Source organism: Myxococcus sp. CA056 (genome assembly GCF_013336715.1).
In the GTDB taxonomy this organism is placed as follows: Bacteria; Myxococcota; Myxococcia; order Myxococcales; family Myxococcaceae; genus Myxococcus; species Myxococcus llanfairpwllgwyngyllgogerychwyrndrobwllllantysiliogogogochensis.
Genome location: NZ_JABUMT010000001.1, coordinates 1,249,398 through 1,306,428, shown reverse-complemented (window position 1 = coordinate 1,306,428; position 57,031 = coordinate 1,249,398). Strand labels below are relative to the sequence as shown.

49 protein-coding genes (1 of these 49 running past the window's edge) are annotated in these 57,031 nt (G+C 68.7%); 18 read left to right on the top strand and 31 right to left on the bottom strand.

Annotated elements, in window-relative coordinates; translation table 11 throughout:
* Positions 1-149 precede the first annotated feature (149 nt).
* From HUA76_RS05370 to HUA76_RS05360, 3 genes are all read left to right on the top strand, one after another.
* Positions 150-2,462 (top strand): protein-disulfide reductase DsbD, encoded by a 2,313-nt coding sequence (locus HUA76_RS05370; RefSeq protein ID WP_174460168.1) that lies wholly within the window; start codon positions 150-152, stop codon positions 2,460-2,462.
* A gap of 46 nt (positions 2,463-2,508) precedes the next feature.
* Positions 2,509-3,090, top strand: coding sequence for a thioredoxin family protein (locus HUA76_RS05365; RefSeq protein ID WP_174459055.1), 582 nt, complete (start codon positions 2,509-2,511; stop codon positions 3,088-3,090).
* A gap of 305 nt (positions 3,091-3,395) precedes the next feature.
* On the top strand, positions 3,396-5,666 hold the full coding sequence (locus HUA76_RS05360) for a zinc-dependent metalloprotease (RefSeq protein WP_254614065.1): 2,271 nt from the start codon (positions 3,396-3,398) through the stop codon (positions 5,664-5,666).
* Here the strand turns inward: HUA76_RS05360 and HUA76_RS05355 are convergent.
* Positions 5,654-7,147 carry an MFS transporter gene (locus HUA76_RS05355; protein ID WP_174460166.1) on the bottom strand — a complete coding sequence of 498 codons (1,494 nt, stop codon included), beginning with the start codon at positions 7,145-7,147 and terminating at the stop codon, positions 5,654-5,656. The genes HUA76_RS05360 and HUA76_RS05355 overlap by 13 nt on opposite strands.
* Before the next feature lie 167 nt (positions 7,148-7,314).
* On the opposite strand from HUA76_RS05355, the gene HUA76_RS05350 reads away from it, so the two are divergent.
* Entirely contained in the window at positions 7,315-7,608 is a 294-nt protein-coding gene (locus HUA76_RS05350; protein ID WP_174460165.1) for a UBP-type zinc finger domain-containing protein, read from the top strand.
* On the opposite strand, the gene HUA76_RS05345 is transcribed toward HUA76_RS05350, so the two are convergent.
* The 10 genes from HUA76_RS05345 to HUA76_RS05300 all read right to left on the bottom strand — a co-directional run bounded on the left by HUA76_RS05345 (position 7,605) and on the right by HUA76_RS05300 (position 18,747).
* Positions 7,605-8,048: a type II secretion system protein GspG gene (locus HUA76_RS05345; RefSeq protein ID WP_174460164.1), complete on the bottom strand. Its 444-nt coding sequence runs from the start codon at positions 8,046-8,048 to the stop codon at positions 7,605-7,607. The genes HUA76_RS05350 and HUA76_RS05345 overlap by 4 nt on opposite strands.
* A 166-nt stretch (positions 8,049-8,214) precedes the next feature.
* Positions 8,215-9,129 (bottom strand): S1C family serine protease, encoded by a 915-nt coding sequence (locus tag HUA76_RS05340; protein WP_174460163.1) that lies wholly within the window; start codon positions 9,127-9,129, stop codon positions 8,215-8,217.
* Positions 9,130-9,145: 16 nt separating this feature from the next.
* Complete coding sequence (locus HUA76_RS05335) at positions 9,146-10,045, bottom strand: S1C family serine protease (protein WP_174460162.1); 900 nt, start codon at positions 10,043-10,045, stop codon at positions 9,146-9,148.
* Positions 10,046-10,164: 119 nt separating this feature from the next.
* Positions 10,165-12,897 carry a hypothetical protein gene (locus HUA76_RS05330; protein ID WP_174460161.1) on the bottom strand — a complete coding sequence of 911 codons (2,733 nt, stop codon included), beginning with the start codon at positions 12,895-12,897 and terminating at the stop codon, positions 10,165-10,167.
* Positions 12,898-12,917: 20 nt separating this feature from the next.
* Positions 12,918-13,610, bottom strand: coding sequence for a hypothetical protein (locus HUA76_RS05325; protein WP_174460160.1), 693 nt, complete (start codon positions 13,608-13,610; stop codon positions 12,918-12,920).
* Positions 13,611-13,775: 165 nt separating this feature from the next.
* Entirely contained in the window at positions 13,776-14,495 is a 720-nt protein-coding gene (locus HUA76_RS05320; protein WP_174460159.1) for a double-CXXCG motif protein, read from the bottom strand.
* 6 nt (positions 14,496-14,501) lie between these two features.
* The gene (locus HUA76_RS05315) at positions 14,502-15,173 is read right to left on the bottom strand and encodes a TIGR02269 family lipoprotein (protein ID WP_174460158.1); all 672 of its coding nucleotides are present in this window, start codon (positions 15,171-15,173) and stop codon (positions 14,502-14,504) included.
* A 54-nt stretch (positions 15,174-15,227) separates the two neighbouring features.
* Positions 15,228-16,034, bottom strand: a complete 807-nt coding sequence (locus tag HUA76_RS05310; protein WP_371823426.1) for an ROK family protein — start codon at positions 16,032-16,034, stop codon at positions 15,228-15,230.
* Positions 16,035-16,081: 47 nt separating this feature from the next.
* Positions 16,082-17,275 (bottom strand): glycosyltransferase, encoded by a 1,194-nt coding sequence (locus tag HUA76_RS05305; protein WP_174460156.1) that lies wholly within the window; start codon positions 17,273-17,275, stop codon positions 16,082-16,084.
* Positions 17,260-18,747, bottom strand: coding sequence for an asparagine synthase-related protein (locus tag HUA76_RS05300; protein ID WP_371823425.1), 1,488 nt, complete (start codon positions 18,745-18,747; stop codon positions 17,260-17,262). Before HUA76_RS05300 ends, HUA76_RS05305 begins: the two co-directional genes overlap by 16 nt.
* Positions 18,748-18,801: 54 nt before the next feature.
* Here HUA76_RS05300 and HUA76_RS05295 point away from each other — a divergent pair, with 54 nt between their 5' ends.
* Positions 18,802-19,590: a radical SAM protein gene (locus HUA76_RS05295; RefSeq protein WP_141641139.1), complete on the top strand. Its 789-nt coding sequence runs from the start codon at positions 18,802-18,804 to the stop codon at positions 19,588-19,590.
* Between the two features lie 9 nt (positions 19,591-19,599).
* On the opposite strand, the gene HUA76_RS05290 is transcribed toward HUA76_RS05295, so the two are convergent.
* From HUA76_RS05290 to HUA76_RS05245, 10 genes are all read right to left on the bottom strand, one after another.
* A complete protein-coding gene (locus HUA76_RS05290; protein ID WP_141641140.1) occupies positions 19,600-20,598 on the bottom strand; it encodes an aldo/keto reductase in 999 nt (332 codons plus the stop codon).
* A gap of 54 nt (positions 20,599-20,652) precedes the next feature.
* Positions 20,653-22,833, bottom strand: coding sequence for an ATP-binding protein (locus HUA76_RS05285; RefSeq protein WP_217439227.1), 2,181 nt, complete (start codon positions 22,831-22,833; stop codon positions 20,653-20,655).
* A 295-nt stretch (positions 22,834-23,128) separates the two neighbouring features.
* Positions 23,129-23,485: a hypothetical protein gene (locus HUA76_RS05280; protein WP_174459067.1), complete on the bottom strand. Its 357-nt coding sequence runs from the start codon at positions 23,483-23,485 to the stop codon at positions 23,129-23,131.
* A 105-nt stretch (positions 23,486-23,590) separates the two neighbouring features.
* Complete coding sequence (locus HUA76_RS05275; RefSeq protein ID WP_174460154.1) at positions 23,591-24,787, bottom strand: serine hydrolase; 1,197 nt, start codon at positions 24,785-24,787, stop codon at positions 23,591-23,593.
* Positions 24,788-25,000: 213 nt separating this feature from the next.
* The gene (locus HUA76_RS05270; RefSeq protein ID WP_174460153.1) at positions 25,001-26,326 is read right to left on the bottom strand and encodes a coenzyme synthetase; all 1,326 of its coding nucleotides are present in this window, start codon (positions 26,324-26,326) and stop codon (positions 25,001-25,003) included.
* The gene (locus HUA76_RS05265; RefSeq protein WP_141641145.1) at positions 26,314-26,880 is read right to left on the bottom strand and encodes a hypothetical protein; all 567 of its coding nucleotides are present in this window, start codon (positions 26,878-26,880) and stop codon (positions 26,314-26,316) included. Before HUA76_RS05265 ends, HUA76_RS05270 begins: the two co-directional genes overlap by 13 nt.
* Positions 26,880-28,541: a M48 family metalloprotease gene (locus tag HUA76_RS05260; protein WP_174457100.1), complete on the bottom strand. Its 1,662-nt coding sequence runs from the start codon at positions 28,539-28,541 to the stop codon at positions 26,880-26,882. Before HUA76_RS05260 ends, HUA76_RS05265 begins: the two co-directional genes overlap by 1 nt.
* Positions 28,538-29,365 carry a hypothetical protein gene (locus tag HUA76_RS05255; protein ID WP_174460152.1) on the bottom strand — a complete coding sequence of 276 codons (828 nt, stop codon included), beginning with the start codon at positions 29,363-29,365 and terminating at the stop codon, positions 28,538-28,540. The genes HUA76_RS05260 and HUA76_RS05255 overlap by 4 nt, the downstream gene beginning before the upstream one ends.
* Positions 29,362-30,897, bottom strand: coding sequence for a MoxR family ATPase (locus HUA76_RS05250; RefSeq protein WP_174457098.1), 1,536 nt, complete (start codon positions 30,895-30,897; stop codon positions 29,362-29,364). The genes HUA76_RS05255 and HUA76_RS05250 overlap by 4 nt, the downstream gene beginning before the upstream one ends.
* 101 nt (positions 30,898-30,998) lie before the next feature.
* Positions 30,999-32,300: a TIGR02270 family protein gene (locus HUA76_RS05245; protein ID WP_174460151.1), complete on the bottom strand. Its 1,302-nt coding sequence runs from the start codon at positions 32,298-32,300 to the stop codon at positions 30,999-31,001.
* Positions 32,301-32,508: 208 nt separating this feature from the next.
* Here HUA76_RS05245 and HUA76_RS05240 point away from each other — a divergent pair, with 208 nt between their 5' ends.
* Genes HUA76_RS05240 through HUA76_RS05225 form a run of 4 tightly spaced genes read left to right on the top strand, consistent with a single transcriptional unit; the run spans position 32,509 to position 36,536 of the window.
* Positions 32,509-33,516, top strand: a complete 1,008-nt coding sequence (locus HUA76_RS05240; RefSeq protein ID WP_174460150.1) for a DUF2169 domain-containing protein — start codon at positions 32,509-32,511, stop codon at positions 33,514-33,516.
* Positions 33,513-34,562: a hypothetical protein gene (locus HUA76_RS05235; RefSeq protein ID WP_174460149.1), complete on the top strand. Its 1,050-nt coding sequence runs from the start codon at positions 33,513-33,515 to the stop codon at positions 34,560-34,562. Before HUA76_RS05240 ends, HUA76_RS05235 begins: the two co-directional genes overlap by 4 nt.
* Before the next feature lie 13 nt (positions 34,563-34,575).
* Positions 34,576-35,805 (top strand): DUF4150 domain-containing protein, encoded by a 1,230-nt coding sequence (locus HUA76_RS05230; RefSeq protein WP_174460148.1) that lies wholly within the window; start codon positions 34,576-34,578, stop codon positions 35,803-35,805.
* The gene (locus HUA76_RS05225) at positions 35,778-36,536 is read left to right on the top strand and encodes an SMI1/KNR4 family protein (protein WP_174460147.1); all 759 of its coding nucleotides are present in this window, start codon (positions 35,778-35,780) and stop codon (positions 36,534-36,536) included. The genes HUA76_RS05230 and HUA76_RS05225 overlap by 28 nt, the downstream gene beginning before the upstream one ends.
* Before the next feature lie 78 nt (positions 36,537-36,614).
* Here the strand turns inward: HUA76_RS05225 and HUA76_RS05220 are convergent, their stop codons facing one another.
* Positions 36,615-37,259, bottom strand: coding sequence for a response regulator transcription factor (locus HUA76_RS05220; protein ID WP_174460146.1), 645 nt, complete (start codon positions 37,257-37,259; stop codon positions 36,615-36,617).
* A gap of 183 nt (positions 37,260-37,442) precedes the next feature.
* Here HUA76_RS05220 and HUA76_RS05215 point away from each other — a divergent pair, with 183 nt between their 5' ends.
* Positions 37,443-38,630: a S41 family peptidase gene (locus HUA76_RS05215; RefSeq protein WP_174460145.1), complete on the top strand. Its 1,188-nt coding sequence runs from the start codon at positions 37,443-37,445 to the stop codon at positions 38,628-38,630.
* 7 nt (positions 38,631-38,637) lie between these two features.
* On the opposite strand, the gene HUA76_RS05210 is transcribed toward HUA76_RS05215, so the two are convergent.
* Positions 38,638-39,006: a hypothetical protein gene (locus HUA76_RS05210; RefSeq protein WP_141641153.1), complete on the bottom strand. Its 369-nt coding sequence runs from the start codon at positions 39,004-39,006 to the stop codon at positions 38,638-38,640.
* Positions 39,007-39,040: 34 nt separating this feature from the next.
* Positions 39,041-40,117 (bottom strand): dipeptide epimerase, encoded by a 1,077-nt coding sequence (locus tag HUA76_RS05205; protein WP_174460144.1) that lies wholly within the window; start codon positions 40,115-40,117, stop codon positions 39,041-39,043.
* A 245-nt stretch (positions 40,118-40,362) separates the two neighbouring features.
* Between HUA76_RS05205 and HUA76_RS05200 the strand changes: the two genes are divergently transcribed.
* Entirely contained in the window at positions 40,363-42,387 is a 2,025-nt protein-coding gene (locus HUA76_RS05200) for an ATP-binding protein (RefSeq protein ID WP_141641154.1), read from the top strand.
* Here HUA76_RS05200 and HUA76_RS05195 read toward each other — a convergent pair whose 3' ends face one another.
* Positions 42,388-43,077 (bottom strand): suppressor of fused domain protein, encoded by a 690-nt coding sequence (locus HUA76_RS05195; protein ID WP_141641155.1) that lies wholly within the window; start codon positions 43,075-43,077, stop codon positions 42,388-42,390.
* A 193-nt stretch (positions 43,078-43,270) separates the two neighbouring features.
* On the opposite strand from HUA76_RS05195, the gene HUA76_RS05190 reads away from it, so the two are divergent.
* Together HUA76_RS05190 and HUA76_RS05185 are read left to right on the top strand one after the other, a co-directional pair.
* On the top strand, positions 43,271-44,311 hold the full coding sequence (locus HUA76_RS05190; RefSeq protein ID WP_174460143.1) for a hypothetical protein: 1,041 nt from the start codon (positions 43,271-43,273) through the stop codon (positions 44,309-44,311).
* Between the two features lie 104 nt (positions 44,312-44,415).
* Entirely contained in the window at positions 44,416-44,661 is a 246-nt protein-coding gene (locus HUA76_RS05185) for a hypothetical protein (RefSeq protein ID WP_174460142.1), read from the top strand.
* Positions 44,662-44,674: 13 nt separating this feature from the next.
* On the opposite strand, the gene HUA76_RS05180 is transcribed toward HUA76_RS05185, so the two are convergent.
* Entirely contained in the window at positions 44,675-45,847 is a 1,173-nt protein-coding gene (locus HUA76_RS05180; RefSeq protein ID WP_174460141.1) for a GNAT family N-acetyltransferase, read from the bottom strand.
* Positions 45,848-46,006: 159 nt separating this feature from the next.
* A complete protein-coding gene (locus tag HUA76_RS05175; RefSeq protein WP_141641158.1) occupies positions 46,007-46,804 on the bottom strand; it encodes an acyl-CoA desaturase in 798 nt (265 codons plus the stop codon).
* 215 nt (positions 46,805-47,019) lie between these two features.
* Between HUA76_RS05175 and bioA the strand changes: the two genes are divergently transcribed.
* Entirely contained in the window at positions 47,020-48,351 is a 1,332-nt protein-coding gene (bioA, locus tag HUA76_RS05170; protein ID WP_141641159.1) for an adenosylmethionine--8-amino-7-oxononanoate transaminase, read from the top strand.
* A 140-nt stretch (positions 48,352-48,491) separates the two neighbouring features.
* Here the strand turns inward: bioA and HUA76_RS05165 are convergent, their stop codons facing one another.
* Together HUA76_RS05165 and HUA76_RS05160 are read right to left on the bottom strand one after the other, a co-directional pair.
* The gene (locus tag HUA76_RS05165) at positions 48,492-49,589 is read right to left on the bottom strand and encodes an AI-2E family transporter (RefSeq protein ID WP_174460140.1); all 1,098 of its coding nucleotides are present in this window, start codon (positions 49,587-49,589) and stop codon (positions 48,492-48,494) included.
* Between the two features lie 207 nt (positions 49,590-49,796).
* Positions 49,797-50,321 carry a phage tail protein gene (locus HUA76_RS05160; RefSeq protein ID WP_141641161.1) on the bottom strand — a complete coding sequence of 175 codons (525 nt, stop codon included), beginning with the start codon at positions 50,319-50,321 and terminating at the stop codon, positions 49,797-49,799.
* A gap of 364 nt (positions 50,322-50,685) precedes the next feature.
* On the opposite strand from HUA76_RS05160, the gene HUA76_RS46020 reads away from it, so the two are divergent.
* Positions 50,686-52,779, top strand: coding sequence for a collagen-like protein (locus HUA76_RS46020; protein WP_174460139.1), 2,094 nt, complete (start codon positions 50,686-50,688; stop codon positions 52,777-52,779).
* A gap of 549 nt (positions 52,780-53,328) precedes the next feature.
* On the opposite strand, the gene HUA76_RS05150 is transcribed toward HUA76_RS46020, so the two are convergent.
* Positions 53,329-53,955: a GNAT family N-acetyltransferase gene (locus HUA76_RS05150; protein ID WP_371745817.1), complete on the bottom strand. Its 627-nt coding sequence runs from the start codon at positions 53,953-53,955 to the stop codon at positions 53,329-53,331.
* Between the two features lie 49 nt (positions 53,956-54,004).
* Here HUA76_RS05150 and HUA76_RS05145 point away from each other — a divergent pair, with 49 nt between their 5' ends.
* Both HUA76_RS05145 and HUA76_RS05140 read left to right on the top strand, forming a co-directional pair.
* On the top strand, positions 54,005-54,529 hold the full coding sequence (locus tag HUA76_RS05145) for a hypothetical protein (protein ID WP_141641163.1): 525 nt from the start codon (positions 54,005-54,007) through the stop codon (positions 54,527-54,529).
* A 628-nt stretch (positions 54,530-55,157) separates the two neighbouring features.
* Positions 55,158-55,907: a DUF1338 domain-containing protein gene (locus HUA76_RS05140; RefSeq protein WP_174457084.1), complete on the top strand. Its 750-nt coding sequence runs from the start codon at positions 55,158-55,160 to the stop codon at positions 55,905-55,907.
* A gap of 4 nt (positions 55,908-55,911) precedes the next feature.
* Here HUA76_RS05140 and HUA76_RS05135 read toward each other — a convergent pair whose 3' ends face one another.
* Complete coding sequence (locus tag HUA76_RS05135) at positions 55,912-56,472, bottom strand: sugar O-acetyltransferase (protein WP_141641165.1); 561 nt, start codon at positions 56,470-56,472, stop codon at positions 55,912-55,914.
* A 247-nt stretch (positions 56,473-56,719) separates the two neighbouring features.
* Here HUA76_RS05135 and HUA76_RS05130 point away from each other — a divergent pair, with 247 nt between their 5' ends.
* A protein-coding gene (locus tag HUA76_RS05130) for a S9 family peptidase (RefSeq protein WP_174460138.1) crosses the window boundary here: on the top strand, positions 56,720-57,031 show its 5' portion. It continues 1,782 nt past the right edge of the window; the window shows 312 of its 2,094 coding nt (coding positions 1-312); the start codon lies at positions 56,720-56,722; its stop codon lies beyond the right edge, outside the window.

Here is a 57,031-nt window from a genome sequence, read left to right as displayed (position 1 = left end):
GCCGCGTCACCCGGGATGTTTCCTGCCCCGTCGCACGCCCCGGATGCGGGCGGGCGCGGGGAATGTCCCCCCGCCTGGAAGGTTCTCCCTCGGAAGCGGGGCCCGTCGGATGCTGGCGACCTGGCTTCGGGTGGGTTAACGGGAGACGCATGAAGCACTCGGTGTCCAAGAGGCTCGCCCTGGTGGGCGGTATCGGCATGTGGCTGGTGGCGGCGGTGGCGCAGGCGGCGCTGCCTCCGTCCGCGGTGGCCACGGGCGCGCCCGACGAGGGCGATCCGCGCTTGGAGGCCGCGCTGCTGGTGGATGCCACCCAGGTGAAGCCGGGCGACACCTATCGCGTGGGCGTGCGCTTCCGGTTGGACCCGGGTTGGCACATCTACTGGAAGAACCCGGGTGACTCCGGCCTGGAGACGGACGTCGCGTGGGACACACCCGGCTCCACGGTGGGCGCGCTCCAGTGGCCCTTCCCGAGCACCTTCCGCACGCCCGACGGCTTCATCGTCACCCACGGCTATGACGGCGAGGTGCTCCTCTTCGCGGAGGCGCGCGCTTCCGAGCAGGCTGTCGGCACGCTCAACCTGTCGGCCGCGGTGAACGCGTTGGTGTGCGAGGTGCACTGCATCCCCGCGGACCTGATGCTCACGCGCTCCATCCCCGTGGGGCCGACGACGCTCGCGGACGCGGAGACCACGCCGACGTTCGACGCGGCGAAGGCGCGCGTTCCTCGCCCGGTGGCGGACACCGGCCACACCGCCGCGCTCGCGCTGGATGTGAAGCAGCTCACCGCGGGCCAGGAGTTCACCGGCACCGTCACGGTGGCGAAGTCCGGCGGTGGCGCGGTGCCCACGGCGGAGAAGGACGCCTTCGTTCCCGAGCGCATCCCCGGCCTGGACAAGGTGACGCTCACGCAGACGGCCCCGGGGCGCTTCGCGCTGAAGGGCAAGGCGGAGCCGGATGCACCGAAGGCGGAGCCTCGACTCAAGGGCGTGTTGCGCCTGGGGACCGAGGCCACGGGTTATCAGGCGCTGGAAGTCGACGTGCCAATGGCGCCCTTCGTGGCCGCCGTGGGTGCGGCGCCGACGCCCGTCGTGGCGAAGGCGCCCTCCATCAAGGACTCGCTCGCGGCCGTGAAGCCGGTGGCGAGCGCCGCGACGGCCGCGCCCCCGGAGTCGTCGATGGGGCTGGGCATGGCGCTCTTGTTCGCGTTCCTGGGCGGTGCGCTGCTCAACCTGATGCCGTGCGTGTTCCCCGTGCTGGCGCTCAAGGCGTATGGCTTCACGCGCATGGTGCGCCAGGAGCAGGGCCGGGTGGGCGCGCACGCGGCGGCGTACGCGGGCGGAATCGTCGCCAGCATGCTGGCGCTCGCGGGCGCGGTGCTGGCGGTGCGCGCGGGCGGCGCGGGCGTGGGCTGGGGCTTCCAGTTCCAGGAGCCGCTCTTCGTCGCCGCGGTGAGCGCGGTGCTGGTGGCGTTCGCCCTCAACCTCTTCGGTGTCTTCAACGTGGGCCTGGATGGCACCGCGCTCGCGGGCAAGGTGGACCAGAGCCACGGATTGCTTCACAGCGCGGGCGAGGGCGTGCTCGCGGTGGTGCTGGCGACTCCGTGCTCGGCGCCGCTGCTCGGCACGGCGGTGGGCTTCGCCTTCGCGGCGGGTCCGCTCACGGTGCTCGCCGTCTTCACCGCGCTGGGCCTGGGACTGGCGCTGCCGTTCTGTCTGCTGGTGCTGGTGCCGGGGCTCGCACAGAAGCTGCCGAAGCCGGGCGCGTGGATGGAGCGCTTCAAGCAGGTGCTGGGCTTCGCGCTCCTGGGCACGACGGTGTGGCTCGTCTGGGTGATGGGGGGGCTTGCCGGCGTGGACGGCATGGCGCGGCTGTTGGCCTTCCTCGTCGCGGTGGGACTGAGCACGTGGGTGTATGGCCAGTCGCAACTCCAGGAGGGCGGGCGCCGGTGGGGCACGCTGGCGGTGGCGGCGCTGGTGCTGGTGGGCTCGGGCGTGGCGGCGCTGCGCTTCGAGGAGGCGGCCCCGGCGGCGCGCGCGTCAACCACGGTGGGGCAGGCGCAGCCTTGGAGCGACGAGGCGGTGGCCTCCGCGCTGGCGGCGGGGCAGCCGGTGTTCATCGACTTCACCGCGGACTGGTGCCTCACCTGCAAGTTCAACGAGCGCACCGTGCTGGCTCGCGAGGAGGTGCGCGCGGCCTTCACGGAGCACCACGTGGCGTTCTTCGTGGCGGACTGGACGCGCCGCGACGCGCGCATCACCGCGCGGCTGGCGGACCATGGCCGCGCGGGCGTGCCCATGTACCTGGTGCTGAGCCCCGGCGCGCCGGACAAGCCGGAGGTGCTGCAGGAGTTGTTGACGGTGGATGCGGTGGTGGACTCGGTGAAGCGTGCATCGGAGTGCTCACCGCTGCGCCGGCAGGACGGCTCGAAGGTCCTCTGCGCCGCTGGATTCCCTCGGCCTTGAAACGCAGTCATCCGCAGTCAAGCAGTGCCCAATCAGGAGGAATGCCATGAAGCAGGTCTTCACCGCTCTCGCGCTCGGTTCGGTACTCGTGGGTGTCCCCGCTTTCGCGGACGCGGAGGTCGGCAAGCCGGCCCCGGCCTTCACGCTGAAGGACGAGGCGGGCAAGGAGCATTCGCTGTCGCAGTACAAGGGCAAGGTGGTGGTGCTGGAGTGGACCAACCCCGAGTGCCCCTTCGTGAAGCGCCACTATGAGGCGGACACGATGGCCAACACCCTGAAGGGCTTCGACGCCAAGAAGGTGGTGTGGCTGGCGGTGGACTCGACGGCGCACAACACGCCGGAGAAGTCCGCCACGTGGAAGAAGACAGAGGGCTTCACGTACCCCGTGCTCCAGGACGCCAGCGGCGCGACGGGCAAGACGTACGGCGCCAAGACGACGCCGCACATGTACATCATCGACGCGGAGGGCGTGGTCCGCTACGCGGGCGCCATCGACGATGACCCGCGCGGCAAGAGCGACAAGAAGGTCAACCACGTGCAGACGACCGTGGACGCGGTGCTCAACGGCAAGCCCGTTCCCGCCGCCACCACCACGCCGTATGGCTGCTCGGTGAAGTACAAGAGCTAGCGCGCACGACGAACGCATCCATGCGGTGACAAGGGCTCTCTTCCCACTGGGAAGGGGGCCCTTCGTGCTTCTGGAGTCGCGCGCCCGCGCGCGGGTAGCAGCACGGTGGAAGGACCGCAAAGTCCACGGGCCGGGGAGCAAGCATGTCCGGCGAGGAGGTCTCTCGCATGGATTGCAACTCGATGACCGTGGCAATGAAGGTGCGACCTTGCCCGGGACCGCCGGGGGACGGAGCAGGGGCGTCGCGCCGTGTCCTGTGGCCTGACGTGTCTCGACTCCTTCTCCCGGTGTGGAGAGACATCGTGATGCGGAAACAACACTTCTCGACTCGGCGTTCCTGGATGGGGGCGCTGGCCCTGGTCGCGATGTTGGGTGTCGGATGCAGTGAACCCCAGAACACGAGCGACGCGCCCGAGGCCCCCGGAGCCGCCATTGTCCTGGGCGAAGACTTCGTCGAAGTCCCTCGCGAGCTCACGTCCGAGCAGCACACGCAGGTGACGCAGAAGCTCGACGGCGTGGTGGACGCGACGGGGCGGACGTTCTACCTCGCCATCCGAAGGAGCGAGCTGAAGCAGCGCTGGTTCCTGTCCGCCACGCTTCGACAGCTCAACTTCGACCCGGAGTACTACGGCCTCCCCGCGAATCTCATTCCCCGCGTGATTCGCTTCCAGGAGCAGAACGGCAAGCTCTACGCCTTCGATGCTCGCGACGGGTTGACTCGCAACGACCTCTTCAAGCCGGACTCGTTGGTGGAGGCGTATCCCATCGTCACTGACCACGCCCCGTTCAACCGCTTGCCAGGCTCGGACCAGTACGTGCTCATCGACCCGGCGGCGGGGCTCAACCGTGTCGGCATCCTCGGAGACCACTGGTATGCGCCCGGGGCCATCGACTTCCGGATGGAGCTGCTCTTCTCCCAGCGCTTTCGGCGTCTCTCGGACGGCGTCCAGTACGAACAGGTCTTCACGGGGTTCACGGACGTCTTCGACGACCGGAGCGACTACCTGGAGCGCAACGGCTTTCGCGCCTCGGGCACGCTGGCCATGGCGCTGCGCAAGTACAAGGAAGGTGAGGGCTTCACGGAGATGCCAGCACCGGAGCCGCGGCACTACTTCCGCAGCGAGGGCCGCTTCATCCCCAACACGGGCGAGCTGGCGTTGAATGCCATCAAGTGGAACATCCGGCCGGGGATGAAGCCCATCCGCTTCTACATCACCCCCAACTTCCTGGAGCTGAACGAGGACCCCCGCTACCGGGGTGCGGACGTGGTGGGCGCCGTGAAGCGAGGCATCGAGGGTTGGAACGCGGCGTTCGGCTTCAAGGTCTTCGAGGCCGTGCAGGGTGACAGCAGCATGGACATCGGAGAGGACGACAAGAACTTCGCTGTCCTCGACCCGAAGGTCCACGCCCATCTGGCCATCGCTGACTTCAGCTCGAATCCCAATACGGGCGAGGTCCGAAGGGCCACCGTCATGATCAGCGCCGCCATGATTCACGATGCCGAGGCCTTCTTCGCGGGAGAGCTGACGGCTTTCTCTGCGGCCAGCGCGCGTGACGAGAGCCCGAGGCCCAGGCTGTACTGGGTCGGGCTCACCCGCGAGCCCTCCTGTGAGCTGGACGCGGCGTCCCTCCCATCGGGCTTCTCCGCCCGACTGTCATCAGAGGAGGACCGCTCCGAAGGACCCGCCCTCACCGTGAAGCAGAAGGTGGAGCGCTACATCACATACATCATGCTGCACGAGGTCGGTCACACGCTGGGCCTGCGACACAACTTCAATGGGTCGCGGGTGTACGACGGCACGCCCCAAACGCCGCGCTCGAGCACCGTCATGGACTACTCCGCCATGCCCGACACCATTCACGTGCAGGCGCCCGGCACGTACGACGTGGCGGCGGTGCGCTACCTCTATGGACTGTCCACGGCGCTGCCCACGGACCTGTTCTGTACGGACAGTGACGTCCTGGCCTGGGCGGAGCCTGCTTGTGTCCACTACGACCGCTATGACGACCCGTTGACGCGTTTTCATATGCCCAACATGCGGACCCTGGCGGAGCAGGTGCTGCGTGGCGCGCCCGTCGGCGTCGATTTTCGCGCGAGCCTCCAGGCGCTGGACTCCTTCGTCAGGGGCGGGGACGCGAGCGGACAGGCCCAGGCCTACGACGTCCTCATGGAGCAGGTGCGGCCACCCCTCCAGATTCCCTCGGGCGAAGGTGCGGCGTACGCGGTCCGTGCCAATGACCTGGCCCGCCGCATCCTCAGCTTCCTCTATCTGGACACACGCGTCGGGCAGCCCCATGCGGTGAAGCCGCCGCCGGCCACCCCTGCGTATACGCAGGCCCTGCTCGCGGACGTGCGCGGCATCCTGCTGAACGTGGATGGGGTGCGCACCTTCCCCGTGCGCCGGGTCATGGTGAATCTCCTGAAGGCGCACCAGACGCTCGCGGCCTATGGCGTGTTGCAGGAGGTGCACACGGAGCTGACGGCGCGACTGCCCACGCTCAGTGGTGACGAGCGACTGGGGACGATGGAACTGCTGGGCCGCATCGAAGTGGCCCGCTCGCCCTACTTCCGCTGACTCCGGAACTGAAGACCCGGGCGTGAGCCTGGAGGCGCGGTGGAGCGCGGGCTCGGTCTCGAGGGCTCGCGCTTCACCCGGCCGACATCCCGGGGCAACAGCAGGAACGAGCACAGCGCGCCCAGCACGCACAGGCCCGCGGACACCCACAGCGCTTCACGTGTCCCCGCGAGGAACGCGTCCCCCGTCTTGTTCGCGAGTCCTCCCAGGAGCGGCAGCAGTGCCACCGCCAGGAGTCCGGCGATTCGCGCCACGGCGTTGTTCACCCCCGAGGCGATGCCCGCGTGCCGGTCCTCCACCGCGCCGAGCACCACCGCCGTCAGCGGCCCCACCGTGAGACTCAACCCCAGGCCCAGCACGAGCACCCCCGGCAGCACCGTGCCCACGTAGCTTCCATCCCGGTGGATGAGCGTGAGCAGCGCCATGCCCACGCCCGCCAGCAGCGGCCCCGCCGTCATCAAGGGCCGTGCGCCGATGCGTCCCGCGAGCCTCCCCACCACCGGTGAGAACAACAGCAGCATCACGGTGATGGGCAGCAGCGACGCTCCCGCCGCGAGCGCCGAGTACCCGAGCTGTTGTTGCAGCGCGAGGATGAGCAGGAAGCCCACGCCGCCCAGCGCGAAGTACACCGTCAGCGTCGTGAGGTTGGCGCCAGAGAAGGTCCGCGAACGGAACAGCCCCAACGGCAACATCGGGTTTCGCGCGCGTGACTCGATGACGAGGAAGGCGGCCAGCATCGCCGCGCCGAACACCGCGGCGAGCACGGGGGCCACGGACCAGCCATGCGCGGGCCCTTCGATGAGCGCGTAGATGACGCCGCCGAGCCCCAGCGCGGCCGTCACCGAACCGGCGAGGTCCAGCTTGCGCGCATCCCCCGTGGGCCGGTCGTCCGGAACGTGGCGCAGCGTGGCCCAGGCGGTGAGCGCCGCCAGGGGAAGATTCAGGAAGAACACCAGCCGCCAGGAGGCCACGTCCACCAGCCAGCCTCCCAGCAGCGGCCCCAGCGCGGTGGTGACGCCGGACAGGCCCGCCCATGCGGCCACCGCGCGCTGTCGGTCCGCTTCGGGGAACGAGGTCCGCAAGAGCGCCAGGCTCGCGGGCACCAGCAGCGCCGCGCCCATGCCCTGCGCGGCGCGGAAGAGGGCGAGCGTCCAGGCGTTCGGCGCCAGGCCGCACAGCACGGACATGGCGGTGAAGCCCACCACGCCCAGCAAGAAGACGCGGCGCTGTCCCCAGGCATCACCGAGCGCGCCGCCGGTGAGCACCAGCGAACCGAGGGTGAGCAGGTAGGCGTCCACGGCCCACTGGAGGCCCGTCAGCCCCGTGTTGAGCTCTCGGCCCAGCGCGGGCAGCGCCACGTTGACGGCGGTGGAGTCGAGGAAGGCCATGCCACTGCCGAGCACGCTCGCGAGCAGCACGCCGCGTCCCCGCGCACTGGCATAGGAAACGGACGCGCCGCCGGAAGAAGTGTCGGAAGGCATACGGCTCAACCGTGGGACGTGCGCCTCCGTCGCGCCACTCCTCGCGGTCCACGAGTGTCGGCCACCCTGGTGGCGAGAGCCTGACCGCATGGCCGCCCGGCATGTGGATGCGCGGGGCCTTCGTGCACACCCTGTCCGCGGGCGACGGGTTATCAGGGAGGCGAACGATGGCGACCGAGTGCAAGCACATCAAGCAGGCGGGGAACCCCGAGGCGAGGACCGACGGCTGCGAGGAGTGTCTGAAGATGGGGGCCCAGTGGGTCCACCTCCGGCGCTGCCTGGAGTGCGGTCACGTCGGGTGCTGCGACTCGTCGCAGCACAAGCACGCGACGAAGCACTTCCATCAGACGAAGCACCCCGTCATCCAGTCGTTCGAGCCGGGTGAGACGTGGGTGTGGTGCTTCGAGGATCGGCTCCTGCTGGACGACAGACCGGAGCAAGGTGGCTCGGCTCGCGTCTAGGGACGGGGCGAGTCCTCCGGGGGCGGGCTCACGGGAAACGTGAGCTCGATATCCTGGTCGTTGCCCTCGCCACCACCCACGCCGTCGGAGCCCAGGCTGCGCAACTCCACCCACGCACCGCGAAGCGTGTACTGGTAGGGGTTGACCCAAGGGTCGAGGGGCAGTTCATCGAGTACCCCATGGTCCACGAGGAGTTGGAGCCCTTCGGCATGCGTGGGCAACTGGCCCGTCTTGCGCTGGTAGAGGCGCACGGCGCTCTTGATGTTCTTCAAGTCGAGCTCGGCCCGACTGTGTCTCGACTCGCCCCAACATTCGGAGAGCACTATCCAGAAGAAGAGTGGCAGCACGAAGGCCGCCACCCCCGCCAAGAAAAGCAGCAGGAGGGGAAGGACCTGTCGGAGCGAGTGGCGCAGCGTGCGGCGTGGAAGCGTTTCATTCATGGCGGCTCGTGACTCTTCAAGCCGCGTGCCTGCCTGGTCTCCGGAGTGGAGTCTCGCCGCGCGTCTCACGGGCGACTGTCACTCCGTCACGGGCTCTTGTGGGCCCGGGTCGAAATGACAGCGCGTCCGTGGCTCCGGGCCGCATGCACCCGGAGCCACGTCCCGCTCACGCCGCCACGGGCTCGATGCGGGGGCGCGTGCGCGCGGAGACCTGCTTGCGCCGTCCCTTGCGCAACACGTCCAGCGACACCTCTTCATCGGTGGCCAGGGCCATCAGCCGCTGGAGGTCATCCACGCTGCCCACGGCGCGACGGTTGATGGCCAAGAGCAGGTCCTCCGGCTGGAGCCCCGCGTCGTCCGCGGGCGTCCCGTCCTGCACCCGGAGGATTCGCACCGCGCGGGGCTGCCCCGTGTCGCGGGCATGCTCCGGCGTCAGGTCCACCGCCACCGCCGCGATGCCGAGGAAGCGCCGCTCCACCTTCCCCCGCTGGATGAGCAGGCTGGCCACCCACGCCGCCGTGGTGGCGCTCACCGCGAAGCCGATGCCCTGCGCGTACGGCAGCACCAGCGTGTTGAGCCCCACCACCTCGCCTCGCGTGTTGATGAGCGGCCCGCCGGAGTTGCCCGGGTTGATGGCCGCGTCTGTCTGGAGCATGCCCTCCAGGATGACGCCGTCAGGCAGCGTGACGCTGCGATTGACGGCGCTCACGACCCCGAGCGCCACCGACTGCTCCAGCCGGAAGGGATTGCCAATCGCCATCACCAACTGCCCCACGCGCACCGTCTCCGGCGCGGCCAGGGGCAGCGTGGGGAAGTCGCCGCCCTCCGCTCGCACCACCGCGAGGTCCGTGGGCGCGTCCCCGCCCACCAGCGAGCCGCGCAGCTCCTCGCCGTTGGACAGCTGCACCGTCAGCTTGCGAGAGCCCCGCATGACGACGTGGCGGTTGGTGAGGACATAGCCGTCCGGCGTGAGGAAGAGACCGGTGCCGTGGCCCCTGGCGTGCTCCACGCCCACCACCGCGGGCGAGGCGCGCGACACGAGCGTCTCCAGGTCGTCCGAGAACTGTTGCAGCAACTTCATCGCGTCACCCCTCTCCTCACGAACGCTTGCCGATGGTGATGGGCACTTCACGCACCTCGCCGGCTCGCAGCACGCGCGCCGGCACGGAGGTGCCCACCTTCTCGTCGCCCAGGTAGCCGAGCAGGTCCTCCACGCCGTGCAGCGCCTGGCCTCCCAGGCTCACCAGCACGTCCCCGAGCAACAGTCCGGCCCGGTGCGCGGGCCCGTCCGGGTCCACGGAGAGGAAGATGAGCCCCGCCTCCGCGCCCGCCGCCGCCCACTGGTGCTGGGGCAGCTTCACGGGATACGCCCCCACGCCCAGGTAGCCGCGCCGGATGCCTCCGTGCTCGCGCAGCGACGCCGTCACCCGCGTCAGCGTGTCATGCGGAATGACGACGGCCGCGGTGCGTGAGAACGCCGCGGTGAGCAGCCCGACGAAGCGCCCCTCCACGTCCACCAGCGCGCCTCCAGAGAAGCCCGGCGGCAGGTCCGCGTCCGTCTCGAGATAACGGTCCACGCGCCCGCCCGCGTGGGTGCGCCAGCCCTCTCCATGTGTGCTCACCATGCCGAGCGTGGCGCGCGCCGTGCGTCCCGGCCGCGCCACCGTGACGACGAGGTTGCCCACCTTCACGGCGTCCAAGGGCGCGAGCGCGAGCGGGGAGAGCTTCGCCGCGTCGATTTTGAGCAGCGCCACGTCCGTGCTGGCATCGCGGCCGATGAGCTCGGCGGCCACGGTGCCGCCGTCGGACAGGCCTACTTGCACGGGGCCCTCGTGCTCGACGGCGTGGCTGGTGGTGACGATGTGGCCCTCGGCGCTCCAGACGACACCGGTGGCGCCGCGCCGTCGTCGAGCGTCCACGCGGACGACGCTCGGCGAGGCCCGCTCGACGAGGGAGGCGAGAGACTGGGAGAGGGCGGGAAGAAAGTCGGTGGACATGGCGTGTTCCTTTCGAGGCGGAAGGTAAAAGCCTCGAAGGCGCGCCACATCGGCGAACCAGGCAGGGTGTGCACCTGCCCGTTCAGGCAGGTGGCCCCTCCTTTCGGGGAGCTCCCGGGCTACTTCTCGACGACGACGTGGAGCGGGAGCGAGACACCGCCACCGGGCTCGGGCGTCTCCAGCGTGACGTCCACCCCTCCAGCTGTCGCCAGGGCTTCAGCGGGGAGGGTCGCCTCGTAGTGCGTCGGCTCGTTGTCCAAGACGTACACGGCCTTGAGGCTCGAACGGAACTCCTTCCAGCGCAGCACCGTGGCGGAGTGGATGCCCTTCCCCTTGATTCGGAGCGTCAACGCGGGCGCACCCTTGAGGGCGCTCATGGGCTCCACGGCGGTCAACATCGGCACGGGTCGTTCGGAGACCACGTTGAGCAGCGCGGGCAGTGACACTCCACCGCCTTCCGCGACACGAGACACCTTCAGTGTGCGGACTCCCACGTGCGCCAACTTCGTGCCCTCCAGCCCCAGCTGCGGAATCCTGCCGAAAGGCCGTGGCTGGTCATCCCAGTCCAGGGTGGTGCCGGAGACGCGCTGCAAGTCGCCGCGGGGCCAGAAGAAGTTCTCTCCCGTCAGGGAGAAGTGTCGTTCCTCCGAGGCGGCCCACTCTCCCTGGGAGACGACCCCCGGTGCCATCCCGCGAAGCTGCGGTGGGAGGGCGCCCTGGACTCTCAGATAGGCGGGAGCACTCAATCCGGAGCCCACGGTGAAGGTCCGTATCTCGTGGACCCGCGGGGTCGCGACCTCCGCCTCGCTCAAGAGCAGGCCCGAAGGGCCGTCGAACTCACGCTCCACGTCATTCACGAAGAGGGCCGAGGCCTGGGTGAGCGTCCCCGTGACACGCGTCCAGACGGTGACCTCGCGATAGAATTCGTCGCGCGTGCCCACATCCACCACCGAAGGGCTCAGGGAGACAGTGGGCTGTCCCGCCGCGGTGAGGACGAAGAACTGCTCCGGGCTCTCGCCACCTCCGGGGCCTGGGTTGAACACCGTCACGCGGCTGACGCCGGGTTGCGCCACCTGGTCGGCGGGAACATCCACCCACAGGCGCGTCAGCTCACCAGGGCCCGCCGTGCAGCCGCCCGAGGTCCAGCATGTCCACTGGGCTGGCAGCGGTTGGCCATTCCACCGGACGACCGAGGAGGGGCCGAAGCCCTGTCCCTCGACGAGCAGACGCAGGACGCCCCCGCCGGCGAGGGCATGGGAAGCCCCGTCGTTGCCCGAGACCCGGTTGATGATGGGCATGGGCCGCTCCGCATGCACCGCGAGCAGCAGGGGCAGGGTGGTGCCGCCTCCGGGCGCGGGCGTGCTCACGGTGACGGTGCGCACCCCCTTCGTGGACAGGTCCGCGGCCTGGAGTTCGGTGGACACCTTCGACGGGTCGTGAAGACGGGTGGTGCGCTCCTGTCCGTCCAGCAGGATGACGGACTGGGACGTGAAGCCAGCACCGTGGACGTAGAGGAGTCCTGGCGCATCGCCGACGGACAGCACGGAGGGCAGCAGCGAGTGGGCGATGGGCGCGGGGGCCTGGGCGAACACCTGGACGAAGAGGGGCGAGGACACGGCCCCATCGAAGGTGCGTGTCACCGTCACGGGGAGGGTTCCGGCCTGGGTCAGCAGGGCGGCGGGGACGATGAACGTCCAGACCCCCTCGAAGTCCGGACCGAAGGAGTGCTCCAGGCGGTGGCCGCCCCAGTGGACGACCTGCTGCGCGTAGAGCCCCAGTCCTTCGCCTTTGAGCTTGAACCTGACCTCCTCCGAGCCCGCGAGCACCCAGGCCGGGGACACGTCATGCAGCACGGGCTCCGACTTCACTCGAAGAGGATGGTTGGAGGACTCGCTTCCTCCATGGACGCCGGGTGTCTCCAGCGTCACCTGGACGGTGCCGGCTTGGACCCGACCCATGAGAGGGATTTGCGCCCAGACCCGGTTCTTGCCGTCATACGTCTCGGTGGGCAGCGGAATGCCATCCCACTTCACCACCGTGGTGGAGCGCACCTGCCGCCCGCTGACGATGATGCGCTCGAAGGTGGCGCTGCCCGCGTTGCCATGGTGCAGGTCGGTGGCGTTCAGCGAGGAAGGCCACACGCCCATGATTTCCGGAGTGGGGCTGGTCACCGTCAAGGGTAGGGGCTGCGTGGTGGCTGTGCGCGGGCGCGAGACCTGGATGACGAGCTGGTCTTGTGTCGCCAGGGGCTTCAGGGCCGACGGTGGAAGCAGGAAGCTCCCTTCACGGGAGCTGGTCAGCGTCAACGGATAGGACGTGTCGCGGAAGATGGCCTGGCTTCCACGCACGAGGTTCTTCCCCGTCACGGTGACTTGAACGGCGTCCTCGGGCTCGGAGGGCAGGGAGTCTGGAGTCACGGAGGTCAGCTCGGGCGCGGGCACGGTGAACGGGATGCGAGCGGACCGGGCGCCGCCCCTGTACTCGGGGTCGCCTCGGGAAACCCGCACGTCGAAGAAGAGGTCCGTCGCGGCCACGAGCTGCCAGGTCGGAACCACGGCTCGCAGCTCCGTGCTGCTCACGAACTGGGTCGTCAGGCGCTGGTCGTTCAGGAACACGGCACTGAACCGGGCGAAGTCGACGCCGAGCACCTGCATGCTCAACTCGGAGCCCTCCACGTTCGCCGCCTCCACCTCCACCTCTCCCAGGGTGACGAAGGGCAGCTCCACCTCCGCGGGAGGGGAGCCCGCGTCAGGTTCCTCGACAGGTGCCGGGTGGCTCTGGAGGCCTGGCCCACAGGCACAGCAGAGGACCCACAGCAGACACAACCACCCTCGTGTCACGTCTGGTCGCATCCGGATGATTCCTCTCGAGGTCAGGGGGATGCCACAGGGGGCGAAGCCGTCACGGTCAACGACAGGGCGGGCGTGTCGAGGAGGCGAGGGCGGGGGACTTCCAGGTACAGCGACTGCTTGCCCGACGTGGGGGTCAGGGCCTCGGGAGGTAACCACAGCTCGCCCAGGCGCGTGCTCGACAAGGTGACGGGATACCAGATGCCCCGGAAGACCGCCTGGGTGCCATGGACCAGGTTCTTTCCGAGCACGGCGATGCGAATGGGGGCCGTGGGGTTGGCCTCGAGCACGTCGGGCGTGAGCGAGTGCAGCTCCGGGACTGGCATGGAGGCGGTGACGGAGGGGGACCTGGCGCCCGACATGTAGACATAGTCGCCCGGCTCCACGCGCACCTCGACCGGGAACTCCGGCATGTCCTTCACCAGGAGGGGGTTCAATCGGGCGTGAAGCTGCGTCTTGCTCACGAACTCGGTCGTCAGTCCCACCCCGATGACATGCACATTCATGGAGGGGGTGAAGTCGATGCCCCAGACCCGGAAGTGGAGATCCGCGCTCTCGGGGTCCAGGACCTCGACGTCGACTCGCAGGGGTTTCCGAAGCACCCCCTCCTCCTCGTAGGTGTCTCCGTCGGGCGAGTCCCGTTCATCGACGCCAGGCCCACAGGCCAGGAGCGCCCCCAGCAGACACAGTCCTCCGCCCAGCAGCTCAGGGCGCATCCGGATGCTTCCCTTCCCCGTTCATGGCGAGGAGACACCCGAGGGCCTTTTCTTGCGCAATTTCACGCGCGCCGCCCGTCCGGCTCCGCAGCGCACACGCCGCTCTTGGGGAGCCCGGCGTGTTCAGCCACTGCCCCACGTTGCCGCGGTTCGGACTGGAATGGGTCAGCGTGTCGGCAGCTCGCGGAAGGTCATGCCGACGAGCCCGAGTCGATGCACGGCGTCCATGAACTGCTCGGTGCCGATGATCATCGTGGCGAAGTTCCCCACGCGGAAGAGGTCGAGTTCCTGAGGGAGTGACGCTGCGTCCAGGATGGGTTCGTCGGGGCGCCCGAAGCCGTGCCGGCCACAGGTCGTGCACGGCGGGGGAACATCCGAGGGAATGCAGTCCGGATGAAAGCGCCCTCGCGGCTCAATCTGGAGCTCCAGCAGCTCCGGCGCGTTCTTCTTCCGGAACCGCAGCTCCGTGCGACAGCCCAGCAGGCCGCGCACTCCTTTTGTTTGCAGACTCTCCAGTGCGTCATGGCGCAGAAGAAGTCTGGGGCCCAACCATGCCATGGCCCCGAACTCCCCAACGGCGCTTCCCTTCAATGGACCGAAGCTCGTTCCAGGCGGCAGCTCGATGTGGGGCGGCAGGAGGGGCCGGACCAACTCGCGCAGGCGCGCGAACTCGGGGAAGGATTCGGCTCTCGGCTTGAGGAACTCACGGCTCTCCGGAAGCGGCGAGAGGTCAATGGCGGGAAAGTCGTGCGCCACGGCACTCCAGGTGGCTCCGCATGCGTGACACCGTATGCCGGGAAGGCCCCACGTGTGTGCCGCGTCGAGGTAGCCACCGTGCTTCGTTCTGGCGGCCCTGTCCTCGTTGACCCAATAGAAACGACTCATTCGTGCCTACGCTCCTGGCCGGGAATAGTAGGGCTGGATCGGGCCGCCCATGAGCTCGAAGCGATGAATCAGCTCTCCTGCATGCCTGAAAATCTCTGCCGGAGAGGCGAACGGCTTGGCCATCATGTAGTCCCGCCACGCATCGTTCCATGCCCCTCCACGCGGGGAACCGTCATGAATCCTTCGATGAACGGAAAGCGGAATGGGCATGGTGTAGTCGTGGATTTTCACTTCCTGGCGCGCGAACCACTCCGCCAGGTCCTTTGACTGGGGGAAGATGTGGTGCTTTTCCCATCGCCCCGGCGTGAGTTGCCGGGACGGAGGGATGACTGCAGTCGGAGCGCCGTTCCAGTTGGGGAACGTCATGATGGAGCCCGGCGGCAATTTCTGCGCGCCACCCCAATTCCTCCGAGGGCCGCTGCCCGGCGCTGCTGCTGCCGCAGGAGGACGCGAAGGAGGGAAGCGCGCCAGCTCGACCTCTGCCGGTGTGTCCTCGCAGGGGTAGAAACCGCAGAGGTCTTCCACGCAGAAGAGGGTGACGCACTGGTCTTCCCCAGGGTCGTCGCATTCCTGCTCCACCCCTGCCCAGGCCTGTTGACTGGGCGGCTTGCTGACAGTGGAGCAACCCAGCCAGGACACGGCGAACAGCGAAAGCCAGAGCGCGTGAGGGATTCGCATGGACCGCGAAAGCTATCATGTCTTGGTCGCCGAACGGGCTCCCTACTTGCTGGGTCATGTGGAGTGCGTGAGCAGAGCCCCCCCAGGGCCGAAGCCCAGCGTCAGGCAGAGGATGCGACGATGCCTGTGCCGTCTGAGCTCCACTCGCGCCGCCTCGGCCGCGAGCTCCGCGTCGTTGAGCACGAGCACCTCTCCGCCGCCCGGCAGGGCTGCTTCCTCCAGGATGTCGGTCACGAGCGATGCATGCCCTTCCCAACCATACGTGCAGCCTCCCGGAACGAGAGCCTCATCCAGGGGACAGGGAAGCGCGAGACACACGCCTTCCACGGCCAGGTGACCGAGGTTTCGTGTACAGGCCCGCAGCGCGTTGGCGATGAAGTGCACCGCCGCGACGATGTGATGCCCATCCGTGGGGCGAGGCATCCCGATGAAGAGGCGGGGCAGCGTGTGGAGGTCCCGCTCGAAGACACGTTGGACTCCAGGGCGCGCGCACTTGATGCTCGTCTGGCCCACGTCGAGCACCAGCGGCGTTCGCGCCGCCACAAGCGCGAAGCCCGCGTACGCGGGCGCGAAGCGCGGCGACTCCGAGACATACACTGGACACCCGAGCGCGGCAGTGGCCTTCGCCACCCCCACCTCGAAACCCTCCAGGCAGGCCAGTCCTCCACTCAACCACACCGCATCCACGGAATGCCGATGCACCAATTGTTCAAGTGCGCTCGTGAGCGCTGGAAACAGTTGCTCCGCGAGCTGGTCCTCTGGCACCCCCGCGCGTCGGTCGGCCTCCACTCGCGGCGCGCCAATCAACTCCCACAACTCGCGTCCGAACACTGGGAGGTTCCACACCTCCAGCGGTGTCACTCTCTCCGCGTGGTAACGACGGGCCGTCCACCTTCGCGGCGCGGAACTCACGCGACGAGCCCGGCGATTCGCTCCGCTGCATCCTTCGCGCCGTCTCGGGATTGATACGACTCCGAGATGGCCGCCACCTTCGCGCGCAACGGCGTTCCCGGCTCCAGGAGCTGGCGAAGCGCGGCGCGACAGTCCTCCACCGTCAACGTGTCCAGCTCCCGCGTGAGTCCCGCCCCCGAGGCTCGGAGGAAGTGCGCCTGGATGGGCTGGTCATTGCAAACTGGCAACAGCAGCAGCGGCACGCCCGCCGTCAGCGCCTCCATCACGGAGTTGGCGCCTCCATGCGAGACAAAGACAGACGCCCTCGGAAGGAGCTGCCGCTGCGGCGTATAGGGCACCGCCACCACGTCCCCTGGCAACGCGCGCGAGAAGTCCGTGTCCGCCAGCTCACCCGCGCTCAACACCACCGTGACGCCCAGCGGCGCGGCGGCCTCCGCGATGGTGCGGAACAGCGTGGGCTGCCATGAAATCTGACTGCCGAAGGACACGTACACCACGGGCTTCGAACCCAATCGCTCCCACGGGAAATCCACCTCGTCTCCCCGAGGCTCGGGCGGAATCGACGGGCCCACCAGTCGCCCGGCGGGAGGAAGGTCCACCTCCGGTCCGAGGAACGCCTCCGTGGCGAAGAGGATGTTGAGGTGGGGCGAGAGGGCCTCGCAGTTGCGGAAGCTCGCCACGAAGCCATGTCGTGCGAACAGCTCCGCGCGCTCCTTCGCCAGGGCGCGCACGTTGCGGCGCAGCCCGTAGTCCTCCATGGGCTCCAGCAGCGAGAGCGCGGAGGACACTCCGGCCCACGGTATCCGCTCCTGATGCGCGGCCAGCACCGCCGCATACTGCATCCCATCCAGCGCCATGACGTCCGGACGGAAGCGACGCACCACCTCGCGCACGGGCTCGATGAGCGCGGGCACCGCATCCAGCAACAGGCCGCGAATCCACTTCCCCAGGGCCACCTCGTCACGCACCAGCCGGGCCAGCGCCTCGCCGCCCGTTTCAATGGTGGGAGCATCCCTCGCCGAGTGGGGCAGGTGCAGCACCTCCACGCCGAGCTTCGCGAGCTGAGGCGCGGGCTCGGGGATGCAGAGCCAGCCCACGGTGTGGCCCAGGCGGCGCAGCCACTGCGCGACGCCCATCATCGGGTTGATGTGGCCCTTCTCAGGCGAGGTCGCAATCAGGATTCGGGACATGGGGAGCCGTGTGCTGCGTGCGCGTGGAGCATGGCGAGGGAGCACAGCCGCATCAACAGGCGATCCACGCCATCCGCCTCCGGAGCCTCGGGCTCCATTCGCGTGTAGCGCTCCAGGAGCGTGAGCACGGCCTTCGGGTCGATGACCGCCAGCGGCTCCAGTCGCGAGGCCGACAGCCAGGCGCGGTACAGCTCCAGCCACCGGGTACGCACGGGGCTTGAGAGTGCCGTGTGCCCATAGCGCGGCGTCTTGCGCGCGAGCCGGACCTCGTCGGGGACGAGTCCTCGCACCGCGTGGCGGAAGAGCCACTTGCCGACTCCCTCGCGGACGAGCGAGGACTCGGGCAGCGAGAGCGCCACGTCCGCGAACCGGGAGTCGAGATACGGCGTGTGCACCGTGAGTCCGTGGGCCCGCGCGCCCCTCAGCTCGGGAGGAAGTACCAGCTCGCGCAGCACCCACTCCGCGTAGCGGACCTCCTCGGAGACCTCCATGTCTTCGGGAGACCAGGGCCCGCCACGGGCCGCGTTGGAGAGCTCCGGGCCGTCCTCCTGGGACAAGGGCCCGCCACGGACCGCGGCGGAGGCCTCCGTGTCTTGGAGAGACCAGGGCCCGCCACGGGCCTCGTCGGAGAGCTCCGGGCGGTCCTCCTGGGACCAGGGCTCGCCACGGGCCTCGTCTGGACTCCTCCCCAAGTTGTCCACAGCGGCGCGTAGGACCGTCCGTGCGAGTCGTCGGTCTTCCTCGATGCGCGCGAGCGCCGAAGCGAGCGCCAGGGGATTGCCCCTCAACACCTCATCGGCGCCGGCTCCGCTCAGCATCACCGAGGCTCCGAGCCGCTTCGCCTCCGCGTAGAACGCGAAGCTCGCCACCGCCCGTGCATTGAGGATGGCGCCCTCGTTGGCGATGACGGCGGGCTCGAACAGGTCCGGCAGGAGGGCATCCGGAATCGGAACGTCGACCTGCTCCACTCCCGCGAGCCGGGCCACCGTCCTCGCGTTGTGTCGCTCGACCGCGTCGGCGAAGTGGACATCCATGCTCCACGCGCGAACCCGGCCCGGTGCATGCCGCGCCGCCAGCGTGCACAGCACGGCGCTGTCCACGCCGCCGCTCAGGCTCACGTCCAGCGCGCCCGAGGCCACCCGGGTACCGACAGCGTCGGAGCACGCGGCCAGGAGCGCCCGTGCTCGTGGCTCGTCATCTTCTTCCGGGGAGCGCGGTGAGGATTGGCGGCGGATTCGCGGCGGGAGCGGCGCCACGCGGCTCACCCCTCGAAAGAGGCTCCAGGTCGACGGCAGGCTGTGTCGCAGGAACGCCGTGACGGATGCAGGCTCCAGGCCCACGACTTCACCGCTCAGGAGCGGGAGCAGGCGCCACACCGACTCCACGGGAGCGTCCGTCCGGGGTCCGGCTGTCGGCTGGTAGGAGGGCAGGGCGGCGAGCGGGCCGCTCGGGTCGCCGGGAGCGTCGGACACGCGGGGACTGTCGCAAGGCCCGGGGGCACCCGGCAACCCCGCTATAGTCCCTCCGTGCGTTACGAGCTGCACGACGGCCGAATCCTCACCTGGTCCCTGGAGACGCACGTCGTCACCCACTGCAACCTGCGCTGCGTGCAGTGTTGCCCCATGTCGCCCCACCTGCCCGCCTGGGCCGTGGAGCCCGCCGTGCTCGGCGCCGACCTCACCCGGCTCGCCCGCGTGCTCAAGCCCAACATCTTCAAGCTCACCGGCGGCGAGCCCTTCCTCCACCCGGACCTCCCCGCCGTGCTCGACGCCGTCCGCGCGTCAGGCATCTCCGAGCAGCTCTCCGTCACCACCAACGGGTTCCTCGCCCAGAGCGCGCCCGACGCCGTCTACGAGCGCCTGGACCGGATGACCCTGTCCGTCTACTCCTCCGCGCCGCTGCCAGAGAAGTCCCTGGCCCGCATCACCGAGCGCTGCGCGCGACACGATGTCCTCCTCACGGTGAAGCACATCGACGCCTTCCAGCAGCTCACCCCGGACGCGCCCCTGGCCACCGACGCGGAGGTCCGCGACGTCCACGCGCGCTGCTGGCTCAAGGTCCGCTGCCACCTGGTCCACCGAGGCCACTTCTACACCTGCACCCGTCCGCCTCACGTGGCCACGGTGCTGGGCCCCTCGCACCCGGAGATGCCCGCGCTGGCCGAGGTGGATGGTGTGCGCCTCGACGCTCCGGAGCTGCTGGAGCGGATGCTTGGCCACCTGGAGCGGGACACGCCGCTGGCCACCTGTCGCTACTGCCTGGGCGCCAGTGGCCCGTGGCAGCCGCACGCGCAGCTCCCACGGGCCCACGGCTGACCCCCGAGGCTACTCTCGGGACTTCGACAGCGCGCGCTGCATCGACGCCGGGTAGCGGTCTCCCACCGCGACGCCCGGAGGCGCCACGAGGTCGATGTCCTTCAGGTCCTTCTCCGTGAGCTTCACGTCGAGCGCGCCCAGGTTCTCATCCAGGTACTTGCGCCGCTTGGTTCCCGGGATGGGGACCACGTCCTGGCCGCGCGCCATCACCCACGCGAGCGCGAGCTGCGCGGGCGTGCAGCCCTTGTCCTTCGCCAGCCGCTCCACCTTCACCACCAGCTCCAGGTTGCGCGTGAAGTTCTCCCCCTGGAAGCGCGGCGAGTGGCGGCGGTAGTCGTCCGCGGCCAGGTCCTCGTAGCGCTTGATTTGCCCCGTCAGGAAGCCGCGCCCCAGCGGGCTGTACGGCACGAAGCCGATGCCCAGCTCGTGGCAGGCCTGGAGCACCCCGTCCTCCGGCTCGCGGCTCCACAGCGAGTACTCACTCTGGAGCGCGGCGATGGGGTGCACCTTGGAGGCCCGGCGCAGCGTGTCCGCGTCCACCTCCGACAACCCCAGGTGCCGCACCTTGCCCGCGCGCACCAGGTCCGCCATGGCCCCCACCGTGTCCTCGATGGGCGTCGACGCGTCCAGCCGGTGCAGGTAGTACAGGTCGATGACGTCCACGCCCAGCCGGCGCAGGCTGGCCTCGCACGCGCGCTTCACGTACTCGGGGCTGCCGTTGATGCCGCGCGCCTGCGGGTTGTTCGGGTCCCGGACGATGCCGAACTTGGTGGCCAGGACGACCTTCGCGCGGTGGGGCTTGAGCACCCGGCCCACCAACTCCTCGTTGCTTCCGGAGCCGTACATGTCCGCCGTGTCGAAGAAGGTGATGCCCTTGTCCAGCGCGTGCAGCAGCGTGGCTTCCGACTCGGCGTCATCCCGCCCCGCGTAGAAATCCGACATCCCCATGCAGCCCAGGCCCAAGGCGGACACCTTCAGGCCCTGCTTTCCGAGAGTCCGTGTCTCCATGTCGACAGCCCCTTCGCCGGCCGCCGACATGGCGTCCGTTTTCGCGCGGAGCCTTTACTGTGGCTGGGCCACCGACACGTCAACTGGAAGCGTTCGCTCCCGAGGCAAATCGACGGTGAAGGTGGAGCCGCGGCCCTGCTCGCTCTCCACGCGCACCCGCCCTCCCATGGCCTCCACCAGCGTCCGGGTGATGTAGAGGCCCAGGCCCAGGCCGCCATAGTGCCGCTCCGACACGGCGCGCTCGAAGCGGCCGAAGAGGCGCGGCAGGTGCTCGGGCGCAATCCCGATGCCCTGGTCCCTCACCCGCAAGCGCGCACGGGTGGGGCCCTGCTCCAGGCTCAGCTGGATGGGCTTGCCCGAGCCGTACTTCACCGCGTTGTCGATGAGGTTGGTGACGACCTGCTCCAGTCGGAGCCTGTCCCATCGACCGATGAGGCCCGACTCACCGCCCTCCACCTCCAGCGTGGAGCCGGCCCGGGTCGCATGGGGCTCGTAGCGCACCACCACCTCGCGGATGAGCGCGCCCAGGTCCACGTCCTCCAGCTCCAGGGCCAGCCTGCCCGCGGCGATGCGCGACACGTCGAGCAAATCTCCCACGAGCTCCGCCAGCTTCTTCACCTGCCGGGCGCCCGTGTCCACGTAGCCCTTCACCACGGAGTAGGGGATGGCGTCGGGGTGGCGCTCCAACTCGCGCGCGAGCGCCTGGAGCTTGAGGCTCAGCGGGGTGAGGGGCGTCTTCAGCTCGTGGCTTGCGATGGAGAGGAACTCGTCGCGCAGGCGGATGGCCTCCTGGGCCTCGCGGTACAGGCGCGCGTTCTCCATGGAGAGCGCGGCGCGGTACGCCAGCTCCAGCCCGAAGGCGAGGTCCGCCTGGGTGTAGCGGCGGTTGGAGAACGAGGTGAAGAAGCTGAAGACTCCCAGCGTGTGGCCGCGCACCACCAGCGGCACGGCGATGAAGGAGCGCAGGCCGGTGGCCAGCATCACCCGGGCGTGGTTCTCGTTGTGGGCGCTGCGCTTGATGTGCGCGGGCGTCATCTCCTCCAGGAGGATGGCCTCGCCGCGCAGGAGCGCCGCGGTGGGCGGGTGGCGCGGGTTGCCCTCCGGCATGAGCTGGAAGTTGAGGACCTCCGCGGCGGTGGCGGCGTCCTCGGGGCGTGCGTGGGCGACCTCCAGCCGGCGGAAGTTGCCATCGGGTTGCGCCAGGTCCACGAAGCACCAGTCCGCGAGCGCCGGCACCACGAGCTTGGCCAGGTTGCGCATCGTCGCCTCGTAGTCGAGCGAGGACGCGAGCACCGTGCTCACCTCGGCGAGGACGCGGGTGCGGAACTCGGCCTGGCGCAACTCAATGGCCAGGGCCTCCGCGCGCTGGCGTGCATGCACCAGGTCCGTCACGTCGAAGCCGAAGCCCGCGATGCCGTCCACCTGTCCCTGGGAGTCACGGGTGGGCTGGTAGACGAGGTTGTGAAAGGTCTCCTTCTCCATCCCGTCCGTCTGGAGGAAGCGCAGCGGCACGGCGTTGCCCACGAAGGGCTCGCCCGTGGCGAAGACGCGGTCCAGCACGTCGCGCGCGTCCTGCTCCGCCACCTTCACCACGCCCTCCTGGAAGGGCATGCCCAGGGTGTCCCGGCTCTTCAAGAGCGAGCTGTTGCGCGCGTTGGAGAAGTCGAAGTCGTGCGTGGCGCCGCGCAGGAAGAAAATCTGCGCGGGGGCCTGCATGAAGATGGTGTGCAGGCGAGTCCTCGCGGCCTCGGACGCGGCGCGGGCCTGGCGCTCGCTCTCCAGCAGCCCCGCACGCTCCTCCATGGCCCGGCTGAGCGACACGTTCAGCTTGGTGATGAAGATGGCGAGCAGGGTGAAGATGCCCAGGGACAGCACATCCGCGGACCGCATCTGGAGTGTCAGTCGCGGCGGGAGGAACTCGTGGTCCACGGCCACCAGCGACAGCGCCGTCACCAGGAGCGCGGGCCCCCAGCCTCCCCACCAGCCGGCCACCATGACGGCGCCATAGAAGAAAAGGAAGGGGCTGGTGGACATCAGCGACGCGAGCTCCATCTGGAGCAGCAGCGCGCAGAGGAAGAAGAGCAGGGCGACGCCATAGCGGCCCAGTCGGGACTTCTGAAGCCAGCTCCAGGCCTTTCGGGGGTCCGGCGTGAGGCGCTGCTCGAGCGGAGCCGACAGGGAGCGCGTGCTCCCCGACGGACGGGTGGTTTCCAGATGCGAGACGGGCGTGGGCAAGGCGAGGGGCCTCCTCACGGCGAGGGAGCACCGCGAGCGTCCGGAATCGAAACGCTCCCGGCGCGAGGCGGGGTCCGCGCATGATGGTCCTACTTGGCGCTCGTCTGCCTTCTTCTCGGATGCAAGTGATTGAAGGAGCACGCTCGGCGGTTCAACGCGCGACTTCTTGCTCCGACTTGTTGAGTGGACAGCTCCCCCGAGAGGGACGGGGCACCACCGACCCGGTGTTCCCTGACGCTGACGATGAAGTCTTTCAGGTGTGTTGTTTGTGAATGGCGCCGTGTGAGGGTTGGCGTCAAATCATTGGAGCTTCGAGCATGTCACGCATGCGCATCGAGTCTCGGTCCTGAGGCCTCCCCATGCTGAACGAGTCCGACTGGGACAGGAGGCCGGGGCCCTGGGACATGCCCTTGTTGTACTTTCGGGTGGGGCAGCAGTGACCATCGATGCCCATGCTCGGGCCGCCCATGTTGCTCGGGCCCATGTCGAAGCGGTCCCGCATCAGCATGGGATTGCCGATGAAGCTCCCCGGAGGTGCGGAGCCACCGTTGCCCGTGGCGCCCTGGAGGGTGATGGGCTCCTGCGTGGCCGGCTGCTTCTGGACCTGCCGCAGGTGAAGCGTGTGCCTGGCGGAAGAGAGCTTTGGGGTCATGGCGTGTACCTCCAAGTGGGCGGTGTGGCTTCATTACGGCGCACACGCGCACACGGTTACATCGCCTCGACAGGGGCCGCGCTGGCGTGAGCGCGGCCCGGTGCGTCACTTCACGGTGGGCGGCGGATACGGGTTGTAGTCCCAGCGCCAGGGCATGTCCGTGGGGCCCAGGATGGCTTCGATGAGTGGAGGGAAGACGTGGGGGCCCTTCACGCTGTTGGCGAGCAGGACGACGCAGCGCGCGCCGCGCTCCAGGCAGAGGACGAAGTTGTCGGTGTGCTCGTCGTGGCCACCCTTGAAGAAGGCGGGGCTGGAGCGGTCATCGAAGAGCACCATGCCCAGTCCGGCGGACAGGGCGATGGCCTGGTTGCGCGGGTCCTTCTCCTCGGTGAGGGTGGGGAACTGGTGGGCCCAGGGGATGGCGAGCTGCGGGGAGAGCAGCTCCGCGCGCGCCTTGGAGGAGAGGCCTTCTCCGCGCATGAGGCCGGCGAGGAACTTCGCGTAGTCCTCGATGGTGGTGTCCATGGAGCCGGCGGCGCGGACGCTGCCGCGCTGGTGGTGGGCCTTGGCCACGCCGTGCTCGTCGTAGCCGGTGGTGACGTTGGGGGCGAAGTCGTCGCGCCAGACCATGCTGGTGCGGCGCATGCCGAAGCGGTCGAAGACGCGCCGCTGGAACTCCTGGCCGGCGTCGAGTCCGAGGCCCGCGTCCTCGAGGACGAACTGGAGCAGGTTGATGCCCTCGCCGGAGTAGGCGTAGCGCGCGCCCGGGTCGAACTTGAAGTCGAGCTTCCCGTCCGGGTTGAGGAAACGGAAGTTGGGGAAGCCGGGCGAGTGGCTCAGCAGCATGCGCGGCGTGAGCTGCTTCCAGCGCGGGTCCGCCGCGAGGTCCTCGTACTTCTTGAACTCGGGCAGGGGCTTCTTGAGGTAGCGCTCGATGGGCGTGTCCAGGTCCAGCACGCCCTCGTCGACGAGCTGCATGACGAGGTAGCCGAAGACGAGCTTGGTCAGTGATGCGCCGTACATGACGGTGTCGGTCTGAAGGGGCGCGGCCTGCTCGACGTCGCGCAGGCCGTAGGCCTTCACGGCGACGACCTGGCCTTCCTCGATGATGGCCAGCGCGAGCCCGGGCAGCTTCGCCTCGGTCATGAGGCGCACGGCGGTGGCATCGATGTCCGGGCCGTGGCGCACGGGTTCAGGCTCGGGCAGGGAACACACCCTGGTGCACGCGGAGAGCAGGCCCAGCAGACCCAGCAGGCTCGGGAGGAGGAGACGGGCGAGGGGACGAACGAGCGAGGAGGGCATGCCTGGAGAATGTGGTGACGGCCAGGTTGTCGCAATTCCAAGCGGCCTCGTGCCGACACGCCGAGGTGGCTGTTACGCGATGACTGAGTCGTGCGAGACGACGCGTGCGGGTCTGCCCCGGAGGGATGACCTGTGGTGCGGCTGCGCGATTCAGGCCGTCGCGCGGTGTCTGTCATTGGGGGCAGGGCCCGCGCCGCGCGAGTGAAGCCGGCCCTACGGAACGCGGACGCGGCTTCGGAACGGCAGGGGCTTGGTGCCGGTGGCCAGGTCCTCCGCGCTCACGTGCCGCACGTCCAGTCGCGGTGACCCGCTCCACCCGAGGTTGCGCAGGGCGGCGACGAGTCGCTCACACAGTGGCGTTACCTCGGAGGCGTCCGCGCCGGCCAGCTCCAGCTCGAAGGAAGAGGGTGTCATCTGCGTCAGCCGGAAGGCGCGCAGGGCGTGGTGCTTGAACACCCAGGCGAGCGCCCACGCATCCACCGTCCGGCCCGTAGGCGTCGTGAAGTGGCACGCGCCGCGACCGCCGAAGTGCTCCAGCGTCCAGCCGTGGAAGCCGCACGCGCACGCGTCCCTGTCCACCGTCCCCGAGTCACCCGGCAGATAGCGCAGGAGCGGCAGCACGCTGGGACGCAGCCGCGTCACCACCACCTCGTCGAGTCCTGGCTCCAGCCACACGTCGGGCGCGAGGACATGGAAGCGCCCCGGCCCTTCCAGGCACTCCCAGGCGAGCGGCCCCATCTCCGTCGTTGCGTAGTAGTTCAGCAGCGGCGCGGGCACCGAGCGCGCCAGGGCGTCCCGGGTGTCCTGGGGCAGGTGCTGCGCGGAGGTGAGCAGCAGCGCGGGCGGCGGGAGGTCGCGCTGCTCGGAGAGCCAACGCAGTCCCTCCGGGTCCGAGAAGATGACGGCGGGACGTACGCGGCTCAGCCGCTCGCGTGCATTGTCTCGCAGCACGGAGATGCGGTGCAGCGCGCCGTCCTGGAGGATGGGCAGCCGCACCGAGTACTCGAGTCCACCCGGCAGGGCATCCAGCAGCACCACACGGGGACGCGGCGGCAGCACGGCCCGCGCGCGCTCCAGCCAGAACCGCAGCACCGCCCACATGTGCAGGCAGTCGCGCCTGTCTCTCACCACCTTCACCGGCTCGCCCGTGGAGCCGGAGCTTCTCACCACCACGCTCTCGTCCTCGCGAGACAGCGGCGTGGGCACTTCATCCCAGTGTCGCGCCAGCGTGCCTCGCTCCAGCGTGGGGAAGTGCCTCAGGTCCGCGAGCGTTCGGAGGTCTCCAGGGTGAAGCCCCGCGTCCCGCAGTCGCCGCGTGTAATAGGGAGAAGCCAGCAGGCCAGCGCGCAGCCCTTCCAGTCGCGACTCCAGCTCCGCGCGGGCCGCTGCCTCGTCGGGGAGGACGGCGAAGCGCGACAGGTCCCGGGCGATGGACTCCGCCCACGGGACATGGGGACGCTGGGTGGCGGTGTCCCGGCGGATGTTCGCGCGGGGAGCCACGCGTGCATCCGAGGGGAGCCCCAACGTCACTCGCGCCATCCTCGAGCGTCGGCGGCGCGCTGGGCCGCATCCGCGAGGTCCTTGGCGCGCTTGTCCGCTTCCTGGCGGCGGGCCTGCTCCGCCCGCTCCATCTCCTGCAGCGCGGCGCGGTAGTCGAGCTGCTTCAGCCGCGCGGAGGTGTCACGGGATGACTCGTCCTTCACCTGCCCGTCCACCGCGTGCACCCACTTGCGCAGGAACTCCTCCTGACGGAAGGCGTTGGAGCGCACCATCTCCGCCGTCAGGGGCTCCACCCACACGAAGAACCCCCGCATCACGGTGGCGGCGTCCGCGTTCTTCCTCAGCATCGCCGCCGTGTCCGCACCCAGCGAGGACGACGTCAGCACGTACGCGAGCATCACCACCTGCTCCCGCCAGAGCGCTGGCGTCTTCGCTCTGCGCTCCATGTCCTCCCAGTCCGCGCGCGACGGAGGACGCACGCCCGCGAGGCGGAAGGTGTCGCAGATGATGGCCACCGCGAGCTCGTGCGGATACGGCGAAACGAGAGGCACGTCGGTGAGCTGCTTCTGGATGTTCTTGACGTCAAAGGCCATCACTTCTCCAGCAAAGCCTGGGACAAGGCCGCGGCGGCGGGGCCGAAGTCCGACAGCCATTTCACCACCACCAGGCGGAAGTTGCGCTCCTTCAGCGCGGGCGCCAGCGCCTGCCTCGCCCGGTGCTCGTCCGGCAGCGCGAGGAGCGCGACGAGCAGGCGAGAGCGCCGCGTCGCCTCCACCAACATCTTCATGTGCTCGTCCGTCGCCACGTTCGACAGGAAGTCGCTGTCGGAGATGATGACGCGCAGCGCGTCCGGCCGCTCCTTGGACAGCGTGCCCAGCACGTCGAAGGGGAACATCGTCCCCCCACCGATGTAGTGCAGCAGGAACTCGCGCGCCGTCTCCTCGTCGTACATCCACGGGGAGAGCTTGGGGTCGGTGTGCGAGTAGATGATGCCGCGCACCTTCGCCTGCTTGCGCAGCGCGGAGGCGGACAGCACCTGCGCGGCCAGCGTCATCGTGTTGAGCTGCGCATCCGGGTTCGGCATGGAGCCGCTGGTGTCCAGGTACAGCTCCACCGAGGGCACACCGAGCTCGGACGCGGGAGGCACGTCGGCCTCCAGTTCGCGACGCAGCGGCGACACCGCAGCGAGGTGCCCCTGGGTGAGCACCGTCAAGGTCCAGTCGATGGCGGAGGGGTCATCGCCGTACTCCCACGCCTCGGGCGTGGTGCGCAGGTACGGCTCCGGCTTCGAGGGCGCGGAGGGGAGCTTCAGCAGGTGCTGATCGACGAGCCGTCGGTAGTGCCGGGCCACCAGCGCGCGGCGCAGCTTTCCCCTGCCCGTTCCGGGCAGGTGTTGGGTGACGCGGTTGATGTGGTCCAGCGCGTCGGGCGCCTTCGTGTCGTGGGCCTCGTCGAGCCAGCCCTTCGCGCGAGCTTCCTCCAGCGCGTCTTCCCACCTGCCACCACTCTGGAGCGCGGAGTCCCAGTCATCCACGTCCGGCAGCGACACGTCGTCACCCAGCGGCAGGGTGTACGTCGTCTCGTCGAGCTTGCCGAGGTAGCGGATGAAGGTGGCGCAGAAGTAGAGGAACTGGAGGCGCGGGTGCGGCAGCGCATAGAAGGTCTGCGCGAACATCCGAGCCTCCGCGCGCAGGCCAGGGAACTGCTCTTCCATCGGCGCCATCGCAGCGCGAGGCACCAGGTCTCCAGGCTCGCGTCCCCACAGCTCCTCGTAGATGGCCAGGTAGAAGAAGAACATCGGCGAGACTTCGCCGCCGCCCTGCGTGCGCTGGAACCCGCGATACACCCGGCACAGGTCCTCCGGGTGCGTGCGGCCCACGAACTCGTTCACCTGGAGGTCGTAGAAGAGGTTGGTGAGGGACTGCTTCAGGCCGGGGAGCAGCCGCTGCTCCATGACGCGCAGCTCCGCGTCCCAGCCCAGCGTGTGCGGGAAGCGCGCGTGGTGGCCGATTTCGTGCGCGAGCACCGCCATCAAGCTGTCCGCCGCGCCCATGGACTCCAGCAGCTCGAAGTGGACGAAGACCTGACGCTTCGTGAGGTCGATGTACGCGAGCGGCTCGTTCGCGTGGTCCGCGTCCGGACGGAAGGGGACGTGAGGCTCCGGAGGGCTGAGCCGCACCTGCACGTCCCACAGCGCCAGCGCGTCCCGCCAGCATCCCGCGATGTGCTCTGGCGTGAAGCGCGACGTGCTCATACGGGCACGAGCACCACGACGTGCTGCGAGGTGTCCAGCGTGCCGGCGGCGCGCCAGTCATTCGTCACGGTGGCGAACCAGGAGTCCACGCGCGCATCCCTCCACGCGACGGTGGACAGGTGCGGGCTCTGCTGGAGCGTCACCTCGGGGGTCTCGCGACAACCCATGGCGCCGAGGGGAATCGGTGTGTCCGACAGGAGCAGGCCCTGTGCCGCGGCCTCACGTCCGGCGATGGCGTGGCGGTGGCGGTCGTGCACGCACAGCACCGTGGGCGCCAGGAAGTGCAGGGGTCCGGGCAGGAAGCGGCTGTCCTCTCGGGACAGGTCCACGAGGAAGGGCTGGGCCTTGTCGCCGAGCTTCATCGCGGGAGGCTCCATGGCGAGCGCGGCGGTTTCACGCAGGCGCTCCTCGATGCCCGTGAGCGAGCCGAGCCGCTGGCTCACGCGATAGAAGATGCGCTGCACCCACGGTGGAGCGGACTCCAGGTTTTCGCCCACGTTCCACAGCTGCGCGAGCACGCCGGCGCGTTGGGACTCGGGGACACCCGAGAGCAGGCGGGGGACCAGGTCCGTCCACGCGAGGGTGAAGAGGTTCTGTCGGCCCGCGGTCGCCGGGTACAGGTAGCCCAGGCCGATGGCCTCGGCGCCCAGGCGCAGATATGCGCGCAGCAGTTCCTCTGCGTCGGCGGGGGAGGCGCCTGTCTGGGACAGGGACTCTCCGAGCTTCCGTGCGGGTCCTTCGAGCAGGGCGCGCCACAGCTCGGAGTCCCACCGCACGTAGCGGCCACGGGCGCTGGCTTCCAGTTCGTCCGCGAAGCCGCTCATGGCTGGCCGCCCGGGTTTTCCTTCAGCCACGTCGCGTAGTTCCGGTAGCGGCTGTACATGGACTTGAGGTGGATGAGGTCCTCGTAGACGGGGCCGGACAGCTCCTGCTTGGTGAGCAGTTCGTTCATCAACGCGGTGACGGTGGTGAGGCGCTTCTCGGTGGTGCGCAGGTCGATGCCGGACAGGCCCTTGTCCAGCTCGGTGCGCAGCACGCCGACCTTGCGGCGGATGGGCTCGTGCTTGTCGTAGTGGCCCATGGCCATGTCGAACATGTTCCGAATCCAGGCGACGCGGTCCTGGAGGAGCATCTTGTTGCCGCGCACCTCGAAGAAGGCGCTGCGGGTGTTGGGGACCAGCTTCTCGTGCAGCACCCACGGGGCGATTTGACGGAAGTCCTCCAGCTCCACGGTGCCGTGGCCTCGGAAGAAGGCGAGGGCCTTCGCGTAGTGGAGGATGGTCTGGTAGGCGCGCACGCTGACGCCGTTCTCCGTCTGCGTGCAGAGGTGCACCTTCTTGTCGAGCGGGCACTGCTCGTTGCACACGGCGGCGACCGTCTGTCCCGCGAGCTTGAGGGTGTCCTTGTGTTTGAACTCGAAGCGGGGCGAGGCCATGCGGCAGAAGTCGAGCTGGCCCAGGAAGAAGGCGATGCGTTCGAGGACGTGTCGCGGCACTTCCACTTCGAGGATGGAGGCGTAGGCGCGCTCCAGCTCGCCGGGGGTGAAGACGATGTCCTTGGGGAGCATCTCCTCGGGGGACTTGTCGGCTTCGATGCGCTGGAGGAGCGTGTCGATGAAGTTCGAGTTGAAGGGGACGGCGCGGACGACGACGTCGATGCGGTCCTTGAGGGCGTCGATGACCTGGAAGGTGCCGCCGCCCTGGTCGTCATTGGCGGTGAGGAACCAGGACGAGCGGCCGGTGTAGACGTACTGGTCCATCATCTCCGCGTAGCCCTCGGCGAGGAGGGAGAGGAGGGCGGACTGCGTCTTGGTGGGGATGCGGTTGTACTCGTCGATGATTTTGACGCGTTGGGTGATCCACTTGCGCCAGCTGACCTTGACGGCGGAGAGGTCCTCCGCCTTGAGCATGTCGGAGGGGAGGGGCGCGCCGAGCAGGTCGGCGATGGAGAGCTGGGGGTGGCCGCGCTGGATGGAGCGGTGGATGTCCTCGCGGGACATGCCGGACAGCAGGGCCATGAGGATGGCGGAGGTGGTTTTTCCGCGGCCGGGGCCGCCGATGAGGAGGGCTCGGCGGCAGGTGAAGAGGGTGAGCAGGGGGATGAGGACGAAGGAGCTGTAGCTCATGTCCTCGGGGAGATGGAGTTCGTCGCCGGTGGCGCTCTTGAGCGAGGCGGCGTGGCCGAACTCGATGTCGTAGTAGGGGCAGATGACGGCGTTGTTGGTGATCCACCAGTACGCCTGCCGCATCTTGTCGTGGAGGCTGCCGCCGTCACGCTCGGAGAGGTGGACGTTGAGCCCCTTGTCCACCGACGCGCGCCCGGAGAGCAGGCGCGACACCCAATCCTGATTGGCCATGCGACGCACAGCCTAGCATCCGGGACGTGAGGTGGGGCGCGGAGTGTCGACTCGTGCCGAGTGTGGTCGGCTGGCTGTCCCCCAGGCCCCTGTGCCGCAGCTCACCACGCCAACATGCGGGGGAACGGAATCGCTGGGAGCCGGCCCTTCAACTCCCGCGCTTGCGCCAGCCCGGCATGCTGCCGCCGCGTGAAGGCCCGTGTCTGGAACTGCCAGGCACCCCGACTTCGGACGGAGAACTCCAGCGCGAGCATGTGCCGACGCCGCATGGGACCCCATTCCAGCTCATCCAGCAGTGCGTCTACGCTGAACTCGCGACCACGCAGGTAGCGGGTGTCGGCGGCGAACCCCGTCCGAGCCGTCTTCCACCACGTGGACACTGCCTGCCCCGCGGGTCTCGGTAGTGCATGCTCCGGCCGGAGCTCCAAGTCTCGCGAGAGGTCCTCCTCAAGCGGCGGTAGAGAATCTTCTTCCTCAGGTGCCTTCACATAGGCGCCTTCCAACTTCAGCCCGGTGATGGCGCTGAAGGCCTCGCCCGCGAGTGACGCCAGGGCCGTCGATTCCATGAAGGCCAGGCACGTCTCGGCGGCCTTCGCCCAACCACTGAAACCCAACGCCCAGAGGGCGTCTTCGCGCATGGACTCCTCATCGGTGCATTCCAGCAGCCGAGTCAGGTCACGCCCGTTGCCACCGAGGGCCAGCAGTACGAGCGCCGTCGGGTCTGACTTCGTGCGGGCCGCCACGGACTTACGAACGGTCTCCCAGGCGGCAGGCACTCCAGCAATCATCCCCGCGATGACCGCGGCGTCTTTGACTCCAGGCCGCGAGTCCGCCAGCAATCGGGGAAGTTCACGCAACGCCACGTCCCGGGACAGGAAGGGCGTAGTTCGGAGCGCGGCCACGACGACTCGGCCGTCCGGGTGTCCAAGCAACTCCACCACCAGATCACGCGGAAGCTGTCCCCTGGCGCCGAGCACCTCCAATGCCCAGCAATGGCGGGAGGCCACCTGGGGCTTCACAAGCGACAGCAGGGTGTCGGCTACATCTGGCCGCTCGCAAAGCTCCAGCGCCTGCTGGAGGGCGGCACGAGTACCTTCGGGAGCGGTCTGCAGGCGTTCCACCACGTTTGCCAGCTCGATACGCCCTGATTTGGCGAGCAGCACCCAGAGCGCCGCGGAGATGCGCGGTGGGTCCTCTGAATCCAGCGCGGGCAGAAGCAGCTCCCGCGCCACGGGTTCTCCGCCGACCACCAGGCCGTCCAGGTGCGCCAACAGTCGCTCCTCCAGCGAGGCCGCATCCCGCAGCTCCCGGTCTGGCGCCACCAGGGTTCGGTTCCATTGCCCCCAGAGGAAACTCGCCTCGTCCAGGTGCTCCTCTTGGATGTCCATCAACAGAACAGGCATGACCTGGTGTGTGGCCCGTCCCACGCTGCTCTTGAGGGAGAATCCTTCATGTGGTGGCTTCTCTGGTTGGATAGGGACTCCACTCTTCTTTTTACCAGGATGCCATTCCATCAGGCCCGCCTCTTGCCAGGATGTTCTGCCTTGGTTGAGGACTTGACGGTGGATGCGCGGATTGTCGGGAGTGTCTGGGTTTTGCTAGGTTGAAGCGATGTGGGCCTTGAAGAACCAGACGCCCTACGCTGCGGAACGAAACTGGACCCGAGACAAGCATGGCGTGCACTGGTGGCTCGTCGCCGTCAAGGCGACCTTCGACATTGCGCCAGATGGGCAGCTCACGCTTGCTGATGAGCAGTTGCCCCCTGTGCTCGCACCTGAGTACCTTGGCGAGCCAGGCAGGTCGAGTTTGCGCTCCGATTCGGAACTCCTCGCGGAGAAGCCTCTCACCGACATCCTTGTCCATGCGTGCGCATATGCGCCCGGGGGGAAACCGGTTCCGACGGTGCCAGTCTCGCTCCGTGTAGACAGGCTCCACAAGGACTTGCTCGTCCACGGAGACCGGACCTACGAAAACGGCCTGCTGGGAGTCGCGCCGACCCGGCCGCGGCCATTCACCACGCGCCCCATTCGCTATGAATCAGCATTTGGAGGGAGTGACCTGTCGGGCGACCTCCAGCAGCAGAGCATGGATGCGCGCAACCCCATCGGGCGGGGTTTCGCACGTCGAGCGGCGCATCTGGTGGGGCGACCGGCCCACTCCATTGAGTATCCCCGTGGCGCTCCATCGGAGAGAGGGCCCGCGGGCTTCGGACCGATTGATTCTTCATGGATGCCGCGTCGCAAGCTCGCGGGGACCTACGATGCACGATGGGCGCAGTCGAAAAAGCCGCTGTTGCCCGATGACCACGACGCCGCTTTTGCACTCAGCGCTCCCACGGATCAGCGAACCCAGATGCCGCTTCTCGGTGGAGAGCACGTCGAGCTGCTCAACATGACTCCCAAAGGGGTCTTGCGCTTCAAGTTGCCGCGCATTTCACTGGGCTTCACCACCCGTATCCTCGCGCGGCGCCAACTGCATGCCGCGCGTCTGGTGACGGTGCTGATGGAGTTGGAGGCGTGGCGCCTTTCGCTGGTGTGGCAGAGCGTGTTGCGTGTTCCCTCGCCAGAGGCGGACTACCTCGACGAAACGACAATCATCGAGGACGGGGGCGTGAGATGAACGCTCAGGTCGAAGTGGTGGCCATGGGTGCACGAACGCCTGTCGGCCTCACCGCCGCGAGCAGCGCGGCCTCCGTGCGGGCTGGCATCTCGCGCTACGCCGAGTATCCGTTCATAGACCTGCGCGGCGAGCGGGTCGTGGTTGCCGCTGACGCGCTGCTGACGACCCGGCTTGAAGGGCGCGAGCGCCTGCTGCCCATGGCCGAGAGTGTGCTTGATGAGTTGGAGGCGGAGCTGGGCGAGAAGGTTCTCTATGGAGGAAGGCTCACCGTGTTGCTCGCGCTTCCAGAAACCCGCCCAGGGTTTTCGGAGAACGATGCGGCATGGGTCGTCCAGTCCCTGGAGGCGCGCCTTTCGAGGAAGACGTCCAAGGTGAGCGTTGAACTTGCCGGGCGCGGGCATTCTGGAGCGATTCTGGCTGTCGAGCAGGTGGTGAAGGAGTGCAGCGAGGGCCGGGACAATCTGTTCCTGGTGGTGGGAGCGGACAGCTACCACCACCCGGAGACATTCGTGTGGCTGGAGCAATGCCGCCGGTTCGCACAGCCGGGAGTCCGAAGTGGATTCGTTCCAGGCGAAGGTGCGGGAGGGCTTGCACTGATGAGCGCTGGCTTGCGCCGGCGCCTGGGCTTTCCCAGCGGGGCCATCGTGCGCGGCGCGTGCACGGCTCAGGAGGCGCGCCTCCGCGATAGTGAGACGGGCTCTCTGGGAGTCGGAATGACTCAAGCAGTGCAAGGGGCTGTCGCGAGGCTAGACCTCGCGACAGAGAGTGTGGACACCGTGTACGCGGACATCAACGGCGAGCGCTACCGAAGTGAGGAGTGGGGCTTCGTCGCCCTGCGGGCGCCGAAGGTATGGAAGGGCCCGAGCTACAAAGCCCCAAGTGACTGTTGGGGCGACATGGGGGCCGCGTTCGGGGCGCTCGGGGGAGTGCTGGCCATCCAGTCGTTCGCGCGGGGATACGCACGCGGCCCTCGAGCCCTGGTCATGGCGGGCTCGGATTCCGGGCTGCGGGGGGCGATGCTCTTGGAGGCTCCGCGGGCTGCATGAGAGGAGATTTCCCATGGCGAAAGTGTCAGTGAATGCTCCGAAGACTCCAGTAACCGAAGGGAGCAGCGGAGTCGCGGCGGCGACGCTGCCCAATGTCTGCAAGATGCCGGGGCCCCCGGCACCGTTCGTGCCCACGCCGTTGCCCAACATCGGCAAGAGTGGGTCGCAGACGAAGGGGTATTCCACGAGTGTGACAATCGAAGGGAAGAAGGTCGCCATTCGGGGAGCGACCTTCGGCTCGATGGGGGACGTGGCCAGTCAGGGGACCGGGGGCGGGATGGTCTCCTCCAACGTGGAGGGCCCGACGAGCTTCGTGGGGCCTGGGTCCATGGACGTGAAGATAGAGGGGAAGAACGTCCAGTTGCTCGGTGACCCGATGTTCAACAACTGCGGACCGAGGGGTAGTCCGGCCAACTCTGCGACGCTGATGGGGGTCATACAGGTTTCCGGTTGGTTGCTTACGCTCGTCACGGGAGAGGAAAACTGTCCTCTCTGCGATGAAAAGCATTCATCCGCTGGCGCGCTGAAAGAGACGGATGCGACGAGGGAGGACGCCAAGACGTTGGCAAAGGCGCTCACCAAGAACAATCAAGGTCCCGACCAGAGCCGGAAGTTTCCCTCGCCGAGAATGGACACGGGAAGAATGCTTGGCGTGGTTCAGTGTATGTGCAACCAGAAGTATGCAGACCACTCAAGCAGGACGGAGAAGGTGTTCCGTGAAATCGTCACGGACGAACTCCATTGGCACGCCCCCGCGGATGGAGGCCTCGATATTTCAATCGCCCGTAAAAATGCGGAAACAGGCCAGAGCGAAAACATCAAGCTCAGGAAGGTCCAGGCGTTCGCCCAGAGGTTCTGCGAAAAGAACGGACTGGACCCAAACCGTGTAGATGCGGCGTGGAATCGGGCTGCTGGCCTTCATGAAAAATGGCTTCGAACCTCCACCCCGCCCGCCTGTTACCCTCCGGGCAGTTGCGCTGGTCCCAAGGCGCTCGCGCTCGCGCTCGATGCTGGGGCCAAAGTCAGCGGTCTGACCGAGCGATGGTTCCACAGCGCCAATCAGCGGACCGACGGGGAAGTCGAGTACCTCCGCAGTGACCGGACTGAGCCGGTCCTGGGCTCCTTCGGGCATGGAGAAAGCGTCCCCCCATGCGGAACCTGCAATATCATTCTGCCCCTGATGCTCTGCACCAAAGGCAAGACCGAGGATGAAGAATGTCGGCACGAGAAGAAGAAGCGGTAGAGGAATTGCTCCTACGCGTCGTGCCAGGGCTCGCGGCGCAGTGGAAGGGCGCCTCGCCTGCTTCCCTGGAGCAAATCGAGAAGATTGCAGGCCGTCCCTTACCAACCTTCTATCGGTGGTTCCTCAGCCGCATGGGGCAACGCATGGGCCCTCTAGCCTATCCTACGCTCGACTTCTCGGCACAGCGCATACTCGACTGCTATGCCAAGGGCTGGGTCGAGCCTCATCCTCGACTCTTGCTGATTGCACATGATTCCAATGGCATGATGCCCATGCCTCTCTTCTACGACCTTGATGCACCGGCACGCGGTGATGCGCTGGTGGCGTCAAAAGAGGAAGGTGCTGACGAGGATGACCTCTACGAGAAGTTCGAAACGTTGCGCGAGATGCTGGCATGGGGTGCACTCGCCAAGTTTCGAGTGGGCACGATGCCGCAGGCCTGCAATGGCACTTTCTCTGGAGACGAACCCAATCTCCTTGCCGTCATCGCTCCGGTGATGAGCAGCCTGGGCTTCAAGCAGCCAATTCCCACGGGGCCCTACTGCGGCATCTATGAACGTGACGATGCAGCCATGATCTGCATGGGGATGCCCCGGCACGGAGTCGACAAGGCGCGCTCCTTCGAGTTGGGTGGTACGACCGCGGGAGTCCTCAGAAAGGTCCTGGGGGAAGTCGTAGCGGCGTCTTCGCTAAAGCTTCGAGTCGACGAGTGGGTTCCAGCGCTTGTGTGAAGGGTCCGTGCGGATGACGGTGACCAAGAAGGGCGTCTGTCTGTCGCGAACCTGAAGCACCCTTGGTGCAACTGGCGGTTACAGCGTGACGAGGCCCATCCGCGCGGCGCGGACGACAGCTTCGGTGCGGCGCTGGACGCCCAGCTTTCCGAGCACCGCATTCACATGGAACTTGGCCGTGTGCTCGCTGATGGAGAGACGGTCCGCGATGGCCTTGTTCGACAGGCCCTCCGCCAGCAAGGCGAGCACCTCCCGCTCGCGCGGCGTGAGCGCATCGGGGCCCAGGGCGCTGCTCCCTGGCGCGGCCGTTCTCGTGGACGTCCTCAGCTCGGAGAGTCCTGGGTCGAACACCACGAGCCCTCGTGCCACCGCGAGCAGCGCCGCCGTGAGCGGCATGGGCGCCACGTCCCGGAACAACAACCCCTTCGCCCCTGCTGCCAGCGCGAACTCGCCCGCTGTCTCATCCGCCACCAGCGCGAGCACGGGCGCCCCCAGGTCCGGCACCTCCACGCGCGCCTCCGCCTCCACCACGCGCAGTCCCGTGTCCCAGAGCACCACGTCGAAGGCTTCGCCCCTCGCGGACTCCAGCTCCACCTGTGTGCCGGACGCCACCGTGAGCAGCTCGCTCCCCTGGTCGCTGAGCACCCGTGAGAGCGCACCCCGAGCCAGCGGGTCTTCCGCGACCAATGCGAGACGAAGCGGGGCGAGGGGGGCATCCAACACGGAACCTCTTTCTTAACCAGGGGCCCTGCACTTCGCTCGGGGTGGCTTCCCAGACTCAAGGGCACCCCACGAGAGGTCACGCCCAGCCCACCGTCTGTCCATGAAGTAGTTTGAAGAGACGCCGTCCGAGCAGATGATGCCGCCCTCACGCGCGGGACTCGTACCGCGAGGAGGACACAAGGAATGGCGCTCCGTCTTCACTTCGTCGCCGTGGTCGTCTGCGCCCTGCTCGCCACCGCAGCCCACGCCGCGTCCCCATTCCTCAAGCCCGGTGACGAAGTCGTCGAACACGTCCGCAAGCGCTTCTTCGACGCGAAGCACGGCGAGGCCTGGGCCACGAAGCACCAGGGCTATGGCGCCGCCGCCACCAGCGCGGAGGACTTCGCCCGCCTCACGCGCGCCGCCCTCGCCGAACTCAACGCCTCACACACCGCCTTCTACCCACGCGACAGCGAGGGCTACGCCGGCCTCTCCGCCATCTTCCAGCGCTACCTCAAGCTCCCGAAGTACGAAGCTCCGAGCATCGGCGCCGATGTCATGGAAACCCCCGAGGGCTTCTTCGTCCGCCACGTCTTCGCCAACGGCCCCGCCGCCAAGGCCGGCCTGCTTCGCGGCGATCGGCTCGTCTCCGTCGAGGACAAACCCTTCACCTCCGTGACGTCGCTCACCCGCCGCGTCGGCAAGCCCACGCGCTTCTCCGTCGAGCGCACCCAGGGCGCAACCCCGCTCACCCTCACCATCACCCCTCGACTCATCAACCCGAAGGCCGAGTGGCTCGACGCCCAGAAGGCCAGCTCGCGCATCGTCGAACGCGGCGGCCGTCGCGTGGCCTACCAGCAGCTCTACTCCTGCGCGGGCCCCGAACATCAGGACCTGCTCGAGGAAACCCTCGCCGGGGACTTCTCCGCCGCGGATGCACTGGTCATCGACTTCCGCGATGGCTGGGGCGGCTGCAATCCCACCTTCCTCAACCTCTTCAACCGCACCGTCCCCATCTTCACCGGCATCAGTCGCGAGGGCCGTCGCAACGCCTGGTCCGCCACCTGGCGCAAGCCCGTCGTCCTGCTCGTCAATGGCAACTCTCGCAGCGGCAAGGAGATGGTGGCCCTCGTCATGAAACAGCACGCCCTGGCCACCCTCGTGGGACAGCGCACCGCTGGCGCGGTCCTCGCGGGGACTCCGCTGCGTCTGTCCACCGGAGACCTGCTCTACCTCGCAGTGGAGGACGTGGAGGTCGACGGCGTACGCCTCGAAGGGCAGGGCGTCCCCGTGGATGTCGACGTCCCCGACTCACTGGCCTTCGCCTTGGGCAAGGACCCGCAGCTCGACAAGGCCCTCGACGTGGCGTCGGTCGCGCTCTCCCCGCGCTGAACCCGCTTCAGTGTCTCCAGCTGCCGTACAGGTATGCGAGCCCCGCCGCGAGCACCACCAACATGCCCAGCACGCTCCACGTCACGATGGAGCAACCCGGCGTGGACCGGGAGATGACGGGCAGCTTCTGCGTCTTCAGCTCCTCCACGAGCTGCGACAGTCGCCCCGTGTCGTAGCTCACCGGCTCACCCGTGCGAATCTTCCGCCCGAGCTCCTTCAGCGACTCCTCACCGAAGAAGCGCTCCGAGAGCAACAGGCTGCGCGCCTGGAGCATCCGGTCCGTCCCACCGCGAGCGGGGTCCAGTCCGCAGCCATCACAAGGCTCGAAAGCGCCTTCCTTCGTTTCGCCGCATCCCACACAGACGGCCACGCTCATGCCCCCATCCTAGCGCGACCGCCCAAGCCCTTGGTCAAGCCAACGTGACGCCGTGCCCCACCGCCTCCGCGTCCAGGTGCAGCCGCGCGCCCTCGTAGCGCAGCCCTCCCTGGAACGGATGCCGCGCGATGAACAGCGGCGTGTCCAGGTCCGCATACGTGAAGCCGCCCAGCCCCGCCGCCAGATGCGCCGACGCGCTCATCGCCAGCACGCTCTCCACCATCCCTCCCACCATCAGCTCCAGCCCCGCCGCTCGCGCCAGGCTCCACATCGTCAGCGCCTCCACCACGCCGCACTTCATCGTCTTGATGTTGATGCCGTGCGCCGCCCCCTCGCGGATGAGTCGCAGCACGTCCTTCGCCGAGCGCGCTGACTCGTCCGCGCAGATGCGCACCTTCGAGCGCCGAGCGACTTCCGCCATGCCCGCGAAGTCCGACGCCGGTACCGGCTGCTCCAGGAGCGCGAGCGGCACGTCCGCCCGCTCCAGCTCCTTCAAGAACGCCAGCGCCTCCGCCACGTCGTAACCGCCATTCGCATCCGCGAACAGTCGCGCATGGGGCGCCACCTCGTGAATCGCCACCATCCGCGCCGCGTCCTCGTCCGGCGCCAGCGCCCCCACCTTCACCTTCAACGTGGTGATGCCCCGCTTCAGGATGGCCCGCGCCGACTCCGCCGCGTGCGGCACGTCACCCGCCGTCACCGTCATGTCGATGTCCAGCGTCGTCCCCGCGCCCCCGAGCATCACGTACAACGGCACACGGTGATGTCGCGCCAGCGCATCCAGCACCGCCATCTCCACCCCCGCGCGCGCCGCCGGCGCCAACGCGAGCCCGTCGCCGAGCCACTCCGACAACGGCCTCCACGCACGCACGTCCTTGCCCAGGAGCCCCGCGTGCACCTGCTCCAGCGCCGCGAGCGTGCTCGCCTGCGTCTCTCCGCTCACCGCTGGAAACGGCGCCGCCTCGCCCAGCCCCACCGTGCCATCCGCGAGTGTCAGTCGCACCAGCACGTTCTGTGCGACGTGCTGCGCCCCCGTGGCGATGGCGAAGGGCTCCGTCAGCGGCAAGTCGAGCGGCGTGAAGCGGACAGCGGTGATGAGCGTGGGCGTCATGTCGAGAGGCGCATCCTGGTCCGCTCCCTGGAAAGAAGGGGACACGCGAGAGGTAGGTTCATCGTATTCAACCCGGTGCTCCCAGGTGTCAGGGAGGCAGATGTGTGCCTCGCAGCCTCGGCTTGTGCCTGCAGCCCTTTCATGGCGACATGCGGGGACTCCGGACGTTTCCAGGAATTGCGGCCCCGTGATGGGGTTCCGGAGCTTTGCCTCCGGGTGACGTGGAAGCCCGGAGTGGGCGGGGCATGTCGGCGACGGACACGAGACAGGCAGTCCCGGGCGCGGATGCGCTGCTGGATGCGCTGGAGGAAGCGGAGCGCCATGACTCGGAAGGGTGCATGGTGTTGCGTGCCGTCCGCGACGAGTCCGGCGTCATCACCGACTTCGAGTGGCTCTGGTCCAACCCCGCCGCGTCGCGCGCGCTGGGCCGGGGCACCGACACGCTGCGCGGCCTGCGGCTGAAGGACATCTCCCCCATCGCGGGTCTGGGTGGGCGGCTGGCGGTGCTCAAGCAGGTGGTGGAGTCAGGCCGGCCCGCCGCGGACAGCTTCCCGGAGGGCGACGCGTGGTTGCTCGGCACCGCGGTGCCGCTGCGGGACGGCGTGCTGTTGCGCCTGCGCGATGTCACCAGCGCCCTGCGCATGGAAGAGGGGCTGCGCGACACGCTGGACTGGGTGCGCGACGTGCTGGAGAGCACGCCCGAGGCCTTCTTCACCGTGGATGCGGAGTGGCGCATCACCTACGTCAACAGGCAGGCCGCCGAAATCACCGGCCGCACGCAGGAGCAGGTCTTCCGGAAGCTGTTGTGGCAGGCGTGCCCGGAGCTGGTCGGCACCTTGTTCGAGCGCGAGCTGCGCCGCGTGGCCGCCGAGGGCTCCTCCACCATCTTCGAGGTGCGCACCGCGCCGGACCGCTGGCACGAGGTGCACGCCTGGTGCTCGGGGCAGAACGTCTCCGTCTTCTCGCGCGACATCACCGGCAAGAAGCGCGCGGAGGCGGAGCGCGATGCCCTGCTGACGCGCGAGCACTCCGGCCGACTGGAGGCGGAGGCCCTGGTGCGCGAGCGCACCGAGGAGCTGGTCGCCGCGCGAGAGCGCCTGGTGCAGTCGGAGAAGCTGGCCATGGCGGGCCAGCTCGCCGAGGGCGTGGGCCACGAAATCAACAACCCGCTCTCCTACGTCAGCGGCAATCTCCAGTTCGCGCTGGAGCAGTTGGAGCTGTCGATGGAGGGGGGCATCCTCGGCAAGAACGCGCCCCTGGCCGAGGCCCTGGAGGCGCTGCGAGAGGCCCGTGAGGGCGCCGAGCGCATCCGCGTCATCGTCCGCGACCTGCAGACGTTCGCCCGCGCGGATGAGCCGCACCTGTCCCCGGTGGACGTGCACGCGGCGCTGGAGTTCGGCCTCTCCATGGCCATGCCGCACCTGCGCTACCGCGCGGAGGTGGAGCGACGCTTCGCCGAGGTGCCCACCGTCATGGCGCATGAGGCGCGGCTGGGGCAGGTGTTCCTGCACCTGCTCGTCAACGCGGCGCATGCGATTCCGGAAGGGGACTTCACCCGGCACCGCGTCACGCTCTCCACGCGCGTGGAGGGGCCGTGGGTGGTGGTGGAGGTGGCGGACACGGGCCACGGCATGACGCCCGAGGTCGCCGAGCGCGTCTTCGAGCCGTTCTTCACCACGCGCGCGGTGGGTGAGGGCAGCGGGCTGGGGTTGTCCACCAGCCTGGGCATGGTGCGCAGCATGCGTGGCGAACTCACCGTCAACACGACGCCGGGCGTGGGCAGCACCTTCAGCGTGCGCCTGCCGATGACGGAGGCGATACCGGACGCGGTGACGAAGGGCTCCACGCAGGAGGTGCCCGAGCGCAAGCGGGTGCTGGTGGTGGACGACGAGCCGCAGCTCGCGTCGCTGTTGCGGCGGCTGTTGGGGCAGCACCACGAGGTGGTGGTGAGGCACAGCGGGCGGGAGGCGCTGGCGCTCTTGGAGCAGGACGCGGACTTCGACCGTGTCTTCTGCGACTTGATGATGGCGGACGTGACGGGGATGGACCTGCACGCGGAGCTGTTGTCGCGCGGGCCGGAGCTGCTGTCGCGCTTCGTCTTCATGACGGGCGGCGCATTCACCGAGCGGGCGCGCGCGTTCCTGCAGACGGTGCCGTTGCCTCGAATCGAGAAGCCGTTCGACCCGGGGACGCTGCGGGCGCTGGTGGAGGGAGCACCTCCGCGCGCCAGGGCCTTGGGGCCGCTGGCGCGCGTGGCTCGGAGCGGGTGACTACAGCTTCACTTCCTCGCGGTCCGGGTGGGTGATGTACCCGGTGCCGGCCGTGACGAGCTTCTCCATCAGCTTGTCCAGGCCGTTGGAGCGCGCGAAGGCCATCTCGTTCTTGGTGACGCCCACGAGCGTGAGCAGCTGCACCTTGCCGCTGGGCAGGGCGAAGTGGTCGGGGCGGGATGGGTCCCTGACGAAGACGAAGCCTCCCAGCTTGGAGTCTCCGCCATCGAGCGTGCCTTCCACCGGGTAGCGGTGGTTGAGGGCGAAGGCGCGCATCGTCACGAGGTTGTAGGCCATCATGTCCAGCAGCCGGAACACGGGCCACTTGGCCTGCTCTGGCGTGTGGATGACCATCTCGTAACCGATGCCACTGGGTGTCTCGTCGGTAATCTCGTCACCTGGGGCCACGGTGAAGGGATTGGACAGCCCGCTGGTGACATAGGTCCAGTAGGGGTAGTCCGGGCTCGGCGGCGCGGCGCGCACGCCCATGGGGCCCCAGTTGGGGTCCGCTTCACCTTCTACTTGTGCGAGGTCGCTCTCCATCCAGGCCTGGATGGCATCCGTCTGGTCGAGCGTGAAGACGCCTTCATCAATGGCGCCGAACATCTTGGGGTACTCGACTTCATCGCGGTCAGCCCAGCAGTCTTCGTACCACTGGATGAAGTCTTCGTCCGTCTCCGGTGCTTTCATGACGGACCCACTCTAGAGGGTCACCCCGGTTTCTCAACTTCCCCGTGAGGGTCCCCCCTCGGACCTGGCAGGTGGGAAACAGGGGCCCTCCCTCCCGGCCGCCCCCTGAGGCCCCGGGGAAGGCGGGGGTCGCTGGCCTGTCTCCCCTCGGTGGGATAGGCGGGGGGCGAGGTCTCCGCCCGGGGAGGGACACGTGGAGCATGCGTTTCGAGGGGTCGTGTCGGGGGGCTGCATCCGTGACGAGCAGGAGCTGATGCTGGTCGTCAGTCACCCCCATCCGGACAATGACTTCGGAGGCGGGCCGGGCCCGGTCGGGGAGTGGAACCAGCCCGTGGACGCGGAGGCGTACCAGGACCTGGTCGACTCCGGCTCCGACCCGGACGACGCCAGGTTCGAGGTGGATGATTACCAGCATGTAGCGGTGCGCACGGCGGGCGCGTGGACCCTGGAGCAGGTGGTGGTGGTGGGGACCATCGACGCCCTGTGTCGACTGGGAGCCAACCGCCATGGGGCGTTGGTCTCGTATGGCGGCACGGCGCACTTCGTGGCCATCCGTTCGAGCGAAAGCGGGAAGTGGGAGTCGCTGGAGTACGAGGGCGTTCCGGAGGGGCTGGTGGAGACGCGGGTGTGCTTCAGCGGTGAGGACATCGTGATGGCGGGGAGCCGAGGTTTCGAGCTCGACTCGCCCGCGGAGGTGGGGCTGCTCGTGCGCGCCGAGGGAGCCATGCGCTGGACGCAGTCGCTGGGGCAGTTGCCAGGGCGGGTGCTCGCGCTGGACAGCTGTCCAGGGGCGGCTGGGGCGCGGGTGCTCTATGCGGGCGGCCGGAGCCTCTGGATGCATGGGGAGGGCGGCTGGCGCGAGGTCCACTCGTTCCCGCGCGGGGAGGTGTCGTTCGTGCGGTGTTTCCCCTCGGGTGAGGTGATCGCCGGGACGACGCAGGGGGACGTCATCCTGGGTACGGCGGAGGCGTGCCGCGTCGTCGCTCGCGTCGGTCGCATCCACTCGGCCGAGCGGTGGGGTGGCGAGTTCTATGTGGCGGACGAAGACAACGTCTATCGCGTGGATGCCTCGGGCTTCGAGCGGTGCGCCGTGCCCAAGGAGTCGTCCGTGGCGAGGAACGTGTCCGACGTGGGCCGGCTCGTCGTGGGGAATGACCGATTGTGGCTGGCCGGGAGCCATGTGCTGGCTTCGAGCACGGATGGGAAGCGCTGGACGACGCACCCGGTGCGATGAGCCGAGGAGCGTTGCGTGAGCTCGAGGACCTCGGGCTCACGATGGTTCATCATGCCGGCTGGGTTCGTGCCCGCTATCGAGGCAGGGCCGCGAGGAGCGTCGACGTGCCTATCAAGATGACCATTCGTGTGCGGAACAGGCTCGGACGCCCGTCGTCACTGGTGCTCGAGCCCTGGGGAGAAGTGGCTCTGCTGACGGCGGGAGAGGTGGTGGAAATCCACGGCCAGGGCCCCGCCCCTGGAGAGGCGAAGGACGGCGGGCTCTTGCAGGTGGATATGACCGACGATGGAATCATCGTCTGGGGATGGAGCGGTTCTGACTTCGAGATTTCACGGTCCTCGGGGTCGTGAGACCGCACCCTGTCTAGATTTTCGGCAGGGGCCAGGGCTTGAGGCCTGAAATCTGCTCCGCCTCTTCCACCGCCATGTTCAGCCTTGCCCGCTCGCGCCGCACGTAGTCGCGCACCGCGCTGTCCAGCCTGCGGTCGAAAATCACATGCGCGCTGTGCACCGCCGTGGGCTCGAAGCCCCGGGACACCTTGTGCTCGCCACCCGCGCCCGGCTCGAACACCTTGCGCCCCGCTCGGATGCAGTCGTCCACCGAGTGGTACAGACACACGTGGAAGTGCAGGAACGGGTGCTCCTCGATGCTCCCCCAGTAGCGTCCGTAGAGCCGCTCCTTCGTCGCCAGGTTGAACGCCCCCGCGATGACCCGGCCCTCGCGCACCGCCTCCACCATCTCCACCGAGTCCGGCATCGCCTTGAAGACCCGCGAAAAGAAGTCCGGCGTGAGCTGCACCCGGCCCCAGGAGTGCCGCTCGCACGTGGCCTCGTAGAACTCAAACGCGCGCTTCGCATGCGCCTGCGTCAGCTCCGTGCTTCGCACCGTGCGCAGCGTGATTCCCTGTGTGGCCGCCGCTGCTCGCTCGCGCTTGAGCTGATGTCTCCGCTTGGAGTCGAAGCGCGACAGGTAGTCGTCGTAGCTGGCGTAGCCCGGGTTCTTCCACTGGAACTGGAGCGTCACCCGCCGCGCCAGTCCCTGCTCCTCCAGGAAGTCCGCCTCTTCGTCCGTCGGGTAGAGGATGTGCACCGAGGAGCACCCCGCCTCCTGCGCGCTCTCCACCGCGGCGATCAGCAACGCCTTGCGCAGCGCGGGCACGTCCTCGCCCTGGGCGATGAGCATGCGCGGCACCGTGGCCGGTGACAGCGGCCCTCCGACGATGAGCTTCGGGTAGTACTCCACGCCGAGCCGGGCGGCCGCATCCGCCCAGCCGAAGTCGTAGATGTACTCGCCCATGCTGTGGAACTTCCGGTACGCGGGCGCGGCGGCCACCAGCTTCGGGCCGCGCCATATCGTCAGGTGGTGCGGCGCCCAACCGGTCTCCTCGGTGGCGCTGCCGCTCTCCTCCATCGCCGCCAGCCATGCATGGCGCGCGAAGGGCGGTGCGTCCGGACCGGCGAGCGCGTCCCAGTCAGCGGCCGGGACGTCTGTCACTGCGTCGAGGATGCGGAGGCGGAGGGGAGTGTCTGTGGGCACGGGGGGCTGTTTTAACGCGCGCCGTGCGTTCTCGCCGCCTGGCCGTGGGCTTGCCTTCGCCCGGCCCTGCTGGAACCGCCGGGAGGCCCGTTCGCCGGGGGAGGAGGCTTTCGGGCCTCTTCCCCTCGGTTCGGCTCACTCCCGGGTACGACTGGCGGCTCAGGCCGCCCGGGCGGCGCCTGTGTCGTGCGCGGCCTCTCGGCGCGGCTCCGGCCACACCGCCCGCTGCGGCGTGGCGATGCGGATGACGCCCAGCTTCGCCAGCACGCGCATCACCTGCCACGTGGGGTCGATCTCGAACTTGCGCGCCGCGAAGTTCGGGCTGCTGCCGAACTTGTGGTGGTTGTTCTGGAACAGCTCACCCATGCAGAGCACCTCGACGGGCAGCGTGTTGCGCGACTTGTCGCTGCTGTCGAAGTTCCGGTAGCCGTACTTGTGCCCGCACCAGTTCACGATGGCGCCGTGCACCGGGCCCATCAGGAAGTGCACCGGCAACAGCAGGAACTGCCAGGGCGCCGTCGCGAAGGCCACGTAGAACGACGTGTACAGCCCCACCCAGAACAGCGTCGCCACCCAGGACGTGCGCAGCGTGTCGTCCACCAACGGCCACTCGGGATAGCCGCCGAGGAACCGAGCCTCCGGCTGCCCGCGACCCGCCGTGTAGTCCTCGTAGCGCTTCTTCGTGTGCAGCATCATCCGGAACACGTCCGTGAAGAAGTGCGGCGAGTGCGGGTCCTTCTCCGTGTCCGAGAAGGCGTGGTGCTCGCGGTGCAGAATCGCGTAGGCCTTGGGCGACAGGTACGACGAGCCCTGCACCAGATACGTGAGCAGGTGCATCACCCGCTCCGTGCGCGGACCCATGGTGTACATGCGGTGCGCGGAGTACCGGTGCTGGAAGAAGCTCTGAAAGAAGACACAGAGCAGCCAGTGCGAGACGAAGAAGACGAGGACGGCCATGGCGCTTTCCCGGTTCGGTGTCAGAACCCGGGTAACACCCCCCATGTCATGGCCACGTCATCACCGGCCGGAAGTTGCTCCCCGGTGACGACCGGGTGAGCCCTGACTTCATGCCGCCATCAGTCGGACGCGCTGCGCCAGGGCATGACGCGCGGTGACAGGGGCTCGATTTCCGGTACGGAGCACCTCTCACATTCATCGACAGGGGTGCACACGTGGAGCGGGCCGACATCGTCAAGCTGGACAAGGGGCACGTCTGGCACCCGTACACCGCCATGGAGGCGTACATCGCGGGGACGGACCCGCTCGTCATCTCCCGTGCGGAAGGGCCCTACCTCTTCGACGTGGATGGCCGGCGCTACCTCGACGCGAATGGCTCCTGGTGGGTGTCCACCCTGGGCCACCGCCACCCGCGCCTCCTGCGCGCCCTCACGGAGCAGGCGGGCCAGCTGCCCCATGTCTCGCTCGCGGGCATCACCCACGAGCCCGCCGCCGCGCTCGCCTCGGAGCTGGTGGCGATGGCCCCCGGCGCGGACCGCCCGGAGCTGCCCACAGGTGAGCGGCTGACGCGCGCCTTCTACTCCGACAACGGCAGCACCGCGGTGGAGGTGGCCATCAAGATGACCGCCCAGTACTGGGCGCAGAATGGCCAGCCTCGTCGCACGCGCTTCATCACCCTGTCCGGCGCGTTCCATGGAGAGACCATCGGCTCCACCAGCGTGGGCGGCGTGCCCCTGTTCCGCGAGGTGTTCGGGCCACTGCTCTTCGACGTGGTGCATGTGCCGTCTCCAGCGGAGGAGGGCGGCTGGGAGCGCGCCTTCGCCCAGGTGCAAGCCGCGCTGCGCGAGCACCCGGACGAGATTGCCGGCGTCATCGTGGAGCCCATCATCCAGGGCGCCGCGGGCATGCAGATGTACTCGCCGGACTTCCTGCGCGCGGTGCGCGAGGCCACCCGCGCGGTGGACACCTTCCTCATCGCCGATGAGGTCTTCACTGGCCTGGGCCGCACCGGGGCTCGCTTCGCCGTGGACCTGGCGGGCGTGGTGCCGGACCTGCTCTGTCTGGCCAAGGCGCTCTCGGGCGGACTGATGCCTTTCGCCGTGACGCTCGCGTCCGAGCGCATCTTCTCGGGCTTCCTCGGCGCGTCGTCGCGCGCGCTGTATTACGGGCACTCGTACTGCGGCAATCCGCTGGGCGCGGCCGTCGCCCGCGAGGTGCTCGCCGTGTATCGCGACGAGGACGTGCTGGGCCAGGTGGCGCGCAAGGCGCCGAAGGTGAAGGCCGCCTTCGAGCGCATGGCCGCGACGCTTCCCGGGCTCGTGCGTCCGCGCGCCATCGGCATGGTGGGCGCGGTGGACCTGGGCGGTGGGGGATACCTCGCGAGCAGCGGGTGGCGTGTGTACGAGGCGGCTCGGCGACGCGGGCTCTACCTGCGCCCGCTCGGTGACACCGTGTACATCGCGCCCGCGCTCAACATCCCCGACGCCGCGCTCGATGAGTTGCTGGCGGGCGTGGAGGACTCGCTGCGCGAGGTGGCGCGCGGCTGATGGTGCGTCCCCGCGAGAGGCCTGGGCGCGCGGCGGGTGCCGGAGGTGATTCGGCTCGCGTCAGGAGGGCCCGGTGGGTGACGGCGCCCCGTGCAAGGGCCGCTTCGGCGTGTCGTGGCGCCGAGGTGTCTCGGCTCTCGTCAGGACGGCCCGGGCGGTAGCACCGAGTCCGCGCGGGCGATGCGGCGCTCCTGTCGGAACAGGAGCATCTCCCGGACGAGAATCTGCACGGTGGCCGCGACGGGCACCGCCACCACCGCGCCGACGACACCCGCCAGCTCCGCGCAGAACAGCACCGCCAGCAGGATGAGCAGCGGGTTGACGTGCACCGTGCGACGGAAGACGAGCGGCGCCAGCACGTTGCCCTCCAACTGCCCGTACAGCACGAAGTACGTCAGCACCCCCAGCGCCATCCACATCCCGCCCGTCGCCCACGTCAGCAGCGTGATGAAGCCTCCCGCCACCACCGGTCCCGCGTAGGGCACCATGCTGGAGAAGCCACTCACGATGCCCAGCGGCAGGAAGTACGGCACGCCCAGCACCGCCAGCACGGTGGACGTGAGCAGCGCGTTGAAGGTGCAGATGAGCGTGAGCCCCGTCAGGTACCCGCCCGTGGCCCGGTACACGTTGCGCAAGACTCGCACATAGCGCATCCGGTGCTCCGGCTTGGGCAAATCCAACAGTCGCTTCAGCAGACCGCCGCCGAACACCAGCATGAAGACGACGAGGAAGAAGACGCTGAGCGCGCCTCCCACGAGCCCCACCATGCTGCCAATGGCATGAACCACCAGCCCCGGCAGCGTCCCCGTGGCGAGCTGCGGCGTGGCGTCCTCGAGCTGCCGTGCCCAGCCCAGGTTCTGCAATCGCTCGTTCAGCCCCCGGAAGGGACGCGACTCGCGCACCTCCTGCCAGAGATGCGGCCACTGCACCACCAGCGCATCCACCTGCGCCGCCGCCGCCGGAATCACCAGCAACGCCAGCAGCGCCAGCACCGTCATCGCGGCGAGCAGCATCGTCGCGATGGCCAGCGCCCGAGGCATCTTCCACCGCTCCAGCCGCGAGACGCCGTGCTCCAACGCCAGCGCCAGCAGCGCCGCGATGCCCGTCAACGTGAGGGCGACCCGCGTGCGCACCACCAGCACCACGAGCGCCAGCACCGCCAGCACCACGAAGCACACGGTGAACACCGTCTTCGGTGTCACCTGGGAGCCCTGTCTCGTTTCCCCCTGCTCCGCCACCGTACCCCCACGCGACAGACACCTCGCCTCGTGGGGGTATGCAGTGCCTCGCCTGGATGCCAGCCTCCCCGCCCGGAGGCGCCAGTGGATGTCAGGTCGACTCCACCCGCGCCCGGGACTTCCGGCATGGCGTGTTCATGCGCCGACAGTGACGATGACGCACGCGCCCCTTCTTGGAGAGGCGCGCCCGCCCCGCGACGCACGACGTCAGTTGCGCGAGGGGAAGATGCCTTCCAGCGCGATGATGAAGTTGATGGCCAGGAACGGAGACATGTTGTTGTGCGGCTGGCTGCCGCCCGCGACTCCAATGGCCGCCGGGTTCATCGTCCCGTCGATGGGCGCGGCCCGGTAGTTGAGGACCGTCGCGGTGCTGTCCGCCGCCAGCACCACGCCGATGGGCGTCTCCGTGTCGCCCTGCTGCGAGCTGACGTTGAGGGTGTGGTTGTGCGCTGGCATCTGCGTCGAAATCAGCGTCACCGTCTCCGACCCTCCCTGCTCGCCCAGGGTCCGGGGCGACAGGCCAGGCCCCTGTCCCGGCTGCATCGGATAGCGCCCGCGCAGGTCCGGCAGCGCGAAGGTCGTCTGCCCGTTGCCTCCATACGTCGTGCCCAGGATGGAGAAGAGCGCGGTGTTCTGCGCGATGGAGAGCAGCTGGCCCTGGCAGAACGCCCAGCCGCGCGGAGCGAAGTTTCCCCCGAACAGCCGGATTTCACCGATAAATGGCTCGGACACGTGTACGCCTTTCGTTGCTTGAGTGTGTGTGTTTCACGCGAAACCCAGCACGTGTCGCTCTCCTGAGCAAAGCATCGGCCACACTTCTTTCATGGGTCGTTTTGGAGTCAGGCCCCGCTGTGGGACGCGTGCTTCCCGAGTGGGCACGGGGGTCTCATGTGTCCCGTGCCCCATCGCGTCATGCGTTCCGGTGTGACGCGAGTCGCGTTCTGGAAGAACGCGGGGGAGGGCTGTTTCGCGTGAGCCATTTCGAGCCACAATCCCTCACGCCCTGCTGAGTGGGGCGTGCACCCCGACACAATCCATCCTGGCTCGTGACTTGCTCTGTGCCTTGGCCCTGAGTTCCACGACGAGGAGACCACCCATGGCTCAAATGAACTGGCGACACCCCACGTATTGGACGCGGGGGTTCCGCGCGCTACCGGTGACGGCGTTGTTGCTGTTGTCCGCATGTGAAGAAGGACCTGAAGGTCCCCAGGGGCCTCAAGGCCCCGCGGGCCCCGCCGGTGCTCAAGGCGCCGCGGGTCCTGAAGGCGCGCAGGGTGCTCAGGGCGACCTGGGCCCCAAGGGAGACACCGGTGACGTGGGGCCGGCCGGTCCAGCGGGGCCTGAAGGTCCCGAAGGCCCCGAGGGCCCTCCGGGTCCCGCCAATGGACCGCGAGGTGAGGAAGGAAAGCCCGCGGTGGCTCGCACGACGCTGGAGCCGGCGGGTGCCAACTGCGCCACGGGTGGCGTGAAGCTGGAGGCGGGCGTCGACGACAACGAAGACGACGACCTGGATGACGACGAGGTGGATGTCACCAGCTACGTGTGCAACGGCGCGCAGGGACCGCAAGGCGTCGAGGGGCCGAGGGGCGACACGGGGCCGCAGGGCAACGTGGGCCAGCAGGGGCCCCAGGGACAGCAGGGCGTCCAGGGACAGCAGGGTGAGACCGGCGCGCAGGGCAACGTGGGTCCGGCGGGTCCGGTGGGTCCCGCGGGTCCGGTGGGTCCGCGCGGTGATACCGGCCCTCAGGGTGAGACGGGCCCGGAGGGGCAGCAGGGCGCCACGGGCCTGAGCGCGCTGGTGCGCACGTCGGCCGAGGCGTCCGGGGCCAATTGCGCCACCGGCGGTGTGAAGCTGGAAGTGGGCGTGGACGCCAACCGCAACAACACGCTGGACACCTCCGAGGTCAACGCGGCGCTGACGCGCTACGTGTGCGCGGGGCCGCAGGGGCCGCAGGGGTTGAAGGGCGACCAGGGTTCGCAAGGTCTGCAGGGACAGACGGGTCCGCAGGGCGCCGCGGGCATCCACTCGGTGGCGGCGACGGCGGCCGAGCCGGCGGGCGCGAACTGCGCTACCGGTGGTGTGCGACTGCAGTTCGGGCAGGACTCCAACGGCAACGGCGTGCTGGATGCCGGCGAGGTCATCGCGGCGCTGACCCGGTACGTCTGCGCGGGGGCCCAGGGACCGCAGGGTGTCCCCGGTGCGCAGGGCACGCAGGGTACGCCGGGCACCACGGGTGCGACGGGCGCGACAGGAGCGACGGGGGCCACGGGGGCCACGGGCTTGCAGGGGCCGGCGGGTTCGACGGGTGTCTACGGTGACGGCTCGGGTGGCTTGCTCAACGTTCCCCTCGGCAACACGCTGGACCTCACCACGGTCGGTGGCTTCAACACCCTGGCGGGGCGGCAGCACCTCCAGTTCTCGACGGTGACCATCTCCGGCACCCTCATCCTCCCGAGCGGCACGGTCATCCGCTCCACGGGTGATGTCACCATCTCCGGAACCATCATCGTGGACCAGGGCACCGAAGACACCGGGACGGGCCCCGCGACGGCGGGCGTGTCGCGTGCCGCCGCTGGCGAGCCGCACAAGGGCCTGGGCTTGCAGCCGCTCCAGGGCGCGCAGCTCCTTCGGCCGGGTCCCCAGGGCGGTGGTTCTGGCGCGAAGGTTGCGGGGGTGAGTGGCGCCGGAGGTGGCGGCTCGCTGGTCATCCTCTCGCAGGGCAACGTGCGGGTGCAGCCGACCTCCGCCATCAACGCGAACGGCGACCCGGGTGGGACGTTGGGTAATACCCCTGGCGCCGGTGGTGGCGCGGGTGGTGTCGTCGTCATCGTGGGCAAGGCCAGCGTGACGGTGGGCGGCGCCATCCGTGTGGTGGGCGGTCGCGGCGGAGATGGCAACAACGCGGGCGGCGCTGGCAAGGGCGGTGGTGGCGGTGGCGGCGGTGGCATCATCCACCTGCTCTCCAGCACCAGTCCCACCGTGACGGGCACCCTCGACGTGAGTGCTGGCGCAGCGGGTATCACCGCTCCTCCCCAGGGTGCGAGCACCGCCGTCGCGGCGGGCGGTGGCGGCGGCGCGATGGGTGGTGACGGTGGCGATGGTGGTGCCACGGGCATCACGTCTGGCGCTGGCGCACCGGGCCTCTCCTTCCAGACCGTGACTCCCGTGCCGGAGAACATCTTCCTCTAAGCGGAGGAAGGCACATCCCGCTGTCCGGTCCTCACGGCCCGGCGGCGGGAGTCGGGGAGGAGGCCGGGTCGCTGGAGTGGCTCACCTCCGCCCTCTCGTGGGGCGCGCAAGAGTCCCGCGCCGTTTGCCTTCGGGGCTGACGGCGGGAGTCGGGGAGGAGGCCGGGTCGCCACGGGGGCGACCCACCTCGGTCCTCACGGGCCCACGAGGTGCACCGTGCCGTCCGGCTCTCGCTGCCTGGCGGTGGAGGGTTCGTAGGACGCAGTGAATCGCCGGACGGGCGGCTCGCATCCGAGTCGGGGGGACCGCTGGCATCCAGGCCATGGACGTGGCGCGAGCGGCCCCGTGCCGGTTCGTGGCTTCATCACCCGGGTCATTCGGATGACCCCGGAGCAAGCGCGCGGAGGCCCCCCTGGCTGTCTGTCTTCAGGGCCTCCGCGCGCTTCTTCGCCTTTCCCCGGCGACCGCCCGCGTGACGCGCAATCGGCGCGCGGCCCGTTCGTGTTCCGGGGGCATGGCGCGCTTCCCCCAAGCCGGGCCTTGTTGCCCTCAGCCCGCACGTGACGCGGGCGTCCACTCCATGGCCACGTATGGAGAATCTTCCCGCGCGGGCAAAGCGCCAGGCTCCACCTGGAAGCCCAGGCGCGAGTACAGCCCGCGCGCGGGACTGTCATGGAGCACATGCAGGCGCACGCACACGCGTGCCCCGCTCGCGGCCTCCAGCAGCTCGCGCAGGAGCTGTGTGCCCAGGCCCCCGCCCCGGTGCGAGGACAGCAGCGCGATGTCCACCAGCCGCCACTCCTTCTCACCGCGCACCACCAGCAACCTGCCCGCCGGCTGACCGTCCACCAACACCACCCGGTCCTCCGCTGTCGGATACCGCGCGCCCCAGTCACGCCCCCGGGCCAGCCACTGCATTCGCAGGAACGCCTCGCGCTGCGCGGGTGTCCAACCCCACGCCGCCAGCTCGCCCTCCCGCGCGCTGACGTACAGGGCGAAGAGGAAGTCGTTGTCGGAGGGGGCGATGGGACGAGAAGCCAGGGGCACGGTGCCGCGAAGCATGTCCGCGCGGGCCGCCACGCGTCCACCGCTCGACACCCCGCGCGGGCCTCGTCCGCCATCCGACGAGCCCGTGAAGCAACCGCGAACACCGACGTCCGTGGATTCGAGGTCCACACGTCAGACCTGGATGAGAGCTTCGGGGCAATCCCGACAGGAGCACGAGATGAAGAAGACGCGAGACCCTGAACTGACCCTGGCCCTCCAGGAGGCCCGCGAGACGGAGGACCGGTGGCGAGGGCTCGCCACGCGGCTGCTGGAGCTGGGGGATGACGCGATGGACGCGCAGTTGCTCGTCGCCTTCCGCGCCGCGCGCGAAGAGGGCGTCGTTCCTCCGGACGCGGGCTTCTTCCTGGTGGCCCACATCCTCACCGCCATGGCGGACGAGGCGCTGACGGAGGTACCGCGCGTCCAGCGGCTCGCGCTCGAACTGGACCTGATGGAGCGCGAGTACGGCATGGAGGACGGCTGCTGGCAGGACGACGAGGAGCCGCCGCCGGAGGACTGGGAGGCCCTGCTCGCCGAATACGAGAACGCCTGCGACGAGGCCCGCGCCGCCTTCTTCCGCGCCTACGGCGAGGAGGACATGGCCCGGCTGTACGTGGAGGACCGCGTCTGCTTCCACCGCCGCTTCGAGTGCGGCCGCCGCTTCTTCCACGGCCTGCCCATGCTCCCCGAGCACCTCCACTGACCCACTCCCTCCGTGGAGCGGTGCGTCATTCTCGGGAGCTGATGAAGTGTGTCTTCGCGGAACGAGAAATCGAGAGGGGAAGATTTCCGGGGGGCCGCGTTCATCAGCGTGCCGACCGGGTCCGCCCATTTCGCGGGGTGTCCTTCCGCGCGTGTCTCCCCGCCCCAGAGGGGGCTGACGCGTGCGCATCCGGAGGCGCTCGGGGGTTGTCCGTCGCGAGCCCGGTGTGGGGTTTCGCGGTGGAAGAGGGTGGAGGTGGGCCTGGGGGCCTGTCTTCGCCCTCGCCTGCGCTCGCGAGGCCACGATGACGTGGCGCGGCACAGCGTTACGGAAACTTTACGCTCACAATTCTGTCAATTAGCCGGGCTACAGGGTGGCGCAACGCGACTTTGATGCCCACTCTTGCGCGGCACTGGCGTTTTCCAACGTCGCACCCTATTTCGCCGCACGACTTCGGGTGGCGCCGAGCGGGCCGGAACGGAAGTCAATGCATACCAAGAAGGGTACAGAGACTCGAAACTCCAAGGCGAGTCTCTAGCGCGCGGCGCGCGTCTCCGAACGAAGTCCCCTCCAAGGGCTCGGGGCCGCGCGCCGCCGCACTTTTCTGGGCGGATTAGAGTGCGCCGCCATGACGACTTCTCAGGCCACCCGGCTGTTGGACCTGCTCTGGGAGCGCTACGCCTCCGAGGTGCCGTTTGCCCGCACCTTCGTGCAGCTCTCCGGAGGCAGCTTTCGCAATGACCATGTCGCGCTGCGCTCGCTGGCGCGGCCCGGGGGCGGCATCGCCCTCTTCTCGCGGCCCTTCGAGCGGCTGGGCTGGAAGCCCGCGGGGGCATACACCTTCCCCGACGCGCACCTGTCCGCCATCTACCTGTCGCATCCGGCGGGGCTGCCGCGCGTCTTCATCTCCGAGCTGAAGTCGGAGGAGCTGTCGCCGCGCGCCCGCGAGCTGCTCGGCACGCTGCCGGACGACCCTCCGCCGCCCGAGGACGTGGACGCGCTGGCGGCGTGGTTCTGCTCGCCGCCGCCGCCGTCGGAGGCCGCGCTGCTGGAGCTGGAGAAGGAGTCGCAGTACGGCGCCTGGCTCCTGGCCTTCGGCCGCAAGGTGAACCACTTCACCGGCTCGGTGGATGACGTGGAGGTCTGGCAGCAGCGCATGCGGGAGGCGGGCGTTCCCATGAAGGCGGACATCGAGGGCGCGCCGGGCACGTCGCTGCGGCAGACCGCCACCCAGGCCGCGCCGCTGTCGGTGACGCTGCGCGAGGGAGGCCGCCGTCCGTGGCCCTACGCGTACTTCGAGATTGCCCAGCGCGCGCCGGACTTCGACGGGTTCCTGGGGCCGCAGGCGCGCGCGCTGTTCGACATGACGAAGCGCTGAACGCTCAACGCAGCGAACGGATGACACGACAGGGATTGCCCGCCGCCAGCACATACGGCGGGATGTCCTTCGTCACCACGCTGCCGGCGCCGATGGTGACGCCCTCGCCGATGGTGACGCCCGCGACGATGATGGCGCCGCCGCCCACCCACGTCTTCGCGCCGATGGTGACGGGCCTGGCCAGTTCCGGGCCCTTGATGCGCTCGTCCGCGTCCAACGGGTGCGTGGCCGCGTAGATGTGCACGTTGGGGCCAAACGACACGTCGTCACCAATGGTAATCTGGTTGCAATCCAGGATGACGCACTGGAAGTTCATGTAGACGCGCTCGCCCAGGGTGATGAAGGTGCCGTAGTCGCAGTGGAAGGGCGGCTCGATGTAGCAGCCCGTGCCCCGCTTCCCGATGAGCTGGTCGAGCAGCTGCTTGCGCGCGTCCTCGTCGTCCATGAGCGTGTCGTTGTAGAGGCGCAAGAGCCGGCGCGCCCGGGACCTGGCCGCCGTCAGCTCCGCGTCCCAGCCGCTGTACAGCTCCCCAGCAAGCATCTTCTCCCGCTCGGTTCGTGCCATGGCCCGGCAGTCTTCACCGGCCCTGGCGCACGGCTTCCGTCGAAGTGGGGAGTCTGTCCGACGATGGACGCGCTGAGTCACTCCTCGCACGCCAAAACTTCCGAGGTCCAACGAATGAGGAGGCCTCCCAGGAAGGAGGGCCGGGCCCTCGGGTGAGGTGCCAGAAGCAAGTGTCCGGACGCGGGGCCGTCCCACTCATGTAGTCTGGTGCTCTCTTCCAGACCCGTGGGGGGATGTGTTGATTCGGATGGTGGCGAGAGTCGTCGGCCTGGGTGTGGCGCTGTGGTGCGTGGCTCCGGCCTTCGCGCAGGTGGGCGAGTCCATGCCCGCGCCCTCCGCGTTGGACCGCGAGACGACGGTGGTCGTTCGCGGCGCGGCGACGAAGGTGGGCAAGCCGTCGGTGGAGTCCATCCTGGGCGCGGTGGGCCGCACCACGCGCTTCCGCCAGGTGGCCCTGTCTCCCAATGGGACGTGGGTGGCGTGGGTGGAGGTGGCTTCCACGGGGGGCACGCTCATCCACGCGGTGGAGCTGGACGTGAGCGAGCCGCAGGCGGTGCGC

What these genes read in the sequence shown, in the direction of transcription:
- HUA76_RS05320 (WP_174460159.1), bottom strand. Translation starts at nt 14,495, where the DNA reads ATGAGTCGTTTCTATTGGGTCAACGAGGACAGGGCCGCCAGAACGAAG.
- HUA76_RS05140 (WP_174457084.1), top strand. Translation starts at nt 55,158, where the DNA reads ATGACGACTTCTCAGGCCACCCGGCTGTTGGACCTGCTCTGGGAGCGC.
- HUA76_RS05255 (WP_174460152.1), bottom strand. Translation starts at nt 29,365, where the DNA reads ATGAGCGGCTTCGCGGACGAACTGGAAGCCAGCGCCCGTGGCCGCTAC.
- HUA76_RS05305 (WP_174460156.1), bottom strand. Translation starts at nt 17,275, where the DNA reads ATGTCCCGAATCCTGATTGCGACCTCGCCTGAGAAGGGCCACATCAAC.
- HUA76_RS05335 (WP_174460162.1), bottom strand. Translation starts at nt 10,045, where the DNA reads ATGTCCACCGACTTTCTTCCCGCCCTCTCCCAGTCTCTCGCCTCCCTC.
- HUA76_RS05145 (WP_141641163.1), top strand. Translation starts at nt 54,005, where the DNA reads ATGAAGAAGACGCGAGACCCTGAACTGACCCTGGCCCTCCAGGAGGCC.
- HUA76_RS05210 (WP_141641153.1), bottom strand. Translation starts at nt 39,006, where the DNA reads ATGAGCGTGGCCGTCTGTGTGGGATGCGGCGAAACGAAGGAAGGCGCT.
- HUA76_RS05370 (WP_174460168.1), top strand. Translation starts at nt 150, where the DNA reads ATGAAGCACTCGGTGTCCAAGAGGCTCGCCCTGGTGGGCGGTATCGGC.
- HUA76_RS05235 (WP_174460149.1), top strand. Translation starts at nt 33,513, where the DNA reads ATGAACGCTCAGGTCGAAGTGGTGGCCATGGGTGCACGAACGCCTGTC.
- HUA76_RS05365 (WP_174459055.1), top strand. Translation starts at nt 2,509, where the DNA reads ATGAAGCAGGTCTTCACCGCTCTCGCGCTCGGTTCGGTACTCGTGGGT.
- HUA76_RS05225 (WP_174460147.1), top strand. Translation starts at nt 35,778, where the DNA reads ATGTCGGCACGAGAAGAAGAAGCGGTAGAGGAATTGCTCCTACGCGTC.
- HUA76_RS05260 (WP_174457100.1), bottom strand. Translation starts at nt 28,541, where the DNA reads ATGAGCACGTCGCGCTTCACGCCAGAGCACATCGCGGGATGCTGGCGG.
- HUA76_RS05175 (WP_141641158.1), bottom strand. Translation starts at nt 46,804, where the DNA reads ATGGCCGTCCTCGTCTTCTTCGTCTCGCACTGGCTGCTCTGTGTCTTC.
- HUA76_RS05340 (WP_174460163.1), bottom strand. Translation starts at nt 9,129, where the DNA reads ATGAAGTTGCTGCAACAGTTCTCGGACGACCTGGAGACGCTCGTGTCG.
- HUA76_RS05275 (WP_174460154.1), bottom strand. Translation starts at nt 24,787, where the DNA reads ATGCCCTCCTCGCTCGTTCGTCCCCTCGCCCGTCTCCTCCTCCCGAGC.
- HUA76_RS05360 (WP_254614065.1), top strand. Translation starts at nt 3,396, where the DNA reads ATGCGGAAACAACACTTCTCGACTCGGCGTTCCTGGATGGGGGCGCTG.
- HUA76_RS05195 (WP_141641155.1), bottom strand. Translation starts at nt 43,077, where the DNA reads ATGAAAGCACCGGAGACGGACGAAGACTTCATCCAGTGGTACGAAGAC.
- HUA76_RS05200 (WP_141641154.1), top strand. Translation starts at nt 40,363, where the DNA reads ATGTCGGCGACGGACACGAGACAGGCAGTCCCGGGCGCGGATGCGCTG.
- HUA76_RS05250 (WP_174457098.1), bottom strand. Translation starts at nt 30,897, where the DNA reads ATGGCCAATCAGGATTGGGTGTCGCGCCTGCTCTCCGGGCGCGCGTCG.
- HUA76_RS05245 (WP_174460151.1), bottom strand. Translation starts at nt 32,300, where the DNA reads ATGCCTGTTCTGTTGATGGACATCCAAGAGGAGCACCTGGACGAGGCG.
- HUA76_RS05345 (WP_174460164.1), bottom strand. Translation starts at nt 8,048, where the DNA reads ATGAATGAAACGCTTCCACGCCGCACGCTGCGCCACTCGCTCCGACAG.
- HUA76_RS05205 (WP_174460144.1), bottom strand. Translation starts at nt 40,117, where the DNA reads ATGACGCCCACGCTCATCACCGCTGTCCGCTTCACGCCGCTCGACTTG.
- HUA76_RS05330 (WP_174460161.1), bottom strand. Translation starts at nt 12,897, where the DNA reads ATGCGACCAGACGTGACACGAGGGTGGTTGTGTCTGCTGTGGGTCCTC.
- HUA76_RS05350 (WP_174460165.1), top strand. Translation starts at nt 7,315, where the DNA reads ATGGCGACCGAGTGCAAGCACATCAAGCAGGCGGGGAACCCCGAGGCG.
- HUA76_RS05265 (WP_141641145.1), bottom strand. Translation starts at nt 26,880, where the DNA reads ATGGCCTTTGACGTCAAGAACATCCAGAAGCAGCTCACCGACGTGCCT.
- HUA76_RS05215 (WP_174460145.1), top strand. Translation starts at nt 37,443, where the DNA reads ATGGCGCTCCGTCTTCACTTCGTCGCCGTGGTCGTCTGCGCCCTGCTC.
- HUA76_RS05270 (WP_174460153.1), bottom strand. Translation starts at nt 26,326, where the DNA reads ATGGCGCGAGTGACGTTGGGGCTCCCCTCGGATGCACGCGTGGCTCCC.
- HUA76_RS05280 (WP_174459067.1), bottom strand. Translation starts at nt 23,485, where the DNA reads ATGACCCCAAAGCTCTCTTCCGCCAGGCACACGCTTCACCTGCGGCAG.
- HUA76_RS05315 (WP_174460158.1), bottom strand. Translation starts at nt 15,173, where the DNA reads ATGCGAATCCCTCACGCGCTCTGGCTTTCGCTGTTCGCCGTGTCCTGG.
- HUA76_RS05135 (WP_141641165.1), bottom strand. Translation starts at nt 56,472, where the DNA reads ATGGCACGAACCGAGCGGGAGAAGATGCTTGCTGGGGAGCTGTACAGC.
- HUA76_RS05240 (WP_174460150.1), top strand. Translation starts at nt 32,509, where the DNA reads ATGTGGGCCTTGAAGAACCAGACGCCCTACGCTGCGGAACGAAACTGG.
- HUA76_RS05290 (WP_141641140.1), bottom strand. Translation starts at nt 20,598, where the DNA reads ATGGAGACACGGACTCTCGGAAAGCAGGGCCTGAAGGTGTCCGCCTTG.
- HUA76_RS46020 (WP_174460139.1), top strand. Translation starts at nt 50,686, where the DNA reads ATGGCTCAAATGAACTGGCGACACCCCACGTATTGGACGCGGGGGTTC.
- HUA76_RS05325 (WP_174460160.1), bottom strand. Translation starts at nt 13,610, where the DNA reads ATGCGCCCTGAGCTGCTGGGCGGAGGACTGTGTCTGCTGGGGGCGCTC.
- HUA76_RS05355 (WP_174460166.1), bottom strand. Translation starts at nt 7,147, where the DNA reads ATGCCTTCCGACACTTCTTCCGGCGGCGCGTCCGTTTCCTATGCCAGT.
- HUA76_RS05230 (WP_174460148.1), top strand. Translation starts at nt 34,576, where the DNA reads ATGGCGAAAGTGTCAGTGAATGCTCCGAAGACTCCAGTAACCGAAGGG.